Raw genomic sequence first — 55,891 nt, forward strand, 5'->3', positions numbered from 1 at the left:
GACCCTGACACCCGTCGAGCTGTTGCGGCAAAACGCTCCGGCCACCCGTCCCATAATCGCCCTCAGCGAAGGCAACGACCCCCGCATCACAAAAGGGGCCATCAACGCGCAGAGGGCCAATCTGGCTGATATCATTCTGGTTGGCCCGCACGCCGAGGTCGAAGCAGCCCTGAAAGATCAGGGGGCTGCTGCCTCTCAGGGCGTTGAGATCCATGACCCCAAGACTTCGGACCTGACCGAAGAATTTGCCCAGACCTTTTTCGAACTGCGCCAGCATAAAGGCGTCGATCGGTCCAAGGCACGTGCTGCCGTTGAAACACCCCCCGTCTATGCCGCCATGCTGGTGCGCAGCGGACGCGCCACCGGCACTGTAGGAGGGGCCGTTCACACGACCGGCGATATTGTCCGCGCAGCCATCCAGGTGATTGGCATGGCCCCCGATGCAGGAATGGTGTCGTCCTTTTTCCTGATGTACCCGCCGGAAAACGCTCAGCCCGGGGCGCGGGCGATGCTGTATTCCGATTGCGGGCTGGTCATCAATCCGACCGCGGGCGAGCTGAGCAAGATCGCCATCGCGTCCGCCACATCGGCCCGGACGCTGCTGCAGGTCGATCCAAAGATCGCGATGCTCAGCTTTTCCACCAAGGGCAGCGCCAAGCATCCCGATGTGGACAAGGTGATCGAGGCCACTGAGTCGCTACGCCAGGCCGCGCCAGATCTGAACGTCGACGGTGAACTGCAATTCGACGCCGCCTTTGTACCTTCGGTTGGTGAGCGTAAATCACCGGGTTCGTCTGTCGCCGGGCAGGCCAACGTGATGATCTTTCCCAACCTTGATGCTGGCAATATCGGCTACAAAATCACCCAAAGACTGGGGGGCTACACCGCCATTGGTCCGGTCTTGCAGGGGCTGGCCAAACCCGCCAACGACCTGTCCCGCGGATGCAGCGCCGAGGATGTGACCCAGATGATCGCCGTGACCGCGCTGCAGGCAACTGGACTGTAACACTTAATTTTCGCACCGTTCCCGGAACGATGTTCTAAAGTACCGAGGAAACTGACAAAATCCTCCTGACATAACCAACTGGACCCGCAAATGACCCATCAGCAGCCGATCCTTGATACGTCACCGAAAGTCTCGGACGAAATCCGCAGGACCACCTGCTACATGTGCGCCTGCCGATGCGGCATCAACGTCCACATGAAAGACGGCAAGGTTGCTTATATCGAAGGCAATCGCGACCACCCGGTGAACAAGGGTGTCCTGTGTGCCAAGGGATCCGCCGGGATCATGCAGGTCAATGCCCCCTCGCGCCTGCGCAAGCCACTGAAACGGGTCGGCCCGCGTGGCTCGGGTGAATTTGAAGAGATCAGCTGGGACGAAGCGCTGGAACTGGCGGTCAGCTGGCTGGAGCCAATCCGCAAAGACAACCCGGAAAAGCTGGCCTTTTTCACTGGACGGGACCAAAGCCAGAGCTTCACCAGCTTCTGGGCGCAAAATTTCGGAACTTGCAACTATGCGGCGCATGGAGGCTTTTGTTCGGTCAATATGGCTGCGGGCGGCATTTATACGATGGGCGGCGCATTCTGGGAATTCGGCCAGCCTGATTGGGACCACACCAAACTGTTCATGTTGTTTGGCGTGGCCGAAGACCACGACTCCAACCCGATCAAAATGGGTATTGGAAAGATCAAGGCGCGCGGTGCACGTGTTATCGGCGTCAACCCCATCCGCAGCGGATACAACGCCGTCGCTGATGATTGGGTCGGCATCACACCGGGAACTGACGGGCTGTTCATCCTGTCGTTGATCCATGTGCTGATGAAAGCCGGAAAGATCGATCTCGACTATCTGAGCCGCTACACCAATGCCCCGGTTTTGGTGGACGCGTCCGAAGGCGCCGGAAACGGCCTGTTCCTGCGCGACGATGACGGAAAGCCTCTGGTCATCGACCGGAATACAGGCAAGCTGACGGCCTTCGACACGCCTGGCGTTCGCCCGGATTTGTCGGCGGTCTACGAAAACGACGGTGTCGTTCATCGCCCTGTATTTCACTTGATGGCGGAAAAATACCTGTCCGAGGAGCACGCGCCCGAAGCTGTTGCCGAAAAATGCGGTATTCCCGCCAAGCGCATTCGCGCGATTGCTTCGGAACTGGCGCGCGTCGCCTTTGACGAGGCGTTCGAGCTGGATCACGAATGGACCGATTTCCGGGGCGAGAAACACACCAAGATGATTGGCCGCCCTGTTGCGATGCACTCGATGCGTGGCATTTCGGCTCATGCCAATGGTTTCCAGACCTGCCGCGCGCTGCATGTGCTGCAGATCATCCTTGGCACGGTCGAGGTTCCCGGCGGCTTCCGCTTCAAGCCCCCCTACCCCAAACCGGTCGAGGCGCACCCGACACCGCATTGCAAGGTGACGCCTAACTCGCCCTTGGATGGCCCGCACTTGGGGTTTGTCCGCGGCCCGGAACACCTTGCACTGAAGGAAGATGGCAGCCCCGCACGGATCGACAAGGCGTTCACCTGGGAAAACCCGATGTCCAGCCACGGGCTGATGCATATGGTGATCTCGAACGCACATGCGGGCGACCCGTATAAGATCGATACGCTGTTCATGTACATGGCCAACATGTCGTGGAACTCGACCATGAACACCAAGGGTGTCATCGAGATGCTGACGGACAAAGATGAAAACGGCGATTACGTGATCCCGCGCATCATCTATTCGGACGCCTATTCTTCCGAGATGGTGGCCTACGCGGACCTCATCCTTCCGGACACGACCTACCTCGAACGCCACGACTGTATTTCGCTGCTGGATCGCCCGATTTGCGAGGCGGATGCGGCCGCTGACGCAATCCGCTGGCCTGTGATCGAACCGGACCGCGACGTGCGCGGATTTCAGTCAGTATTGATCGATCTCGCTAACCGCATGAAACTTCCGGGTTTCACCCATGAAGACGGCAGCGCAAAATGGGTCGATTACGCCGACTATATCGTCAATCACGAACGCAAGCCGGGTATTGGCCCGCTGGCCGGATTCCGCGGTGAAAATGCCAACAAGGAAGGACGCGGAGAGGTCAACCCGGATCAATTGAACCGATATATCGAAAACGGCGGTTTCTACGTGGCGCATATCCCGCAAGGCGCGGATTACTACAAACCATGGAATGCGGCCTATCAGGACTGGGCCGTGGGCATGGGTCTCTATGACAGCCCGCAGCCATACCTATTCCAACTCTACTCCGAACCGATGCGCAAGTTTCAGCTGGCAGCCGAAGGCCATGGCGACCGACAGCCGCCTGATCATTTGCGCCAGCGGATCAAAGACACGATGGACCCGCTTCCGATCTGGTACGAAACCGATCAGCACGGCAACGACGGCTTCACGGTCAACGCGCTGACCCAGCGCCCGATGGCGATGTATCACAGCTGGGGCACGCAAAACGCCTGGCTGCGGCAGTTGCACGGGCGAAACCCGCTCTATGTTCCGACCAGGCTGATGCGCAAGCACGGCCTGAACGACGGAGATTGGGCCAAAATCACATCCCCTCATGGTGAGATTACGGTCCCTGTGATGGAAATGGCCGCGCTGAACGACAACACCGTCTGGACATGGAACGCCATCGGCAAACGCAAAGGCGCCTGGGCCCTGCAAGAGGACGCGCCCGAGGCCACCAAGGGTTTCCTGCTCAACCACCTGATCCACGAATTGCTTCCGCCAAAAGGCGACGGGCTACGTTGGGCCAATTCCGACCCCATTACTGGTCAGGCCGCATGGTTTGACCTGAAGGTGAAAATCGAAAAGGCCGACGCGCCCGCCGATGCCCAAAGCCAGCCTCATTTTGACCCGATCAAATCACCGGTAGGAACCGGCCCTGCGAATTTGGCGTGGAAGGTGGGCAAATGACCCGGATCCGCACTTCATCTGGCCACAAATATCCCGGGGGTGAATTGAGCCGCAGGCTCAAGAGGGGGCTGGCCCCCTCACCCGTCCTCAACAGCACAGGTATCCTGACATGACCCAGCTACCGAACTCCACCGAGCGCAAGATGGGTCTGGTGATCGACCTGGACACCTGCGTTGGTTGCCATGCCTGCGTGATTTCCTGCAAAGGCTGGAACACGGAAAATTATGGCGCGCCGCTGTCCGATCAGGATGCCTATGGCGCCAATCCTTCGGGCACTTTCCTGAACCGCGTGCATTCCTACGAGGTGCAACCGGCGGAAGGGCACGCGCAACTGATCCATTTCCCTAAATCCTGCCTGCATTGCGAAGATGCGCCCTGTGTTACCGTGTGCCCGACCGGGGCCAGCTACAAGCGGGTCGAAGATGGCATCGTGCTGGTTAATGAAAGCGACTGTATCGGGTGCGGCCTGTGTGCCTGGTCCTGCCCCTATGGCGCGCGTGAACTGGACAAGGCCGAGGGGGTGATGAAGAAATGCACACTCTGCGTCGACCGGATCTATAATGAGAACCTGCCCGAGGTGGACCGGATTCCCTCCTGTGTCCGAACCTGTCCGGCGGGCGCGCGGCACTTTGGCGATCTGGGCGATCCGGACAGCGACGTCAGCAAGCTTGTTGCGGACCGCGGCGGAATGGACCTGATGCCCGAAATGGGCACCAAACCCGTCAATAAATATCTGCCGCCGCGCCCGAAAGACACGGTGGAAGATCAGATCGACATCCTGGCCCCCCTGTTGGCACCTGTCGCTGAAGAGCCCAAGGGCTTCCTCGGCTGGCTCGACAAGACGTTGGAGAAACTCTGATGCATCCTGCACCCTCCGTCATCCTCTTTACCACCCTGTCCGGTCTGGGCTTCGGCCTGCTCTTCTTTCTTGGTCTTGGCCTTCCGGCTGTCTCGGGTTGGGTGGCCTTTGTGTTCTTCGCCATTGCTTACGGTCTGGCCGTCGGAGGGCTGATGGCCTCGACCTTCCATCTCGGCCACCCGGAACGGGCCTGGAAGGCTTTTACTCAATGGAAAACGAGCTGGCTCAGCCGTGAGGGCTGGTGTGCCGTGCTCGCCCTGGTCGTCATGGGGCTTTACGCGATTGGCGTGGTGTTTCTGGATCGGCAATGGAGCCTGCTGGGTTGGATCGGAGCGTTGATGTCACTGGCGACCGTGTTCACGACATCGATGATCTACACGCAACTCAAGACCATCCCGCGCTGGAATATGAACCTGACCCCCGCCATGTTCCTGAGCTTCAGCCTGGCGGGTGGTGCGTTGCTGGCGGGCCAGACACGTGTTGCTATTCCGCTTCTGCTGATCGCCGCTTTGGTTCAATTCTTGTATTGGAAGAATGGCGACAAAGCGCTGGAGGCATCCGGAACGGATCTGGGTACGGCGACAGGTTTGGGTAACCGGGGCACAGTCAGAGCCTTCGAGCCACCGCATACCGGTACCAACTATCTGCTGCGCGAGTTTGTTCATGTGGTCGGGCGCAAACATGCCGAAAAGCTACGGGTGATCTCGTTTGTATTCGCCTTTGCCCTGCCGGTTCTGTTGCTGGTCCTGCCATTCAATCATTTCCTGGCCCTGCTAGCCGTGGCATCGCATCTGGCAGGTGTCGCGACCTCGCGCTGGTTGTTCTTTGCGCAGGCTGAACATGTCGTTGGGCTTTACTACGGTAAGCGTTGAGGGGGCTCTGCCCCCGCCGCGGCAAGCCGCGACTCCCCCGGGATATTTTTGGCCAGATGAAGTTTGAATCCTGAAAACCAAAAAGGCGGCACTCGGTAGTCGAGGCCGCCTTTTCCGGTTTCTGAAGGCCGGGTTAGATGAGGCCCGCGTGTGCCATTGCCGCATCAATCGCGGCTTTTGTGTTGTCTTCCAGCTCAGTCAGAGGTGAGCGGACTTCGGTGCTGCAAAGGCCCAGTTTGCTGAGCGCGTATTTGGCGCCGACCAACCCGGGTTCTATAAAGATCGCTTCGTGCAGCGGCATCAGCTTGTCCTGGTATTCCAGTGCCTTTGCATAATCGCCCGACAATGTGGCCTGCTGGAATTCAGCGCAGAGCCTGGGGGCCACGTTTGCGGTGACTGAAATGCATCCGACGCCGCCATGGGCGTTGAAGCCAAGTGCGGTGGCGTCTTCGCCGGACAGTTGGCAGAAATCTGCGCCGCAAGTTGCACGCTGCTGGCTGACACGCGCCAGATCGCCCGTCGCATCCTTGACCCCGACAATACGCGGCAACCGGGCCAGTTCGCCCATGGTGACAGGGGTCATGTCGATGACCGATCGTCCGGGAATGTTGTAGATGATGATCGGAATATCCGCAGCCTCGTGCAGGGCTTGGAAATGCGCGATCAAGCCGCGTTGAGTCGGCTTGTTGTAGTAAGGTGTGACAACCAGCGCCGCATCGGCACCAACTTTTTCGGCGAACTGAACGAACCGGACGGCTTCGACCGTGTTGTTCGACCCGGCACCGGCAATAACCGGCACACGGCCAGCAGCCGTTTTGACCACTTCTTCGATGACCGTTTCGTGTTCGTCGTGGCTGAGCGTCGGGCTTTCGCCGGTGGTTCCAACAGGCACCAACCCGGTCGAGCCTTCGGAGATCTGCCATTCGACCAGATGTTTAAGCGTCTTCAGGTCCAACTCGCCGTTGTTGAACGGAGTGACGAGGGCTGGCATCGAGCCTTTGAACATGACACGCTCCTTAAGGTGCACATTGCGGTTTTTGCGCCTCGGCCTCTCACGTTTCCAGCTTTGTGAGTTGATCCCGGCGGCGCAGGGTTTATCCTCACAGGCTCTATCCTCGGTTGGTTGGGAAATGCAAGGGATGACACGCTTTCTGGCACTGTTGACTGGTGTGATTCTATACGCAGCGGCGACACCGCAAGCCGCACGCGCGGACGCGGCCGGTGATTTGCGCGCGGGGCTTTATGAAATGCGCAAGGGCGACTGGAACGCGGCGCTGCGCGTATCGGGCCAGCGCGGCTCGGTCTCGCGCGATGTCATCGTCTGGCACTGGTTGCGTGAGGGGTTTGGCAGCTCGGGCGATGTGCTGGTGTTTCTCGAACGCCGCGCGGACTGGCCCGGTCTGGATTGGCTGCGCCGCAAGAGTGAGCCGGTCTTTACCGGGGTCGATCCGGACAGGGTTGTGAAGTTTTACGCTGGCTTACCCCCTCAGACTGCTGAAGGCGCGCTGAACTATGCGGTGGCCCTTAAGGCCAAAGGACGCATTGGCGAGGCGGAAGCCGATATCGTGACAGCCTGGCGTACCATGCCGATGGGGTCGGGGTTGCAAAAGGACTATCTGGAGAATTTTGCCAAACTGCTGAAGCCGCACCATGCCGCGCGGCTGGACCGGATGCTGTGGGATGGCCATTTGGTCAGCGCAGAACAGATGCTGCCCCTGGTCACCACCGATGAGCGCAAGCTGGCCGAAGCGCGAATCGCGTTGCAGAAACGCCAGCCGGGCGTAGACGGCAAGGTGGCGGCGGTGCCGAAGTCGCTGGCAGATGCGCCGGGGCTGGCATTCGACCGCTTTGTCTGGCGCGACAAGAAAGAACTGGATGACAGCGCCGTCGACCTGATGCTGGCACGTTCAACCGGACCGGAGGCCCTGGGCGAGCCTGACAAATGGGCCGAGGGACGCCGCCGTCTGGCCCGGCTCGAGATGCGATCGGGGCGGGCAGCGCGTGCTTATGACGTGGCCGCCAAGCACCATATGACCCCGGAAATGGGATATTCCTATGCGGATCTGGAGTGGCTGGCCGGGTTTCTGGCCCTGCGCAAGCTGAATGACCCTGCCACAGCTGTGCGACACTTCCAGAATTTTTCGGATGCCGTGCAATCGCCGATCTCGAAAGGGCGCGGCGGCTATTGGCTGGGGCGGGCTTACGCCGAGCTTGGGGACGCAGACAAAGCCTATGAGGCCTATGCGATGGGCGCGGATCATCAGACCTCTTTTTATGGTCTTCTGGCGGCGGAACGGATCGGTCGGCCATTTGACAAGGAACTGGCCAATCCGCGTCGCGCCCCGCATTGGCGTCAGGCAGAATTCGCCGATTCCAGCGTTCTGGAAGCCGGGCTGCTGTTGCTGAAGGCCGGGGAAGACAACTTGTCCGAGAGGTTCCTGACCCATCTTGTCGAAGGTCTTGACCCTGTGCAGGCCAATCAGTTGGGCGACCTTGCGATCGAGCTGAAACAGCCGCATCTGGCCGTCATGATCGCCAAGCGGGCAGCGACCACGGGCACCGTTTTGCCTGCGGCCTATTACCCGGTTCATCCGGTGGCCGACATGCGTCTGCCAATGGCCAAGGAAATGACGCTGGCCATCGCGCGGCGCGAAAGCGAATTTGATCCGGTTGTCGTCAGCGGCGCGGGTGCGCGCGGCCTGATGCAAGTGATGCCTGCAACAGCCAAGCTGGTGGCCGGAGAACTGGGGATACTCAACGGCCATCAGACCGGTCGATTGACGTCGGACTGGCAATACAATGCCAAACTTGGCGCCAACTATCTTTCGGGCCTTGCGACCGAGTTCAACGGGAATGTCGTCATGATGGCAGCCGGATACAATGCCGGTCCAAAGCGCCCGATCTCGTGGATGGAGCGCTATGGTGATCCGCGCACCGGCGAGGTGGATATCGTAGACTGGATCGAGACCATTCCGTTCAATGAGACGCGCAATTATGTGATGCGCGTGACCGAAAGCCTGCCGGTCTACCGCGCTCGTCTGGGGCAGCCCGCCCTGCCGGTTCCGTTTTCGCAGGAACTGATCGGATCATCGCTGGCGGCGTTCGCGCCATAAGGTAAACAGCCCTGCGGCCACAACAATCGCTGCGCCCGCGACAACTTCGGGGCGCAGTTTTTCACCAAAGATCGAAATCCCCAGAATCGCGCTCCAGACAAGGTGGAAATAGGCGAAAGGTTGGACGGCGCTGGCTTCGGCCATCTCATAACATTTGATCAGAAGCCAATGACCCGTTGCCCCGCTGACGCACAGCAACGCCATCCACAGCCAGTCGCTGCGGGCCATTGGCTCCCAGAACCACATCCCAAACAGGGTCATGGCGACGGCGCCAACGACCCCGGTCCAGAAAAAACTGGTGGCCGTGCTGTCCTGACGCGCGACATAGCGCGTCAGCAGGCCGTAGATCGCAAACAGAAATGCCGAGATCAGCGGTATGACGGCCCAAGGATCAAAAACACCAACGCCCGGCTGCAGAATGATCAGAACACCAATGCAACCGACACCGATCGCAACCCAGCGCCGCCATCCGACCTGTTCGCCCAGAACCGGACCGCTCAGCGCGGCGACAAGCAGGGGATAGCATATGAAAACGGCCATACTGTCGATCAAACCGAGCACTGTGAAACCGAACACGGCGACGCAGATCTCGGTGGCCAGCAGCAGGCCCCGCAATATTTGCAACCCCATCTGGTTCGTCTGCATGGCTGCCCTTAACCCGCCTGAGGATCGCGCCGCCAGTGCAATGACAAAGGCCGCGAAGAACCAATAGCGGATCATCACCACCATGTAGGTGTTATAGGTTCCGGCCAAATGGCGTGAGATGCCGTCCTGCAAGGCAAAGACAATCGTCGCGCCCACCATCAGCGCGATACCCGCACCTGCATTGTTTTTCTGCGTCATGCCTTGAGCGCCCGCGTCATGTGCCGCTTGCGGCCATAGCCGGATGTACGGGTGACGGTGAAACCGGCATCCTGAAGCCCGCGTCGAACAAACCCGGCGGCCGTATATGTGGCTGCCGTGCCATCGGTGGCGGTGTGCGCCGCCACTTGCTGCATCAGCTCTGCCCCCCACAATTCAGGGTTCTTGGCAGGAGAGAACCCGTCTAGGAACCAGGCGTTGGCCATGCCTGCCCATTGCGGCAGGCTGTTGCGCGCATCGCCGATGATCACGTCGCATTGAAGGGTTTCAAGATTGCACGCGTGACCTGTCCAATGGGCCAGAAACCGGTTGCTCCACGGGTGTAACTCGGGGAAGGCCTCAAGCGCGCGACGCATATCATCCGTGGCCATGGGAAAGGCTTCGAAACTGGTGAACCGAAGTGGCCCTGTTTGGCCGGATCTCTCCCATTCGGACCAAACCGTCAGCAGGTTCAGACCGGTGCCAAAGCCCAACTCGGCAATATGAAACCCCGGCGCAAAGCGTTCTGGCAGACCGTTGCCTGCCAGAAACACATGGCGCGTCTCTTCCAGCCCGTTCTGCAAAGAGTAATAGGGATCGTCGAAACGGTCCGAGACCGGTATCTGATCCTCGGTCCACGTCAATTCGGCATGCTGGTCTGCCATCGGGGAATCCTGTAGCTAAGCGGCGCGACACTGAACAAGGAAAAGGGAATTGGCAATGGTCGATGTGACGGTTCGCGGGGCGGGAATTTTCGGCCTGTCCATCGCTTGGGCCTGCGCCCGGCGGGGCGCGAAGGTACAGGTCGTCGACCCTTTTGGGCCGGGCTCCGGGTCCAGTGGCGGTCTGGTGGGGGCCTTGGCCCCGCATGTGCCCGAAAACTGGAATGCCAAGAAAGCTTTTCAATTCGACAGCCTGATCATGGCCGAACCCTTTTGGCAGCAGGTCGAGGGTACCGGCGGCGTTTCCCCCGGCTATGGCCGTCTGGGCCGTCTTCAACCCATTCCTGACACCCGCAGCCTTGATCTGGCCCGGCAACGCGAAGGTTCAGCCGATCAACTTTGGCAGGGGCTGGCAGAGTGGCGGGTGATCAGCACATCGCAGGCCGGATCGTGGTGCCCGCCCAGCCCCACCGGCTTTGTCATCCGCGATACACTGACAGCGCGCATGCATCCCCGGCGGGCCTGCGCCGCTCTGGTTGCAGCCCTTGAGGTGATGGGCGTTCACGTTGTCAGTAACGCTGATGATAAAGGACAGGTTGTCCACGCCACGGGCCTAGCAGGATTACTGGAACTGAACGACGCCTACGGAAAAACCGTCGGAAACGGTGTCAAAGGCCAGGCCGCCCTGTTGCGCTTTGATGCAGGAGAGATGCCACAGCTATTCGCAGATGCGGTCCATATCGTGCCACATGCGGACGGAACGCTTGCAATCGGATCAACGTCTGAACGGGATTATGACGACCCGACCAGCACAGACAGTGCTTTGGACGATGTCATAGACCGCGCCACGCGTGCGCTGCCGCTTTTGCACGGGGCCGAGGTGATCGAACGTTGGGCCGGGGTGCGTCCCCGCAGCAAAAGCCGCGCCCCGATGTTGGGCCTGCATCCATTGCACCAGGGCCAGTTCATCGCCAATGGCGGCTTCAAGATCGGCTTTGGCATGGCTCCGAAAGTTGCCGAGGTTATGGCCGATCTGATGCTGGAGGACCGGGATTCGATCCCCGATGACTTCCGCCCCGAAGTCTCACTGTAATAGGGCCACAGCCTTCATGCATTGCCGCCCGTCCGGGCCGCGCACCCACATGTCCTGACCGTTCCGGCACAGCTGGGCAGTCTCGAAATGCATCAACGGTGAGGTCGCACGGAAAGAAAACGACTTGAGTGGTCCGCCAAGATCAACTGCAAACAGCATCAGAAGCTGCGCCAGAAGTGGCCCGTGCACAACCAGCCCTGCATATCCTTCCACATCACGCGCATAGTCCAGATCGTAGTGAATGCGATGGCCGTTGAAGGTCAGCGCCGAATAGCGAAACAGCAGGGTGGAATTAAACTCGACCGCGCGGATATCCGTTTCATCCGTGCGCGATTGGGGCGGCGCCGGAGCCATCACACCCGGTGCGGGGTCTTCACGATAAACAAGATCCTGCCATTCTGTCAGACAAAGTTGGCCGCCTTGCCGTATCTCGTGCCGCAACGTGACAAAACCCAACGGGCCGGACCGCCCCGCTTTTGCGCTTTGGTTTTCAAGAACCGATGTCCTGTCAGCAGGGACACCCGCGATCAGCGGTGCATGAAATTCCAATTGCCCACCGGCCCACATTCTGCGGGGCAATCCCATATCCGGGATCAGGCCACCCACCTTGGGATGCCCATCCCGCCCCAGCGCGGCAGGTGGTTGCGGCGCCCAGAAATAGAGCTGATGGAAGAATGGCGGCAGAGTTGAGCCTTTGGCAATAGTTGGCTCAGAGCCCAACGCAACCTGAAACGACGCGGCACGGGCCGGGTCAAGAATATCGCTTTGACGCTGTTCCAACATATGGGCAGTCCAAGCTCAGAAACCGGCCTCGGCCCTGAGTTTCTGCATCAGCATGTGCAGTGAATTTTCATATCGCTCGGACAACAACCTTCCCTGATCGTCGAACTCATTCGAACTGTCGGCGAGGTGGATTTCCGGACCCTGCAAGATGCGGGGCTGAAAGGGTACCATGCAGGCGCGCAGGATCATCTGTGCCCTTTCCCCACCCGCGCGGCCACCCGCGGCCGACATCACGGCAACCGGCTTGCCCGCCCACGGATTGCCTTTCGTCCGGCTGACCCAGTCCAGTGCGTTTTTCAGAACTCCCGAAGGCCCTTTGTTGTACTCGGGCGTCGAGATGATCACCGCATCCGCCTGCCCGATCTGGTCGGCCAGCATCTGAACAGGTGCCGGTATCCCTTCGGCATCCTCCAGATCGCCATCATAAAGCGGCAGGTTCAGGTCTGCTTCGGTATAGCTGACAGGGTCGAATAACCGGGCCGCTTCGCGCAGCAGTTTGCGGTTCGTCGCGCCCTTGCGCAGGGAGCCGGACAGGCCAAGCAGGGTCGGTTGAGACATCAGGGACAACTCCGTTTCAGTGTTTCCCAATAGTTAGACCGAGATTGACCCTGACCAAACCCCCATTGACGCACAGTCATTGCGCAACAGGGGCCGGGCCAGACCGGTCCCGCGTTTCAGGATCACGCGTTTCCGCTGGGGACCACAACAATCTCAACTCGACGGTTTTGCGCTTTTCCTTGCGGCGTCAGGTTGGACGCGACCGGGTTGTTTTCACCCTGACCGTAGGTTCTGATACGGCTGTAGCTGACACCATTGGCTTGCAGGATATCCGCGACCGCGTTTGCGCGACGCTCGGACAAACCCTGATTATAAGACGCGTCACCATCGCTGTCGGTATGACCGATAATCTGCACGTTCGAGTTGGGATAGTTGACAAGGTTCTGGCCCACTTTCACCAGATCCGCCCGCAGCGCCGGGCGCACGGTCGAGCTGTCTGTGTCAAACGTAATGTCATTCGGGACAGTCACGATAAGCCGGTCACCCGCATTGACGATTGTAATCCCGTCATTCGCCAGTTGTTGGCGCAACTCGGCAGCCTGCTTGTCCAACTGGTTGCCGATCAGACCGCCACCGGCGGCACCAATGGCGGCGCCGGCCAGCGCCCCAAGACCCGGGTTCGAATTATTGGCAATCGCGCCGACACCCGCACCGATAAGGCCGCCCAGAACCGCACCCTGCTTGGTATTTTTGTTGGGGTCGTTCTGCACGGTCAGGGTGCCCGGATCGGTACAGGCCGTCACGGCCATGATTGAACACAAGCCTGTCGCCAGGAAAAACTTTGAAATCGTCATGATATCACCTTCTGCTCCGGTACCCGTTCTTCGGGCTTGATCCATTTCACCCAGTATATCACTGCGCTTGCTCACAGGCTCAAGCAACAATGCGGTGAAATCGGCGAATACCCGCCAAAGGTCATTCATACCGGTTCCGCAAAGGTGCCCGCGAGTTGTTGCTCCTGCCAGAGATCGCGCAAAGATTTACCTTGCCCCAGAAATCCTTCGTCAGTGAATTCACTGGACCAGATGCGATCGGTTCTGAAATGGCGAAAGCCGTTTCGCATCTCGCACCACCCTGCCAGCAACGTACATTCGACATGATAGATCAGCGCCAGTGGGCGCACCACGCGGATGGTTTGTTCGCCTTCACCATCTATGTAAGTGATGCGGATTTTCCGTTCTGCCCGAATAGCTTCGCGGTAATGCGAAACAGAAACACACCCCTTCTCGGGATCATCCGCCGGAGCCCCCCAGGGTGAAACCTGCAACCAATCGGTCGGGCTATGCAGAGCATCGATCTTCTGACAGATCCGACTGGCGGCGCGCTGCAGGTGGCTGTCGCCGGTGCGCGCCAGAAGAGAAAGGCCAACCCACAGGGCTTCAACCTCTTCCGCGTCGAAGTTCAGCGGCGGCAGATCGTAACCGCGCCGCATCATGTAACCGACACCGGCCTCACCTTCGATGGGTGTTCGCTGGGCCTGCAATTCGGCAATGTCACGATAGACGGTGCGGATGGACACCTCTAGCCGGGTGGCCAGTGCTTCTGCCGTGACCGGCGCACTTGCGGCCCGCAAGATTTGGATGATTTCAAACAAACGGGTCGAACGGCGCATCGCATTCTCCTGACACTCTGCTGACACCCTAGCACACCCCACTGACAACATGCTGTCAGCAGTGACGCGCGATAATGGGTGGATATCACACAAGGAGCCAAGAAATGCCGCACCTCGACAACCACGTCATGATGACACTGAAACTTGGCCAATGGTCACAGGACCACACACTGCGTGCCTTCGAGATTGAACGTGAGATCGCGCAGGAGCGCCATCGCCGCCAATCGGTTTCGACGAAACGAACAAGACGCATTTCGCTGGGCAACCTAAAGATGCTGTGGGCCAGAATTGCCTGAGATCAGAAATCGGGCTGGGCGCGAAACTTCATCGAATGCCCGCCCTCGGGATGCTTCAGGCGCAATTCTTCGGAATGCAGCATCAATCTGGGAAACTCCCTCGCCGCACCTGTTGCATAGAACGGATCGCCCAGGATCGGGTGACCCAATGCCTGCATATGAACGCGCAGCTGATGAGACCGCCCGGTTTTGGGAAACAGGCGCACGCGAGAGGTTTCGCCCTCATGTTTCACAACGCGCCAATCGGTGACCGCAGGTTTGCCCGTATCATGACACACCATTTGTCTGGGTCGGTTGGGCCAGTCCACGATCAACGGCAGGTCAACCGTGCCGGTCTTTGGCTCCATTCGCCCCCAGACACGGGCAACATAAGTTTTCCGGGTCTGCCGCTTTTCGAACTGCATACTCAGATGCCGTTGCGCATGGGGTGTTTGGGCAAAAACCATGACACCTGATGTGTCCCGGTCCAGTCGATGTACAAGCAACGCCTGAGGGAAAGCCGCCTGCACGCGTGTCAGAAGGCAATCAGCCAGATGATCGCCCCGCCCCGGCACGGAAAGCAGGCCCGACGGTTTGTTCACCACAATCAGCTGCGCATCTTCGTGCAGCACGTCCAGCGCGGTTTGCGGGGGGGCATAGGTTTCGCTCATGCGGGCCTGCCTATCTCAGCACGCTTCTTCCCGCAACGTCGTCCTTGCGCGTCCGCCCATGTTCGGTGAACTTCTGCGCAGGAGGACAGGACATGCACCCGACAATTGAACGACTACAAGAGGTTGTCGCCAAGGGCGATGAGGCGCTGATCCACGATCTGCTGGCCGAAGATGTGAAGTTCCTTCCACCAACCTATTTCAGCACCTGGACCGGGCGCGCACCTGTGGCTGCCGTTCTTGGCCATGTCGGGCAGGTCTTTTCCGACTTCCGGTATCGCCGGATCATGGGCGCCGGCAACGATTGGGCGCTGGAGTTTCAATGCAAGATTGGAGATCTGGACGGCATTGGCGTTGACCTCATTACGCTGAACGAGGACGGTTTGATCCAAATCTTCGAAGTCGCCATGCGCCCCTACAAAACAGTCGGCGCTTTGCGCGAGGCGATGATGGCGCGCGTGATGACTGACGCTCGTTTTCTGGAATTCAAAAACGCCCTGACGTGACCTGATGATGCGCACCCTGATAGCACCCGACCAGGTTCTACGTGTGCCTTTGTTGCCCGTTCTGGCCACGCAAGCCCTTTTGGTGCGCCGTAACGCCCGGCTTTTGCCAGAGCCAACTGGCCCGCGAGAGGGCCGAACAGGGCGTGGCCCCCGCCTGCGTTTGCTGATCACCGGCGATAGCTCGGCGGCCGGAGTGGGCGCGGGAACTCAGGCGCAGGCCTTGTCGGGACAGCTTGTGGACCGGCTGGCCAGACATCACACGGTTGAGTGGCAACTTGAGGCCACCACAGGGTACACGACGCTGGATACGATTGACCGCCTGAGGGGCATAAAGGGCGAATTCGATGCGGTGGTCACGGCTTTGGGGGTGAATGACGTCACCCGCGCCGTCTCTTGCCGCACATTTGCGGATCGCCAGGCGCAGCTTATCAACATCCTGTCAAACGAACTGGGGGCGCGGCGAATAGTCATCACCGGCGTTCCGCAAATGAACAGGTTTCCGGCCCTGCCACATCCATTGGCCTGGGTGCTTGGCCGTCAGGCTGCGCGGCTGGATAATGCGTTGCAACAGGTTGTGTCCGTCCATCCCCATGTGCTGCACCTGAGGCTTGATCTGCCCGACGACCCGGCCCTGGCGGCACCGGACGGCTATCACCCAAGCCCCCGGGCCTATGCGCTGTGGGCAGATGCTGCAGCACGCCTGTTGCTTCAGGCCTGAGCCCGCGCCTGCCGGATCAATGGGATCGAGTAAATGACCAAAGCCACCCAGATCAGGGGGAATGCGATCATGCGTCCGGTGTCGATCTTCTCACCAAACAGAGTGATGGCTGTAATGAAAATCATAGTCGGCGCAATGTATTGCAGGATACCCATTGTCGACAGGCGCACCAGCTTGGCCCCGTTCGCATAGACCAACAATGGCACCGCCGTGACGATACCGGCGCAGGACAACAATACGGTATCAGACATCGCTACGCCAAAATGACCTGTGCCTTGCACGCCCAGCCAGGTGACATAAGCCAAGGCCGGGATCAAAAGGATCAGAACCTCAAGCAGGAAACCTTGGTTTGGTCCTATCGGCAGTGAACGTTTGAAAAACGCGTAGAACCCCCAGCTTACCATCAAACCAAGCGCCGCCCAGGGCAACCGCCCAGCCTCGAGAACAAGTACAAGAACGCCCAACGCGGCAAGCCCCACCGCGAACAGTTGGGTCCGTGTCAGGGGCTCACGCAGCAGAATTGCGCCCAACGCAATACTGAACAGCGGGTTGATGTAATACCCCAACGCCGCGTCCAGCGCGTGCCCCGTCGAGATCGCCCAAACATAGATCGCCCAGTTCACGGAAATCAGCGCCGCCGTCAAAGCCGCCATGGCCAACATCCGGGGATTACCGAGTGCCGCCTTCAAGTCCCGGGTGCGCCCCAGTGCGACCAGCAGCAAACCTGCAACCGGAACAGACCAGATAACCCGATGCGCCACCACCTCGACCGGTCCAATGTGATCCATCGCCTTCATGTAAAGAGGCAGAAATCCCCACAGGACATACGCCGTGACAGCCAAAGCCAGACCTTTGGGCGTGTCTTCATTCTGAGGTGATAAAGGCGAGGCTGTCACGAAGGGTCTCCGGTTGATACCGGTTTCGTTTACGGCAGAACTGAACGGATTGAAAACTCTGAAAACAGTGAAGTGTCACATAAAGATTTGTGATAAGTTAGCTGACCGCAGCTATTGCCCCCAAAAATGCGAGGCTCTGCCTCTCGCTCCGGGATATTTTAGGCCAGATGAAGTGCGGATCTCTTGCTTCACTTGGCTCCAAATATCCCGGGGGAGTCGCCCGGCACGGGCGGTGGGGGCAGAGCCCCCTGCCCTGTCTGTCAGACCTTCACCCGTTCAGATTTCGGGTCATACATCGGTTTAAGCGATGCTTCGGCTTTGACCTTCACGCCGCAAACATCGATCTCATAGGTTGAACCCAAAACGTCCGCGGCCTTTTCACCTTCGCATGGTACATAGCCCATTCCGATGGCACCACCGAGGCTATGACCGTAATTGCCGGAACTCAGGTAGCCGACATATTCGCCATCACGCACGATCGGCTCGTTGTGGAACAACAGCGGTTCAGGGTCGGTCAGACGGAACTGTACCAGACGGCTTTTCGGGCCGCTTTCTTTTCGTGCAATCACCGCCTCACGCCCGATGAAATCACAGCCTTTGTCCACCTTGACGGCAAAGCCAAGACCAGCATCAACCACGTGATCCTCACAGGTGATATCGTGGCCGAAGTGCCGGAAACCCTTTTCGATCCGGCAGCTGTCCATCATGTGCATACCACACAGCTTCAGCCCCATGTCCTGACCAGCCTCATGCAGGGTCTCAAAGACGTGGCCCGCCATGTCTGAGGAAATATAGATTTCCCACCCAAGCTCACCCACATAGGTCACGCGATGTGCACGGGCCAGGCCCATTCCGATCTCGATCTGCTGGGCAGTACCAAAGGGGTTGGTCGCGTTTGTGAAATCGTTGGGCGAGACCTTTTCCAGCAGAGCCCGGGCGTTTGGCCCCATGACAGCGAGAACGCCTTCACCCGCTGTGACATCTGTAATGACCACGTTGAAGTCCCCGACATGGCGCATCATCCATGTCTGATCCGCCAAGCGCGTGGCTGCAGGGGTCACGACCAGATAGGCGGTTTCGGTCAGGCGGGTTGCGGTGACATCCGCTTCGATCCCGCCTGTGCGGTTCAAAAACTGCGTATAGACGATCTTGCCGACAGGGACCGAGTAGTCACCCCCGCCAATATAGTTCATGAACTTTTCGGCATCAGGGCCTTCCACACGAATCTTGCCGAAGGAAGACATGTCATACATGCCCACATTCTCGCGCACGGCTCTGTGCTCGGCAGCGGAATTCTCGAACCAGTTCTGGCGCTTCCAGCTGTACTGGTATTCGCGCTCCTGCCCTTCATTCGCGTACCAATTGGCCCGTTCCCAACCAGCGATTTCACCAAAAACGGCGCCCTGTTCTTTCAGGTAATGGTGGAACGGGGTTCGGCGCACACCGCGTGCCGTAGCTTTCTGGCGATAGGGGTAGTGGTCGGCGTAGAGCAGCCCCAACGTTTCTTTTGAGCGTTCATAAAGGTATTTCTTATTGCCCTGAAACGGCTGCATCCGTCCGATATCAACATCGCCCAGATCAAAGGGCTTTTCACCGGTATCCATCCACTCGGCCAGCGACATGCCCGCGCCACCGGCGGACTGGATACCGATCGAGTTGAACCCGGCCGCGACCCAGACATTGTCCATCTCAGGCGCCAGACCCAGGTGATAGGCGTCGTCGGGAGTAAAGGATTCAGGGCCGTTGAAGAAGGTGTGAATACCCGCCTCGGACAGCATAGGCATCCGGTTGCAGGCCGCTTCGAGGATCGGCTCGAAGTGGTCGAAATCTTCGGGCAATTGGTCGAACTCGAAGCTGTCGGGAATACCGTTCATCGCCCAAGGTTTGGCATTGGGCTCGAATGCGCCCAGCATCATTTTGCCTGCATCTTCCTTGTAGTAGGCGCATTCATCTGGCACCCGCAGAACCGGCATCTGGCTCAACCCTTCAATGGGTTCAGAGACGATGTAGAAATGTTCGCAGGCATGCAGCGGCACATTCACGCCAGCCATCTTGCCTACCTCGTGTCCCCACATTCCCGCGCAGTTAACAACCATATCGCAGGCGATATGCCCTTGGGTTTGCCCATCATCACTGACCCAGTCGACACCGGTTGCACGGCGTCCGTGCCGGGAAATCCCTGTCACCTTCACCCGTTCCTTGATCACCCCACCGCGTTGACGCGCACCCTTGGCCAACGCCAAGGCAATATTAGCAGGATCCGCCTGGCCATCGGTTGGCAACCAGACGCCACCTGCCACGCCGTCGAGGTTGATGTGCTCATATCGCTCTTTGACTTCAGTCGGAGAAAGCTCTTCGACCGGAACGCCAAAAGCGCGGGCCATTGCCGCATTTCGGTGAAGCTCTTCCAACCGCTCACTTGTCAGGGCAACCGAAACGGACCCGACCTGACGGAGGCCGGTGGCGACGCCGGTCTCTTCCTCAAGGCCCAGATAAAGTTCGGCGGAATAGCGCGCCAGTTTGGTCATGTTGGAAGACGCGCGCAGTTGCCCGATCAGACCCGCCGCATGCCAGGTGGTGCCGCTGGTCAGTTGCTTGCGCTCAAGCAGAACAACATCGGTCCAGCCCTTCTTGGTCAGATGATACGCGACCGAACATCCGATGACGCCGCCACCGATGATGACCACTCGGGCCTTGCTGGGAAGATCAACCATCCTGAAATCTCCGCTGTGTCAGGTTTGGCGTAAACTGCCACGGAAGATCGACAACAAATGCACCAAAAACGTCACAAGATCAGCATTTTTCACCGATGTGTCGCGGCCCGTTTTTCCCGCCGAACGACAAAGGGAGTGACTCCGAAGAAGCTTTTGTAAACAGAGGAAAACCCGTTCGGAAAACCGCAGGCCAACCCGATTTCGCGAACGCTCATAGTGGTGTTCAAAAGCAGGTTGTTGGCCTTGGCCAGCCGCATTTCGCGATAGAATCCGTTGGGTGTGGTGCCAAAGAAGGTTTTGAACTTACGCTCGAGTGAGCGGTTCGACAGTTGCAGCGATTCGACGATCTGATTGATCGGCAGAGGGTCTTCGATATTGGCCTGCATGAGCTTGATGCACTGATCCAGCTTCACATCTCCGGTCGCCGTCAACTTTACCCCCGAGAAAGGCTGCATCGAGGCGAAATCCCGGATGTTTTCATGCAACATGATGTCCGCCACGGTCATCTTTGCAGGCCCTGAGATATGGCGACCGATTACTGCCAGCGCGATATCTGTTGTCGCCTCCATTCCGGCACAGGTCACAACTGCGCCCTGTTCGGTTGCAATCGACAGTTTGGCTTCAAACCGGGCCCCGCGTTCCCGCAGGAACGAGGCGTTTTCCCAGTGAGTTGCCAAGTCATCTGAACCCTGTTCGTCGATATACCGGCTGGCCGCTTCCGCCAGCAGAAACACCTTGGCATCGCGGAAAGTATAGTCCGACACCACCCGCCCCAAAGACAAGTCCGGGTGATCCGGGTCAGAATTGCCGATCACGAAAAGATAATTCGCCTTGGGCTGGTTCTGCACGGGTTCCGTTTGCACCACCGCGTCGCTGCTGCTGGAGATCGGGCCACCTCTGAGCGACCGATAGGCAAAAGTGAACGGCGGCTTCGGACACACACGATTTGCCAGCCTGAGAACCTCGACCAATGAGGCCAGTTCAAGCAGCACAAATCCGGGTGCGACCAGAATATCGAAATGTTGCTGTATCGCCTGCGGTGATTCAGAAGCAACTTTCCTCATCGCTGTCACCTTAGACGATCTCGTGCCCGGCAGCACGCAACCGCTTGGCCAGCGCTTCGATGTGGTCCGGGCCAATTTCGCAGCACCCGCCGACAATCGTGGCCCCCTGATCGACCCAACGCATGACGTGATCCGCATAGGCATCGGGATCAAGATCATGGCGCTGATCCAACGCATCCACTGTCGGCGCGTCCTTTAGAAACTCATCTGAAATATGTGTAAAGCCGTTGGCGTAAGCACCATAGGGCTTGTTCATGCCGGACAGGATGCCCAGAGCAGCCGGGATCGCTTCGGGGCGCGAACAATTGATCAGCAGCGCGTCAGGCGAAAACTCTTCTACCAAAGACGCGACATCCCTGAGTGGTTCGTCGGACCTGAGGCGACGGCCATCGTCGTCATTGACCGTGAATGACAGCCAGACTGGTTTGCCACATCCGGTCGTTCCACGCAGCGCGCCCTCGGCCTCCTGCACCGAAGATACTGTCTCGATCAGAAACAGATCGACGCGTGCAGCCATCAAGGCCACAAGTTCAGCGAATTTTTCCGCCGCATCTGCCGGGTCGGGATTCAGGTCGGGTCGGTAAGAAGCCAGAAGCGGCCCCAGAGACCCGGCAATCCGCCCCCCGGTCGAAGTACAGGCACGTTCGGCCTGCGTCAGGGCAGTGTCGATAAGGGCGGGCATCTGGTCCTCCATCCCCACCCGTACAAGGCGTGAGCGGTGGACGGCGTAGGTATTGGTGGTGGCAACCGTGGCACCACTGCGGAAGTAGTCGCCATGCACCGCGCCGACCAGATCAGGGTGGTCGATCATCACACGTGTGGACCATAGCGGCGTCGCCCGGTCTCCGCTGCGTTTGACCAGTTCCTGTCCGATTGAACCGTCCAACAGAGTGATCTTTGTCATGTCCTTGCTCCTTAAGGCAGCAGCACGAGTTTACCCGGAAGGGTCTTTGCCTGAAAATCAGCCTGTGCGCGGGCGATATCCTTCAACGGGTAGGTTCGGGAAACCAGTGGTTTGATCCGTCCGGTATTCATCAACTCCACAAGGCGGCAAAAGACTTCGGGCGCCTGATGCGTGCAGCCGTGGATGGTGATATCGCGCAAATAGATGTCTCGCAGATCAGCCTCGACAATCGGGCCGGCAATTGCCCCCGAAACGGCGTAGTGCCCGCCGGGTTTCAGGGCAAGGATCAGCGATGCCCATGCGGGCCCGCCCACCACATCTATAACTGCGTCGAACATATCCTGCGGCGGCAGCTCATCCCGGCCAAATGTGCCCAACGCGCCTTGGGATTTGACGACCTCTGCCTTCGCTGCCGCCGTCACACCCCAAACCGACGCTCCGCGCAGCGCAGCAAGCTGCACCGCCGCCAGACCAACGCCGCCTGACGCGCCGGTGATCAGAACCTTTTGCCCTGCCGTCACGCCCGCGCGCGTCAGCAGGTTTTCGGCAGTACCAAAGGCACATGGAATGGCCGCAATTTCCACGTCTGACAGGGGCGATGCACTTACGTCATAAAGGTCATTTGCTTCAACCAGACAGTATTGGGCAAAAGCGCCATCAATCTCAGACCCGAGCGCAATAAAGCCCTGAGGGCTGCCGGGGCGCGGACGCGGCAGGTTGATCGGGCAAGTCACGCGCTGGCCCTTTTTGAACCCCGAGTTTGGCCCGACCTCTACAACGATCCCGCACAGATCGCCGCCCTGAATGCGGGGAAAGTTCAGTGCACCGCCCCACCCTCCGGCTTCAACATCCTGATCGACGGCATCCGTCCCGCCGGTGACATCCGATGAATACCAGCCGATCCGCGTATTGATATCCGTGTTATTGACACCTGCCGCGGCGACCCGAACAAGTACCTGCCCCGGCCCAGGGGCCGGGACAGGGATATCGTCGCGCCATTCCAGCGCCTCTGGCCCGCCATGGCCGGTCAGATAGACGCCAGACATGGTCGCCGGAAGCGTCACGCGCGCAACCGCTCGTTCTCGGGGTCCCAGAGCGGCTGGTCCAGCTCTACCACGGCGCGGCATTTCTGGCCGTAGATTTCGACCTCAAGCTCAGTTCCCGGATTGGCAAGCTCGGCTCGGATCATGCCCAGCGCGATGGATTTACCAACACGGTAGCCCCATGCGCCGGATGTGGTTTCGCCCACGATCTCATCGCCATGCCAGATGCAGGACATATACGGCGCGTCGCAATCGCCCGCATCAACAGTCAGGGTGACGAAGGACTTTTTCACGCCTTGCTGCTTTTCGTTCAGGATTGCGGCCTTGCCCGGGAAGTCCTGCGGTTTGTCCAGCTTGACGAAACGCTCCAACCCGCCTTCAAGCAGGGAATAGTCGGTCGACAGATCGCCCTTCCAGGCGCGGTACCCCTTTTCGATCCGCAGCGAGTTCAGCGCATACATCCCGAACGGCTTGGCACCGGCATCGATGATCGCGTCGTAGATCGCAGGCATATCCGCATTTTCAGCGTGAACTTCCCAGCCCAGCTCACCAGCGAATGAGACACGCAGCAGAGCGACCCATCCGCCTTTGATTTCGCTTTCCTGAAAGCTGAGCCACGGCAAGGTCAGATCGGCCTCGGTAACTTTGCTGAGAATGTCCCGAGATCGAGGCCCGGTAACGATCAGCGTGCTCATCCGCGTTGTCCAGTCTTCCAGCGTGAACTCGGCATCGGCAGGTATGTGACGCACAAGCCATTCACGGTCATGCCATTGCGCGGTCGCTGCAGTGACCAGAACGAACAGGTCTTCGGCCTCGCGCGTGACCGACATTTCGGTCAGGATACGCCCGCGGTCATCTGCGAAGTAAACCAGCCCAACCCGACCAATCTTGGGCAATGCCCCTGCAACCAGACCGCGCAGCCATTCATCAGCACCCGGCCCCTGTATTTTGAACCGCGAGAAGCCCGGCAGGTCCAACACGCCACAATGATCGCGCACGGCCTCACATTCTTCCTTGATCCGCTGTTCCCACGGTCCGGACCGACCCCAAGTATGGGTCGCGTCCAGCGAGGTGTCATCGCCGGGCTGTGCAAACCAGTTGGCGCGTTCCCAGCCGCTATAGGCCCCCATGACACCGCCGTGCGCGATCACCTTGTCATGCACGGGCGACAGCTTCTTGTCTCGTGCGGCAGGCCATTCATGGTGCGGGAAGTGCATGGCATATTCGTTGCCATAAACTTCCATGCCTTTCTGGTTGCAATAATCCTGATCGGTGTAATCGGTATAGCGGCGCGGATCGACGGCCCACATATCCCATTCGGTCGCGCCATCAACGACCCACTCGGCCAGAACCTTGCCTGCGCCACCGCCCTGCGCGATGCCAAACGTGAAAGTATGTGCTTCGAACGCGTTCTTGACGCCGGGCATCGGGCCGATCAAAGGCAGCCCGTCAGGCGCGTAAGGGATCGGCCCGTTGATGACGCGTCCAACGCCCGAGGTTGCCATCAGCGGCACTCGCTCCATCGCATCGGTGACGATATCTTCGATGCGGTCCAGATCGTCATTCCACAGCTGAAAGCTGAAATCATCCGGCATCGGATCGTCTTCGGTCATCCAGTGGCCCTTGCAGTTCGGCTCGTAAGGACCAAGGTTGAAGCCGTTCTTTTCCTGCCGCAGGTAGTAAGAGACATCCACATCACGCAGCAGCGGCAGCTTGGCACCGCTTTGCTTGGTCCATGCTTCGATCTCGGGGATTTCATCGGTCAGCAGGTACTGGTGACTCATGACCATTGCCGGAACGGTGCGGCCACCGAAGGGCTTGAACCATTCACCCACACGCTGCGCATAGTATCCGGCTGCGTTCACAACATAGTCACAGGCTATATCGCCTTTGTCCGTGTGCACGGTCCAGGTGTCGTCATTATGCTGCGTCACGCCAGTCGCCGGGCAGAAACGGATGATCTTCTGCCCCATATCGCGCGCGCCCTTGGCCAGCGCCTGGGTCAGCTGCGCCGGATCGATGTCGCCATCCGTCGGATCGTAGAGAACACCTTCAAGGTCATGCGTTTCCAGGAAGGGATAACGCTCTTTCGCTTCTTCCGGGGTCCACATTTCCATCGGGATCCCCTGATAACGGCCCATCGCCATGGCGCGCTCGAATTCCTGCACACGTTCTTTCGAATGCGCCAGTCGGATCGAACCGGTCTGGTGGTAGTTCATCGGGTAATCGACTTCCTCGCCCAGACGCGCATACAGCTCGGTCGAGTAGCGCTGCATGTTCATGATCGCCCATGAGGTCGAGAAGGTCGGAACGTTCCCTGCAGCATGCCAGGTCGACCCGGCAGTCAGTTCGTTCTTTTCCAGCAGAACACAATCGGTCCAGCCTTTCTTGGCAAGGTGATACAGCGAGGAAGCCCCCACCACACCGCCTCCGATAATGACCACGCGGGCTTTTGTTGGAAAATCACTCATGCGTTTTGATCCTTGTTACTGTGCCTCTTGAGGCAGATCGTCCGTAATGTCGTAATAGTCGCCCTTGTCAGCCACGAAGATGTGCTTTGAGAGCTTTAAACCTGTGGGTGCGTCCAGCGCGCCCATGGAAATCGAAATCGTGTCTTCCTGATTGTGTTGCCAGAAGAGGAACGAGCCACATTTGCTGCAAAATCCGCGCCGGGCGATGTCAGACGCGCAATACCAGCTGAGTGTGTCACTGGCCGAGAAACTCAGGTTGTCCTTATGGGTCGAAGTCGAAGCCCAGACATGGCCCGACTGTCTGCGGCACTGTCCGCAATGGCAGACCGAAGGTGGCGACAGGTCTCCGTCGATCGTGAACGCGACCGAGCCGCAAAGGCAGGATCCCTTGTGCATCTGACTACCCCCTTATTGCGGGTGTGGTGCTGGTTCCCAACAACACACCGTAGATGACAAAACAGGCCGCCATGATCCGGCGCACCCAGATATTGAACACCGCGCCCAGCGCTGCCCTGCCCATCAGGGCGCCCAGCGCCGTAAAGCCGGTGTAGCTAAGTGTGGTGATGACCAGCGCGGTCGGCATGATAACCCCCATCTGCTGCCAGATCGGGACCTCGGGCTGAACGAACTGCGAAAACGCGGCCAGGTATCCGGCAACGCTTTTGGGATTGATCGTGGCCACTGCAAGCGCGTGCAGGTAGACATGTCGCGCAGGACGCTCGGAGGCTGGTGCGGGTTTTGTAGCATTCATCCAGCCGCGAATCCCCAACCAGATCAAAAATCCCGCGCCAATCAACTTGGCGACAAAGAACCCGGTCGGCGATGCAGCGATCAGGGCGGTCACACCCAGCGCAGACAGGATCAGAAAGGCGCTGGCCTGCGTGAGAATAGCCAATACGCCTAGCATTGCCCTTGGAAACGGAAGGCTCATCCCGTTCGAGATGCAATTAACCGCGTTCGGGCCAGGGGTGGTCACGAAGACCACCCAGAACAACGCGAATATGGTCCAGGCCTCGAACGACATCAGTAAACCGGCGGGGCGATGACCCAGATGGCCACAGCGGGCTCATCATAAGGGTTGGCCCATTGATAGGGTTCATGTCGAATTCGAAAGCTGTCACCCGGCCCAACCGTGAACGCGCGCGACCCGATTGTCAGGTCCAGCCTGCCCGAGATCATGTATCCGACTTCCTGTGTCGGGCGATTGGCCGGTGTCTGCATCTGCGAGTTGGGTTTGAAGGTGGAATGTACCATTTCGAAATCATCGGTCAGATCCGGCGAGAGCAGCTCTTCGATCAACCCTTCCTCGCCCGACCCCATGGGGCGGCGCGAGCCGGCACGCACGACATATCCCTGCTCGTCCGCCGGTGCCGCCGAATGCGCAAACAACATCGACATGGGTACGCCAAGGCATTCGGCGATCTGCCTGAGGTCCGAAATCGACGGCTCGGACATGTCACGCTCAACTTGGCTGAGCCAGCCTACAGACCTGTCCAACCGGATCGCGATATCACTCAGCGTCAATCCACGTGCCTTGCGCAGCGCGCGGATATCTGCACCAAGTGTCGCACTTTGCGGGGCCTGGGTGTTCAAGGGTGGCTCCAACTTTCGTGAATATTTCACCTCGTTTTTCACGATGACTCGATTCCGTGAAATTTCAAAGCATTTTTTCACGCAAGCCCGTATTCGGGCGGCTATGCCCTGACGGTTCGGTCAATCAACTGATATGGCAAACATAAATATCGGCGGTTTCTGAGGCGCGCTCCGGCCAAAGCGTATAGCCTGTTTTTTGCAGAACGCGGGCTGAGGCCGGATTGTCGCGCCCAACCCCGGCGATGAGGCGTATGTCAGGCCCAGGCGCCAATGCTTCCCGCAGGCCTTGCAGCATCTCGGAGGCGTAACCATTCCCCCAGGCGGATTCTGCAATCAGATAGCCGATGTGAAGGTTTGGAATTGAATCGGCCTCTGAACTCATGGCCAACACGAATAGGCCAATAAGGTGGTTACCGTGGTTTTGGCGCGCAAGCAGAATATTGCTTTCAGCACGTCTGTCATCAATCCAGCTCGAAATTCCCCGACCCTGCAACTGCATCGACGGCGGCAGGTGTTTCAGGACCTCAGGGGTCAGAAGCGCTGCCAGATCATCTTCAAGCCGACCTCGCAATCGCGGATCGGCGAGTTCAACCTTCCAGTCGCGAACCGAGAGGCGCGAAGTTCGGAAATGGCCTGGGACCATGGTTGTTCCAATACGGTTCGGATTTTTCGGTTTTATCAGGCTCCGAGTGAGATCGAAATGAGGAAATCGGCAGACGCGCCCTGTACCACCGTAATTTCAATCAGACTTGCGCGAAGGTCTTTGACAGGATCGCGGACAGGTTATCCGCGTCTTCGGTTGAGAACGCGTCGGGTTGATTGCTGTCGATGTCGAAAACTGCAATCAATTCGCCCGCTGTGTTCCGGACCGGCAGAACCAGTTCGGACCGGGTGGAGGAGGCGCAGGCGATGTGACCCGGAAACGCATCCACATCCGGCACAAGCTGCACCTGCCCGGTGCGCGCTGCCGCCCCGCATACGCCCCGCGCGAACGGGATGACCAGACAGCCATGGCCACCTTGATACGGGCCAATTTTAAGCAAGCCCGGTTCTGTCACCCGGTAAAACCCGGTCCAGTCGAAACGATCGTCGGAATGGTGGACCTCGCAAGCAACGGTAGCCATCAGGGCAACCTGATCGTTTTCGCCTTCGGTCAATGCTGCAATTGTACTAGCCAGCGCGCTGTAATCGACGGTCATAGGTTCCAAACCCCTTGGAAAACTCGGGGGCGCCGCCCCCGAACCCCCGGAGTATTTCGAAAAAGATGAAGGGTCAAATGCGTTCGATCGCGATAGCTGTTCCTTCACCGCCGCCGATACAGATTGCAGCAACCCCCCGCTTGAGATTTCGTTTCTCGAGCGCGTTCAACAAAGTGACCAGAATACGGGCGCCAGATGCGCCAATAGGATGGCCCAAGGCGCAGGCCCCGCCATTTACGTTTACCCTGTCGCGCGGCAATCCCATTTCGTGCATGAAAGCCATCGGCACAACTGCGAAGGCTTCGTTGACCTCCCACAGGTCGACATCATCCTTGTTCCAACCGATGCGGGACAGAAGCTTTTGCGCCGCCGGAACCGGTGCAGTCGTGAAAAGTCCGGGCGCTTGAGCATGGCTGGCATGTCCCAAAATCCGGGCCCGAACTGTCAGTCCTTGCGCTTCTGCCGCCTCAGCCGATGCCAGAACAAGCGCCGCCGCGCCGTCGGATATTGACGAGGAATTGGCGGCGGTCACTGTCCCGTCCTTGCGGAAAGCCGGTTTCAGCGTCGGAATTTTCTCGGGGCGGGCGGATTTGGGTTGCTCGTCGACGGTCTGTACAACCTCACCCTTTCGCGTGCGCACTGTGACGGGGACGATCTCGCCTTCGAAAGCACCGCTTTCTTGCGCGGACAGTGCGTTGGACAAGGATTTCAAGGCATATTCATCCTGCGCTTCGCGGGTGAACTGATACGCCTCGGCGCAGTCTTCGGCAAAGGTTCCCATCAGGCGGCCCTTGTCATAGGCGTCTTCCAGCCCGTCAAGGAACATGTGGTCGATCACCTGACCATGACCGATGCGCGCACCGCCCCGCATTTTCGGCAGCAGGTAGGGCGCGTTGGTCATGCTCTCCATCCCTCCGGCGACCATTGTTTCCGCATGACCCAATGCGATCTGGTCGAAGGCCATCATCGCCGCCTTCATCCCGGAACCACACATCTTGTTCAGCGTGGTGGCAGGAACTTCCTCGCCCAAGCCCGCCGCGAAACCCGCCTGGCGCGCCGGTGCCTGCCCCTGGCCTGCGGGCAGGACACATCCCATCAACACCTCGTCAACCGTCTGCGCCCCTGCCTGCTTTAACGCGGCACGAATCGCTGCGCCGCCAAGCTCGGATGCTGCGACACCGTCGAACATGCCCTGAAAACCACCCATTGGCGTTCTGGCAGCACCTGCAATAACAACATCTCTCATCCGGATAATCCTCCTGTCGTCCGGCCCTTGAATACCGAATGGTAAGAATTCGCGTCTAGCGTATTTCTACGACTCATTTTCAGATTGGAGGCAGCCGGACCATGGGGCTGACCAGCACATCAGACGGAACGACACAGATTATCACGGTTCACTCTGACCGGATCGACGCTGCGATGGCCATTCAGTTCAAAGAAGACATGCGCGCAGAGACCGAGGCCTGCGCCGATCGGGTTGTCCTGGACCTTTCAGGCGTCGAGTTCATCGATTCAAGCGGACTGGGTGCAATCGTGGCCTCCATGAAACAACTGGGTCTGAACCGAAAACTCGATCTGGCAGGCCCGCAGCCCGTGGTGGAAAAGGTCTTTCGCCTGACGCGCATGGATACCGTCTTCAACTTGTTTGCAACACTGGATGACGCCCTGTCGGAACCAGACAGGTGACAACAGCAGGAGTGCGACAACGTGGAGCCCATTTGTAACGCGACCTGCCTGGAACTGAGCTTTCCCGCAACGGAAACAGAAGCCAGCGCGGGGATTGCGAAACTCAGCGCCGGACTGGCGAAACGAGGGTTGCCGCCGCACAAGGCGGATGACGTCAAGATCGCACTGGCAGAAGCAATCAACAACGTTGTGGAACATGCCTACATGGACGTGGCCCCGGCCGGGGTTCAGGTGACATGCCGGTTGGACAGAAACCGGCTGGACATTCTGATTTCGGACACGGGCCATCCATTGCCTGGCTACGAACCACCAGACGGAACACCAGCGCCGCTGGGAACCCGCATTCAGGATTTGCCCGAAGGCGGGTTCGGCTGGTTCCTGATTCATCAACTTACCAGCGACATTTGTTATGAACGCCGCGACGGGTGCAATCGACTTTCCTTGCGATTTAACTTTGAAAAAAACGGGTAGCCCGCCGAAATTGGCCACAATAACGCCTTTTTCGAAACATTGTCGCGCCGCAAATCGCCGCCATACAGTGACTCGTAGCTCAGATAGCTTCCCTCGGCGCCAATTATCACAGCCCCCACCCAGTGAACGGCGCCGAGGATCTCCTCCCTTGAAATGACTGGACAACCGGCAATCAGAGAATAGCTTTCCCTTGTTTGAAGGAGAAAGAACCCACCATGCGTGATCTGCACAAACCTGGCCGGTCGGAAGTTTTTGCGACGCGGGGGATGTGCGCAACGTCGCACCCGCTGGCCGCCAAGGTGGCAATCGATATTCTTGAGCGCGGCGGTAACGCCATGGACGCCGCGATAGCAGGTGCAGTTCTGCTTGGGATCTGCGAACCGCAGATGACAGGGTTAGGGGGTGATTGTTTCGTTTTGTTCAGCCGTGCGGGCGAACACCGAATACACGCATTGAACGGTTCGGGTCGCGCACCGGCCGCTGCGCGGGCGCAGCCCTTGCGGGACAAAGGCCTGTCGTCTGTACCGTTGAGCGGTCCGGATGCGGTGACTGTTCCCGGTGCCGTGGACGCCTTCTGTCACCTTGCAGAAACCGAAGGGCGATTGGGGCTGGGCGCGATTCTGGAACCCGCAATCCACTATGCCGAGGCTGGCGTTCCGGTGGCCCCTCGGGTTGCTTTTGACTGGAAAACCGGGGCGGCCACATTACAGGGTGCTGCGCGTGACCATTATCTGATCAATGGGCAGATACCGGTGATCGGTCAGATCTTTCGCGCCCCCGGTCAGGCTGAGGTCTTGCGCAGGATCGCCAGTCAGGGACGCGACGCATTTTATTCAGGAGACATTGCCGAGGATATGATCCGGGCCCTGTCTGCACGCGGAGGTGTCCACACCGCCAAAGACTTTCACTGCACCAAGTGCACTGAAACGCAGCCCATTCGTGGAGCCTACAAGGGTGTTGATCTGGTCGAACACCCGCCAAACGGCCAAGGAGCGACCGCGATCCTGTTGCTGAACATTCTAAAGCAATTCGATCTGGCCAGTATGGATCCATTTGGAGCGGAACGGGTTCATATCGAGGCTGAAGCCACCAAGCTGGCTTATGACGCGCGCAACCGGTTCATTGCTGATCCCGATCATGTCGCACGGGCCGAGCGGTTTCTTGATTTGGATGTTGCGGTCCGGCTGGCTGCATTGATTGACCCAAAAGGCGCAATGCCCGCAGCAGCACCTTTGACGGAAGCCATTCACAAGGACACGGTCTATATCACGGTGGTCGATCGCGACCTTATGGCTGTGTCGCTGATCTATTCGATCTTTCATGGCTTTGGATCAGGGATCGCATCCGAGAAATACGGTATCTTGCTTCAGAACAGGGGCGCGGGGTTCACGCTTCAGCCGGGTCACCCCAATGAACTGGCTGGCGGCAAGCGCCCGATGCACACGATCATACCGGGGATGTTGACCGAGAATGACCGTGTCACGATGCCATTCGGCGTCATGGGCGGTGCTTATCAACCGACCGGGCACGCGCGTTTCGTTTCGAACCTTAGGGACTTTGGGCTGGAGCTACAGGAAAGCATCAACGCGCCGCGTGCCTTTTTCGATGGGAATGTCCTGAAGCTGGAGCGGGGCTATTCCGACGAGGTAGCGAAACAATTGTCTGAAATTGGACACAATATTGAAATTCCAGAAACGCCACTTGGAGGAGCGCAAGCAATCCGAATCCGAAAAGACGGTGTTTTGGAAGGTGCCAGCGACCCGCGCAAAGATGGGTGCGCCCTTGGATACTGATCAGCGGCAGTACAATGCCGACCGGTTCGCCAAACCTAGTTCAGGTGGAAATGCAGAGGGTAAGCACCGTCTTCAAACGGGCCGAACATGTTGGAGATATCCGGGTGCTCGACCGGCTCTCCAGAATAGTCTGCAACCAGATTTTGTTCTGAAACATAAGCAACATAGAAGGATTGGTCGTTCTCTGCCAGCAGGTGGTAGAACGGCTGTTCTTTCCGCGGACGGCTGTCTTCCGGAATGGCCTGATACCATTCTTCTGTGTTCGAAAATTCCGGGTCCACGTCAAAAATCACCCCTCGAAAAGGGTGTTTCTTGTGACGGACCACCTGGCCCAATCCGTATTTCGCGCGTGTCTTTAACATTGTTTCGGCCCCCACCGCATTTACTAACGGTTTTTGGCCCGAAATGCCAATCATTGATGTGAAATTCAGGGAAACAGTCTGTGAACCTAATACTGACAGTGTTCGAAATCGTGGCCCCGGTTTTTCTCTTGGCGGCCATTGGCTTTACGTGGGTCAAACTGGGGTTCGAATACCGGCTGCAATTTGTGACACGCTTTGCAACGACGCTGGCAATGCCCAGTCTGATCTTTGTTGCACTCATGCAAACCGACATTCCGGGCGGAGATTTGTCGCGTTTCACGTCGGCAACTCTGGTCGCAAATCTTCTGCTGGCTGGGGTGTTCTGGTTGATTGTTCGCGGATTGAAACTGGATCAGCGCACGTACCTGTCACCGCTGATTTTCGGCAATACCGGCAATCTTGGCCTGCCGCTATGTATCTTTGCGTTCGGGCAGATTGGTTTGGGTTACGCGGTCATCTTTCTGTCTGTAACCGCGCTGTTTTCTTTCACCTATGGGATCTACCTAGTCGCCGGAAAAGGCGCATGGGGACAGGTCTTACGCCAGCCGATGGCTTGGGCGACCATTCTGGGTGCGGTGTTTTTGTGGCAGGGGTGGCAAACTCCGACATTTCTAACCAACACGTTAGAGCTTTTGGGGCAAATGGCTGTTCCGCTGATGTTGGTCACGGTCGGTGTGGCAATCGCCCGCCTGACCTCGCGTAGTCTGGGGCAAGCGCTCTGGCTGTCAGTCCTGAAACTTATCGTCTGCTTTGCGTTGGGCTGGGGGATTGGGGTGTTGTTTGATCTGGACACTGTCGCCTTTGGCGTTCTGGTATTGCAAATTTGTACACCGGTCGCTGTGACCTCATACTTGTTGGCAGAACGATTTGAAGCCGATTCCGATGCCGTTGCCGGCATGGTCATGGTGTCCACCGTACTTTCCGTGGCGGCGTTACCCATAATTCTTGCCATTATTTTATAGCGATTGTGATTTCCTCAGAGCTCAATCTGCGCTAGAATAAACAAAAAAAGGCATGAGGCACATGAGCAGAATTCTTATCGTACTCTTCGGGGTGCTGCTTTTGGCATCCTGTGGCGGCGGGTCAAAACAACCGCCCAGCAAACTGAACGACGCGTGCAGCATTGCGCACGAACGACCGGATTTTATCAAGGCTTTCAAAAGCACCGAGCAGAAATGGGGTGTTCCGGTTCACGTTCAGATGGCCACGATTTATCAGGAAAGCCGATATCGCCACGACGCGCGTACCCCGCACCGTTACGTGCTGGGCGTGATCCCGATGGGGCGGCAAAGCAGCGCCTATGGGTTCAGCCAGGCACTGGACGGCACCTGGGATCAATATCAGCGCGAAACCGGCAAGCGCCGGGCCAAGCGGGATCGCATCCGCGATGCCTCGGACTTCATCGGCTGGTATATGAACAAAAGCTATGAGCGCAACGGCATCCACCCCGGCGACACACGCAATCAATACCTAGCCTATCACGAAGGTCACACGGGGTACGCTCGCGGCACCCACAACAGCAAGTCGTGGTTGTTGAGCGTGGCCAATGACGTGGACGCGCGCGCGCAACTGTATCAGGCACAGTTGGCAAACTGCCGGTATTGACCAGCAAAAAGCGGGTCAGCGGTTGACTGACCCGCGTCTTTCCTTGTTCGAGAAAAGACCCTGATCAAGACCATTGCTTTCGGTCAACGCACCCAAAAGAACGGTGGTCTGGCTGCCGGCGTTGTCATGAATCACCCATTTGCGCAGCTCGACTGGATTATCGGTGAACATCAGTTCAATCCGACCTGCCTCAGGGTTCTTGGGGTCTTGCGCGGTGACCACTGTGGCCGTGCCGTCAAAGCTGTGGCCGACAACCATATTGGCCTGATCAAGATTCACGTTGCGTGCCAGCACAATGGATAGAGGCGTGCGCTTCAGCGGGTATTGCTCGGGCGGCTGGTTCGATTTCGGATCGAAGATCTGAACACTGCCCGAGCGTGCCAGTACCACAGCGCTGTTGGGCGGGTCATATTCGAAACGCATCTTGCCAGGGCGCTGCATCCACAGCTGTCCGGTGCTCAACGAGCCATCATCATTCACCTGCGTGAACGTTGTCTGAACCGTTTTCAATCCGTTCAGATAATTGGAAATCTGTGAAAGCGGCAGTTTTTCCGCCGCCCATGCGGCGGGTGCGGCCAGTGTCAAAGCAAGGGCAAAAGCAATCTGTTTCATGCTGTACAGATAGGCTGTCTGCCCTTGTTATTAAATATCCTATTGCTCGGGGACGAGGATTTCGCGCTTCCCGACATGATTTGCTGACGAAACAACACCTTCGTCTTCCATTTGTTCAACAAGACGCGCCGCCTTGTTGTACCCAATGGCGAGTTTCCGCTGAATGTAAGAGGTCGAGCATTTGCGATCCTTGATCACAATTGCCACCGCCTGATCGTACAGTGCGTCCTCTCCGTTCGTGTTGCCGCCAGTGTTCAGCCCCAGAACGGCGTCAATGTTGTCGACCCTGTCCTCGGCCGGTCCGTCCAGAACACTGCCCACGTAATCGGGGGGGCCGAATTGTTTCAGATGGTTGACGATTTCCTCGACCTCTTCATCCGACACAAACGGTCCGTGGCAGCGGGTAATCTTGGCACCACCGGCCATGTAAAGCATGTCACCCTGCCCCAGCAGCTGTTCGGCACCCATCTCGCCCAGAATGGTACGGCTGTCGACTTTCGAGGTCACCTGGAACGAAATCCGCGTAGGGAAGTTGGCCTTGATCGTGCCGGTGATCACGTCAACGGACGGGCGCTGTGTGGCCATGATCAGGTGAATGCCCGAGGCCCGCGCCATCTGCGCCAGACGCTGGATGCAGGCTTCAATCTCCTTGCCCGCGACCATCATCAGATCGGCCATCTCATCGACGATGACGACGATATAGGGCATCGCTTCGGGCGCGAATTGTTCCGTCTCGAACGTTGGTTCACCGGTTTCATCGTCAAACCCGGTCTGCACCGTGCGGCTGAACAACTCGCCCTTGGCCAGCGCATCTTTCACCCGGCCGTTGTAGCCCGCGATGTTGCGCACACCCATCTTGGACATCTTGCGATAGCGGTCTTCCATTTCGCCCACGACCCATTTCAGGGCGACAACCGCCTTCTTTGGATCGGTCACAACGGGTGACAGCAGATGCGGGATGCCATCGTAAACCGACAGTTCCAGCATCTTGGGGTCGATCATGATCAGGCGGCATTCATCCGGCGTCAGCTTGTAGAGCAGCGACAGGATCATCGTGTTGATCGCCACCGATTTACCCGAACCCGTGGTCCCGGCAATCAACAGGTGAGGCATCTTGGCCAAGTTCGCCACAACGGATTCACCGCCGATATCTTTGCCCAGCGCCAGCGGCAGCGCCTGATTGCCATCGCCAAAATCGCGGCTGGCCAGGATTTCCCGCAGAACCACCATCTCGCGGTTTTCGTTCGGCAGTTCGATCCCGATCACCGAGCGGCCCGGTAGGGTCGAAACCCGCGCCGACAGCGCCGACATCGAGCGCGCGATATCGTCCGCCAGACCGATCACACGGCTGGCTTTCAGGCCCGGGGCGGGCTCCAGCTCGTACATGGTCACGACCGGGCCGGGGCGTACGCTGACGATCTCACCCTTGACGCCGTAATCGTCCAGAACGTTTTCCAACATCCGTGCGTTTTCTTCCAAGGCCTCATCGCTCAGGTGATGGCGCTGGATACTGGCGGGGTTGGACAACAAGCCCAGAGGCGGAAGTTCGAAGTCAGAGTGCCGTTCCTCGAAGGACAATGCTGGTTGCGCTTCGGCCTGCGCACGACGAGACGGCAACGGTGTCCGGCGCACGGGCTGCGCCACCACAGGCTTGCGCGGTTCAGCCACGGGGATCTTCATCGCCTGACGCGGTTGCGGCGCGGCGTCGGTGACATCCTCGAAAACCGACTCATCATCGATATCCAACTCGGACGCGTAGTCGTACTGTTCTGTCCCGGCCTCATAACCCATCAAAGCAGGCTCTTGCGCCTCTGGAGTGTCACCAGCGGACACCTGCGGCTCGGGGCGCAGACCATACGCCGTCATCGGCGGTTCGGGTGGCAGTTCGGACGAGGGATGCTGGTTCAGGATCAGTGGATCGGGACGGCGTCCACGACCCTTGGTCAGCGGCAGGTCGGGATCCGGCTCGGGTGTCATTTCGCCCACGGCAACCTTGCGATTTCGCACGGCGGCCGAGATTTTGGAGCGGATGCGATCTTCGCCGGGCATGTCGTCAAAGCCCGCGATCGGTTCAGGATCCACCAACTCAGGCTCGGGCATTGGATCGGGGCGCCGGATAAGTGACGGCATTCGCGCCAACAGGCCTGATTTGACCGGAGGTTCAGGGCGCCCCAATTCAGGTTCTTCAAAAACAGGATCGGCATACACCAGTTCGTCGTCAAACATCGCCTCAGCCGCTTCAGCGCGGGCAAGCTTGCGTTCTTCCCACTGCGCCCGGCGATCCCGCGCCGCTTGCGCGGCCGAGGCCGCACCACGCCCCATCAGCGTCATCAGCATGTCATAAGACATCACAAGGCCCAGGATGAAGGCGCGGAAGCCGCGTTTCACGTCAGCCTTGGTGAAGCCCAGCACAAAAACACCCAGCGTGGTCATGCCGACGGCCATGGCCAGCGACATCATTTTGACCAGAAAATGCGAAGAGATCGGCACCAGCGTCAGCAACGCGCCCATGACCGTGTCGCCGAACAAACCGCCCAAACCGTAGCTATGCGTTGCACGCCACTCGGCACCGGGAACAAGGGTTGCGGCATAGACCGAGGCTACAGCGATCCAGATCGGGGCAAAGATCAGGCGGGCAATGGCCCGGTCTTCACCGAAATGGCCCGCAAAACGCAGACCCCATCCGACCAGAACAAGCGCGATGCCCCAGCTTCCCCAGCCCACGATCATGAACAAGGGGGCTGCAATAGACGCGCCGACCCGTCCCATCCAGTTTTGCACCGGCGCGTCGGTCGAAACCATCCAATTAGGATCATCGGGCGTATAGGACCAGATCATCGCAGCCGCGGCCAAGCCCAACAGGATCAGCGCGATACCGATCAGTTCCTTACTGCGTCGCTCCAGGGCTGCCTGTGTTGTGCTGTCCAGCAATGGGTCGCGGTTTCGCGCGTTATATGATGCCATTTTGCCCTCGTACCTCACGTATAGATGCAGTCGCGGAGTGTGATCAAACCGCGCTGCAACTCTGTTTTTGGGGCTACCAATGCAACCCGGATAAAGCCTTCGCCCGGGTTATTTCCCGGATCACCTTGTGAAAGATATGCGCCCGGAAGAACCCGAACCCCGGTTTCCTTCCAAACCTTCAATGCCGCGTCCTCGCCATTCTCGACCGGTAACCACAAAAAGAACCCGGCCTCGGGCGACATGTAGCCCTGCACGCCCGCAAACACCTTATCCGCTATGGCGTATTTCTCCTGATAGAGCGCGCGGTTTTGCTCGACATGTGTCTCATCCGCCCAGACACGGGCCGCAGCAGCCTGCAAAGGCAAAGGCAGTGGGGATCCGGCATAGGTGCGCAGTTTTTTCACCTGGCTGATGGACTTTGGTCCACCGGCAATCAGGCCCGAGCGCAAACCAGCTAGGTTCGAGCGTTTTGACAGGGAGTTAAACAGCGTGATCCGTTCGGGATCAGCCCCTAGTTCCTGCGCGACAGTCAGAACCCCCGTCGGGGCTTGGTCACGGTAAATCTCGGAATAGCATTCGTCGGCGAAGATGCGGAAATCATAAGCCTCGGCCAGACGGATCAGGTCAGCCCAGTAGTCGCGCGATGCAACCGCGCCCTGCGGGTTGGCCGGGGAACAAATATAAGCCACCGCTGTTTGGTTCAGCACATCTTCGGGCAGGCCGGAATAATCCGGCAGATGACCAGTCGCGGCAGTTGCAGGGACAAAATAGGGTTGCGTACCCACCGAAATCGACGCGACCATGTAGACCTGATAAAACGGGTTCGGGCACAGGATGATCGGTTGTTTGCCGTTCTTCTGTTCCGGGCACAGCGCCATGGCCGCATTATACAGCCCCTCACGTGTGCCGTTCAGCGCCATGACGTTGACGTCAGGGTCCATTTCGACCCCGTAACGCCGCTTGATCCAGCCCGTGATTGCGCCGCGCAGGTCTTCCGAGCCTTCGTTCGGCGGATAGCCCTGAAACCCGGCAGCATTTTCCATGATGACATCCGTCACCCAAGCCGGAAAATCATGCGTCGGCGCGCCAATCGTCATATGAACGACGTCACCGCCCGGTTGATGGTGATCCAACAGGGCGCGCAAACGCGGGAATGCATATTCCGGTAGGTTCGAAAACCGCTCGGGAAAATCCATGTTACTGCCTCAATATCGGGGTCGTTTGCGCCCCGTTTTTTTGGCAGATTACAGTCCGCATACCTCTTCGTCCAGACAAAGAGGTTCCGAATCAGTGGATTGTGGCATTCAGGCCAATGCCGATTCTGCCGCTGACCCCAACCGCAACAGGGCCTCTTCCGAGTTCGGATACCCCATCATCATCAGCCCGCAACTGGGCGTTCCGGTGGGCAGAGTCAGCGCTGCAAGCCCCATCAGGTTGCCGATCCGCGTATTGCGAAGGGCCAGCAGGTTTTCTGTCACGTAATAGTCGTGATCGGTCATCAACCGGTCCAGATTGGGTGGCAGATTGGGAACGGTTGGCGCAAGAACGGCATCGAACCCGGCGGTGGCGGTATCCCATGCCGCGCGACAGGCTTCCAGCTTCGACCACGCAGCGACGTAGTCCGGACCGGATACGTCTTTTCCAGCCCGGAACCGTTCCAGTATCGGAGGATACATTACATCAGGATTCGCTTCGATCACATCTCGCCACAGTCCGTACGATTCGGTGGGATCGACAACACTAGACAGGGACATTGCGTTGTGAAGTTCGGGAACCTCAAGAGGTATAACCTTTGCGCCTGCGTCTCGAAGTCGTTCCAAACCAACCTCATAAGCGACTCGCGGTACATCGCGCAAATCGTCTTTAACCACGTTTTGCAAATCTGCAAAACGGCGGCCTTTCAAGTTTGCACCTCGCAGATCGGCAGGCGTTCCGCCCTCAAGCAAAGCCAGCATATGTGCTGCGTCTTCAACTGAGCGCGCCAAAGGGCCCACCGTGTCAAACCGAAGGCGCAGAGGTACAACCCCTTCCAAACTTATCCGCCCGGCGGTGGTTTTTAGTCCAACCAAATTGTTCCAAGCCGATGGGATGCGTACTGACCCAGCAGTATCGGACCCGATACCCCCAGCTGCCAAACCCCACGCAACCGAAGCCGCCGCGCCTGAAGATGAACCGCCAGGCACGGCGTCCTCATCGTCAATGCAAGGCGGCGTACCAGTGATCGGGTTCAATCCAAGGCCGGAAAAGGCCAGCTCGCTCATATGCGTCTTACCCAGACAGACCGTTCCCATCTGGGTTGCGTTGCGTACCACAAGCGCATCCGCATCCGGCACACGGTCTTTCAAAAGCGCCGACCCGGCCTCGGTCGCGGTGCCGGCAGTGTCGAACAGGTCTTTCCAGCTGATCGGAACCCCATCCAGCAACGATCGCCGCAATCCCATTTTCGCACGTTGCTGCGCGGCTTCGGCCTCGGCGCGGGCGCGATCATGGGTGACGCGGGCATAGATACGGTCGCGGTGCGGATGGGCGTCTATTGCGGACAGGTAGGTTTCCGTCAATTCAACCGGATCGATCTGGCCCATCCCAATGCCACGGCCCAAATCACACGCCGTCATGGTCAACCAATCCTGCATCCCGCCCCTCCTGCTTTTTGGCTTGAAAGAACGGTAGCGACAGGACTGCACATGGACAATCCCGAAAGGGCGCGCATATTGCAGGGCATGACACAGGCATCTGACATTCTGATCGTGGGCGGCGGGTTGAACGGCCCGGCTTTGGCATTGGCTCTGGCACAAACCGGACATTCGGTCACAGTGATTGATGCGCTGGATGAGAAGGTCCGCAAGAATGCGGCGTTCGACGGGAGAGCCTATGCGCTGGCCTTGGCATCACAGCGCTTGTTGGCTGCCATCGGCGTCTGGGACCGTATTGCGGAACACGCCCAACCGATGCTGGAAATCAAGGTCACGGACGGTCACGCAGGTACAGGCCCGTCACCGTTTTTCATGCATTTCGACCATGCCGAAATAGAAGAAGGTCCGATGGGGTATATGGTCGAAGACCGTCACCTGCGCCGCGCCTTTCTGGACGCTATGGCCGAAGAGCCCCGCATCACTCAGCTGAGTGGCAAGACTGTTGTGTCGCAACAAGCCGACACCACTGGAGTGACCGTGACGCTGGACGATGGTTCGACGATGAACAGCAGACTGCTGATCGGGTGTGACGGTCGCCGCAGCGGCACCGCGCACCGCGCAGGTATCAAGCGCACCGGTTGGGATTATGGCCAGACCGCACTTGTCTGCGCCATTGAACACGAGTTGCCGCATCACGGCATTGCCCATCAGTTCTTTATGCCACCGGGCCCCTTGGCGATTCTGCCGCTGACCGGCAATCGCAGTTCCATTGTATGGAGCGAACGCACCGAGGCCGCGCAGCAGATCAACGCCCTGCCCAAGGATGAGTATCTGCAAGTGCTACGCCCGCGGTTTGGCGATTTCCTCGGTGACATCCGCCTGGCCGGAGATCGTTTCACCTATCCTTTGAACCTGACCATCGCCAATTCGTTTATCGCTGATCGTCTGGCACTGGTCGGGGATGCTGCTCACGGGATGCACCCGATTGCCGGTCAGGGCCTGAACGCCGGTTTGCGTGACGTCGGCGCGTTGGCAGAGGTTCTGACCTTGGCAGGACGGCGCGGCGAAGACATCGGATCGCTTATGGTGCTGGAACGCTACCAGGAATGGCGCAGGTTCGACACCGCTGCTCTTGCGATGGCAACGGATGTCTTCAACAAACTGTTCTCAAACGACAACCCGTTGCTGCGCATTGGGCGCGACGTTGGTATGGGAATTGTCGGCGCACTGCCGGGGTTGCGGCGCGGTTTCGTCCGCGAAGCAGCGGGTTTGACCGGGGATTTGCCCAAGCTGTTGCAAGGGCAGCCAATTTAGTCCAGCTGCCGTGCCTCGTCGACCAGCATGACCGGAATGCCGTTGCGGATGGGAAAAGCCAGCCCAGCGGCCTGTGACACAAGCTCCTGCCTTTCGGCGTCATAGCGCAGGGTCGTTTGCGTCTGCGGGCAGACCAGAGCTTCGAGCATACGGCGATCAAAGGCGTGTTCAGGGTCAGTCATTGCAGTTTTTCCTCATTCGATCCGCCTCGCATTGCGAATTCTATCAATGTCATCAGCGTCTCGCGCCGTGTGCGTAGGCAAGGGGCCTCTAAGAGGGCCTGTTTATCTTCCGGGTCAAAGTCCAACAGCATGGACAGTGAGTTTACCAGCAATTCATCCTCGGCATCTTTCAGCGAATCCCAGTCAGTGGACAATTGCCGTGACGAAAAGAAACGTTCCAGCAAAGCCAGGAACTTGGTGCGATTGAACCTGTCGTCGTGTTCGGCCTTGCCAAGATCCCTGTCAAAGCCGTCCCACGAAACTTCGCATCGCCGGTATGGCGTGAAAGCGTCCAACTCTGAAACCACGCGGAACCGGGACACACCGGTCAGCGTGATCAGATAACGGCCATCTTCCGTTTCGGAAAACTGGGTCACACGCCCGACGCATCCGATGCGGTGCAGTTTGTTCTCATCATGGGCCGAAGGATTTGGCTGGACCATCGCAATCAGCCGTTCCTTGGTCTTGAGCGCATCGTCCAGCATCTGCAAATAGCGCGGCTCGAAGATGTGAAGCGGCAAGCGCGAGCGGGGCAACAACAGCGCCCCGGGCAAGGGGAACACGGATACGGTGTCCGGCAGATCGGCGGGATGCATCATGTCCCAATTCTAGCTCTGATCAGAAATTAGGCAAATATCATCGAGCTGAGTTTGCGGCGACCGTTCAGAACGATCGGGTCATTGGGCTTGAGCGCGTCAAAGATCGTGAAAAGCTGGGTCTTGGCGGCCCCGTCATCCCACTCACGATCCCGGCGGAACAATTCCAGCAATTGCGCCACGGCTTCTTCCACTTCGCCGTTCGCATGCAATGCCTGTGCCAGGTCAAACCGGGCCTGAAGATTTTCGGGGTCTGCATCAACGGCCGCTGTCAGATCAGCCACCGGACCCGCATCAGCCGCTTGCTTGGCCAGCTGCAATTGCGCATGCGCAGCCTCGACCTCGGCCGAGTTGGATATTTCAGCCGGTGCACCGTTCAGGATGGCCTCGGCATGCTCCAGATCGCCAGTGGCGATATGTGCCCGCACCAGCCCGCCATATGCTGCCGCGTGGTTCGGGTCTTCGCCAAGAACGGCGGCAAAAGTCTGCGCGGCATCTGCCGCTGCGCCTTCGCTCAGCATTTCTTCGGCGGCAATTACCGCGTCATCCAATTGACCACCGGGGCTTTCCCCACCTGACGCCTCGATCACGCGGTCTACGAAAGCCTTGATCTCGGACCCCGGCAGCGCGCCCTGAAAACCGTCCACGGGTTGCCCTTTAAAAAACGCGTAGACCGTTGGAATCGACTGGATGCGCATTTGCGAGGCGATCATCTGTGCCTCGTCCACGTTGATCTTGACCATCTTCACCGCGCCTTTGGCGGCGGTAACAGCGTCTTCCAGCATCGGGCCCAGCGTCTTGCACGGGCCGCACCAAGGTGCCCAGAAGTCAACGATAACAGGCGTTTCCTGCGAAGCTTCGACCACATCGACCATGAAAGTGGCCTCGGTCCCGTCCTTGATCAGATCGGTGGCTGGGGCGGCTGCGCCGTTCAGGATGTCCATGGCAATCACTCTTTCGTTCGAACTTGCGCTCTATATGCAATCGCTTGTCGCAGAAACCAAGGGCAGAGTTTCAGTTCAGATGTCGAAAGTCGCAAAGACCGGCGCATGATCGCTGGGCTTCTCCCACCCACGCGCATCCCGCAGAATGCGACTGGAATGACCCGCATTCGAAATATCGGGCGTGGCCCAGACATGATCCAGCCGCCGCCCCTTGTCTGCCGCATCCCAGTCGCGGGCCCGGTAGGACCACCAGCTGAAAAGCTGCCCTTCGGGAATATCCTGCCGGGTGATATCGACCCAACCACCCGCGTCCTGGGTCTCGGCCAGATGTTCCACTTCAATCGGAGTGTGCGAGACGATCTTGAGCAATTGTTTGTGCGACCAGACGTCATCTTCTCGCGGAGCAATGTTCAGATCGCCGACGAGGATGGATTTTTCCGGCTTTTCTGCGTGGAACCAATCGCGCATGCCCGTGAGATAGTCGAGCTTTTGGCCAAATTTCTCATTCACTTCACGATCTGGCACATCACCGCCAGCGGGAACATAGAAGTTGTGGATCGTGACACCATTCTCCATCCGTCCGGCTATGTGGCGTGCGTGGCCGAGATCTGCGAAATCCATGTCGCCCACCTCCTCTATCGGCAGGCGGGACAGGATGGCGACGCCATTATATCCTTTCTGGCCACGGGCAATCATGTGGGTATAGCCCAGCTCCGCGAACCCTTCGGTCGGAATCTTTTCAACCGGAGACTTGCATTCCTGCAAACACAGAACATCCGGTGCCTCTTCTTCCAACAGTTTCAGCACGATAGGTTCGCGCAGTCGGACCGAGTTGATGTTCCAGGTGGCAAGTGTGAAGGGCATGGCGAGGATTCCTCTGTCGCGATTTGGCGAAGGTTAACGCGGTGGGGGGTGGGGTGCCATCAGAAAAAAAAGCTAGGACGGGTGGCTTTCATTTTGGGGGGCATCATCGCAAATCTCGTACCAGTCCGGTTTCTCCGAAACAAATTCGTGAAACTGAACTTTCTGCTCTAACCCGGTATCCAGTGCATTTGCTGCGATTGGAAAACTGTCTGCTTCTGAAATGATTTCGCCCAAAGATGTCCCACAATTCCCGCAGAAACACCTGCCGTATTTGTAAGGCGGATCAGGCTGGTGCAGCGTTACGTTTTCCCTTCCCCGAACCCACACCAAGTCTTCTTTGTTGACAAATACGACTGTGCTGGCCCCGGCTTTTCTGCATCTTGAGCAATGGCAGGTTCCCATCACGGATGGTTGAGACTTCAGGTTAAACTTCACCGCCCCGCACAAACAGCTTCCTTCGATCATCACGCGCTCCTCCAACCTTTCGCAAGAATTAGAACATTACAGGAACAAAATGGATTTCGCAACGCCTGTGACGGTATAGGCGGCGCATGATCTCGCCCTTCAGAAAAGAAAAAAGCCGGGCCATTCGGCCCGGCAGTCCAACAGGGAGGTGCATGTCATAACCCGGACATGCGCGGGTTGGGAGTAACCTAATTATGAGTACAGGGTATCACTTTGATCCAAGTCAATCCACACCCAGTTAAGACACCAGCCTATATCCACCGGATTCTGTGACCAAAAGGCGCGCATTTGACGGATCGGGCTCAATCTTCTGTCGCAGGCGGTAGATGTGGGTTTCCAGCGTATGCGTTGTAACACCTGCATTATATCCCCAAACTTCGTGAAGCAGCACGTCCCGCGCCACCACGCCGTCGGTCGAGCGGTACAGGAATTTGAGGATGTTGGTTTCCTTCTCGGTCAGGCGGATTTTTCTGTCCTCTTCCGTGATCAGCATCTTCATCGCCGGTTTGAACGTATAGGGACCAAGTACAAATACAGCGTCCTCGGATTGTTCGTGCTGGCGAAGCTGTGCACGGATACGTGCCAGAAGCACCGGGAATTTGAATGGTTTAGAAACATAGTCATTCGCGCCAGCATCCAGGCCCAGGATCGTATCGGCATCGCTGTCATGACCGGTCAGCATCAGGATCGGGCTTTTGACACCCTGTTTGCGCATGAGGCGGCACAGTTCGCGCCCGTCGGTATCCGGCAGACCCACATCAAGAATGACCAGGTCATAGATCGCTTCGCGCGCGCGCTCCATGGCAGAGTGACCGTCTGACGCCTCGAACACGTCAAAGTCTTCGGTCATGACAAGTTGCTCGCTGAGCGCCTCGCGCAGGTCCTCGTCATCGTCCACCAGCAGGATTTTCTTGAGTTGAGCCATTTCCCGGTCCTCCAAACGCTTTTCCATCACTTGCGCGTGGAATATGCAATCAACAAGATTTGCTGCAACCGTTTCACGCCTTCGTGTCAGAGTTCGCGGAAATGTTTCACATTTCCTTTCGAAAGGGCTAGGAGAAAGATTGAGCGTTATAGGGTAACATTGATGAGTCTCATCCCCGATATCACGGAACTTCTCGCCCGGGCGCGGGCTGATCTGCGCATGGGCGTTCCGGTTGCGCTGACCGATGACAGTGGCTTCAGCGTGCTTGCGGTTTCTGCGGAAACGCTCAGCCCACAGCGTCTGGCCGACCTGAAAAAACTAGGGAATCCGGTGGTGGCCATAACTGGGCGACGTGCTGAAACCCTGAAAGCGCGGGCGTACGACGGGGATCTGGCGCGGGTTTCGATCCCGGCGGATGCAGATATCGCATGGGTACAGGCGGTTGCTGATCCTTCCGACGATCTGAACGCGCCCATGAAGGGCCCGTTGATGACCGAGCGGCACGGCAATGCCAATCTGCACCGTATCGCAATTGCATTGGCCAAATCCGCGCGCATCCTTCCCGCTGTGGTCGTGGTACCTGTCGAGGACGGCAGGGAATTTGCGGCGTCCCACGGTCTGACATGCATTGATCACACGCGCGCCACGCCTCATCTGGCGGATCGCAGCACTTTGCACGAAGTCGTCGCGGCCCGCCTTCCGATGGAGGTGTCCGAAGCCGGTCGGTTACACGTGTTCCGCCCGGAAGACGGCGGTGAAGAACACTACGCCGTCGAGATCGGACGTCCGGACCGCGATAAGCCTGTGCTGGCCCGATTGCATTCTGCCTGTTTCACCGGCGATCTGATGGGAAGCCTGAAATGTGACTGCGGCCCGCAACTGCGCGGCGCCCTGGAGCAGATGGGTGCAGAAGGTGCAGGCGTTCTTTTGTATCTGAATCAGGAAGGGCGCGGTATAGGTCTGGCCAACAAGATGCGCGCCTATTTCCTTCAGGATCAAGGTTTTGACACCGTTGAGGCGAACCACAGGCTGGGTTTTGAGGACGATGAGCGCGATTTTCGGCTTGGGTCGGATATATTGAAGTCGCTGGGTTTCAACTCTGTCCGCTTGCTGACAAACAACCCGGCCAAGATCGCCATGATGGAGCGAACAGGTATCGCAGTAACCGAGCGTGTCCCTCTGAAAGTTGGCGAAACCTCTCACAACCGGGGATACCTGGCAACCAAGGCCAAGAAGTCAGGCCATCTGCTTTGACCCCAGGCGATCTTGTTCTGACCCCGCGCGGCATCCGGTTTCTTGGCAGGGTGTTCCCCTGTTCCGTAGGCAAGCGCGGGTTGAGCAACGCAAAACGCGAAGGCGATGGGGCGACCCCAACCGGACATCATCGAATCGTCGGCATGCTGTACCGGGCCGACCGAATGGCCGCCCCCAGCAAATGGGCCCGCGCCATTGGCCCACGGGACTTGTGGTCTGACGACGTGTCTGAAAGCAGATACAACCACATGGTCAGCGCACCCTATGCATTCAGCCACGAAAAGCTGCGCCGCGCCGACCCGTTATATGATCTGATTCTGTTGACCGACTGGAATTGGCCAAACGCCGCTCCGGGCAGAGGGTCAGCGATATTTCTGCACCAATGGCGCAGACCCGGCTATCCAACAGAAGGCTGCGTTGCATTTCGTCGGGACCATCTACACTGGATATCACAGCGCATTGCCCCCGGAACACGGTTGATTATTCCCGAGGTTTAATTCGTTCGCCAAAGATAGCTGAGCCAACGCGCACATGTGTCGCGCCAATGGCGATGGCCTGTTCGAAATCGTCACTCATCCCCATAGACAATCCGTCAAGCCCGTTGCGCGTTGCGATTTTTGCCAAGAGCGCAAAGTGCAGAGCAGGCTCTTCATCGACCGGAGGAATGCACATCAATCCACGCACGGGCAGATCCAATGACCTGCACTCGGCTATGAAACCATCCGCGCCCGCAGGAAGGATACCGGCCTTTTGGTCTTCCTCACCGGTGTTGACCTGAATGAACAGCTCCGGACAGGTTCCCATTTCCTGTGCCAAACGTGCCAGTGTCTTGGCCAGTTTGGGTCGATCTACCGAATGGATCGCATCGCACAGTTCCATTGCGTGACGGGCCTTGTTGGTCTGCAACGGGCCAATGAGGTGCAGATCAATACCCTCGAACTGTTCTTTGAACGCGGGCCACTTGCTTGCTGCCTCCTGCACGCGGTTCTCGCCAAAACATCTGTGCCCCTGCTCAAGAACCTCCTGCACCCTGTCATTCGGCTGCACCTTGGACACGGCAATCAGTTTGACGGAACCTGCCGGTCGGTTCGACTTGGCTTCGGCTTTGGCGATACGTGCGGTGACGTCTTGCAACGACATGAGACCCTCATCCTGTTTTGGAGCAGGAAAACACCAAGTCGGCGCAAAAGAAAAGGGCGAGTCCGAAGACCCGCCCTTAAACCTTGCGGTTCAGATCAGCTTAGAAGTTGAACTGAGCACCGAAGTCAGCAACCAGCGTCGAGTCTGCGCAGCTGTCACAGTCGTTGACACCGATACCACCGCGCAGCGATGCACCGCCGCCCAGGTCGTAGATCGCACCAAGAGCAACCTGCTGAGTATCAGCAGACGCATTACCGTCACCGTAGGTGAACAGCAGGGTGGTTGCAGCGCCCAGGTTGTAGGCAGCCGACAGACCCCATGCAGTACCGTCTGTCGAAGCAACTTCAGTTGCGTCGTCAGCAACAAACAGTGTACCCGAGAAGTCGCCCCATTCGCCACCCAGGGTCAGAACGGTCAGGCTCGGATCGCTTTGACCAGCAACGGTCGAGTCGGTCTGACCGTAAGCCAGAGCGGCAGTGATGTTGTTGAAGGTGTAGGTTGCGCTGATATCCCAGCGGTCTGCACCGTTGATGCCGTCTGTGTCGTAGGACGCGCCGAATGCGAAGTCACCAACAGCGTACTGGAAGAACACAGCGTTCGAACCTGCGCCGGTCGACGAGTAACCCAGGAAGCTGTAGTCAACGCCCGAATACTGACCTGCGAACAGTTCCAGACCTACTTCGTTGCCGTAGTAGTTTGCCAGGTTGTCGAAGGCACCTGCGACGTTACCCGCGTCAACACGCAGACCACCGTAGATGACCGAGAAGCGTGCGCCGTTCAGGCCAGCGGTGTTTGCTTCGCCTGTGCTGCTGTCTTCGTCAGCTTGCAGACGAACACGGCCTTCAAAGCGAACGCCACCATCGGTTTCGGTGCTGCCGTCGATGTTCAGACGGAAACGCGATACCAGAATGGTGTCGTCTACGTTAGGTGCAGTCGAACGATCTTCACGGTAGCCAATACCAAAACGGCCATAACCGCTGAAGTTAACTTCAGCTGCTGCAACGCCTGCGGTCGCGATCAGCGCCGTAGTTGCGAAGAGAACTTTTTTCATCTTGTTTCCCTCGGTTTCAAAAGAGTTATCTACTCGACACATGCCTCGGCATATGTCTCAGCACGGACACCGTTTCGCTCTTTTTGCCCCCTTTGCGCAAGCTTGGCATAAAGGCGGGAGCGTCATTGAGGTCAAATTGGTGCAAGGATGCCACAGTCAGTTTTCGCCCTGATGCAGCTGATACACTTACATTTCAGAAGAATGGACTTGTTGCAGCGGGGGTCCTTGGCTAGGAGTATCCCCTGAATACTGTAGAACAAGTGAAACAGGACCTGTTTACAATGCGCCTGCCTACGATTTTGGGAATGATCCTGCTGACCGCCGCTCTTTCGGCATGTGGGCAGAATCGAAACACTTCGACAACGTACTCCCCCAACCTCGCTGGCGGCAATTCGGACGAACAGGAGCTGAATGATCCCGAGCGGACAACAATCTGGGATATTTTCGACCGCAGTACCGCCGAACAGACCACAAACGTAAACCGGTATCTGTGGGCGGCTTCTCTGGATGTGCTGAGTTTCCTGCCTGTGCAAGAGGTTGATCCGTTTACCGGTGTAATCGTAACGGGTTACGGCACACCTCCGGGCGGCGGCCGATCCTACCGGGCAACTGTTCACATCAGCGATCCGGCGCTTGCCGCGCGCTCTTTGTCGGTTGCGCTGCAATCGAGTGGGGGAGCTCCGGTAAGTGCAGCAACTTCCCGCGCAGTCGAGGATGCGATTCTGTCGCGTGCCCGGCAGCTACGCATAGCGGACAACAAGTTCTAGCAACCCGCCGAAAATCACAATATTACCACGCCGGGTTCCTACCCGGCGTTTTCATTCACGAAGGACCGCACAATGTCGCGCTACTCGGCCACCGAAATCGAAGCAAAATGGCAGGAGGCCTGGGACAAGGCCGGGATCTTCACCGCCAACCACAAGGCGGACAAGCCAAAATACTATGTGCTTGAGATGTTTCCTTACCCGTCTGGCAGAATCCATATGGGGCATGTGCGCAACTATACGATGGGTGACGTCATCGCGCGGCACAAGCTGGCAACGGGCCATAACGTGCTGCACCCGATGGGCTGGGACGCATTCGGGATGCCTGCGGAAAATGCCGCGATGGCCATCGGGGGTCATCCGAAGGACTGGACCTACAGCAACATCGCCGACATGCGCGATCAGATGAAGCCACTTGGCCTGTCCATCGACTGGTCACGTGAGTTCGCGACCTGCGACCCGGAGTATTACGGCCAACAACAGGCGCTTTTCCTCGATATGCTGGATGCCGGGCTGGTTTATCGCAAAAACGCTGTGGTGAACTGGGACCCGGTCGACATGACCGTTCTGGCCAACGAGCAGGTTGAAAATGGTCGTGGCTGGCGTTCGGGCGCACTGGTAGAGCGGCGCGAGCTGACCCAGTGGTTCTTCAAGATTTCGGATTATTCCGAAGAGTTGCTCGACGCACTGGACACTCTGGACAACTGGCCCGCCAAAGTGCGCCTGATGCAGGAGAACTGGATCGGCAAATCCCGTGGTCTGCAATTCGGCTTTGAACGCACTGACGGCGGAGAGCCGATCACCGTTTATACAACCCGCCCCGACACGCTGCTGGGCGCATCTTTCGTTGGCATCTCGCCCGATCACCCGATCGCAAAACAGCTTGAGGCCGAAAACCCCGAAGTGGCTGAATTTGTGGCCGAATGTCGCAAAGGTGGCACCACGGAAGAAGCCATAGAAACCGCAGAGAAGCTGGGCTTTGATACAGGCATCAAGGTCAAGCACCCGCTGGACCCGAGCTGGGAACTGCCGGTCTGGATCGCCAATTTCATCCTGATGGATTACGGCACTGGCGCAATCTTTGCCTGCCCTGCGCATGACCAGCGCGATCTCGACTTCTGCCGCAAGTACGGCCTGCCCGTGGTCGACACATTCTTTGCACTGGATGACGGCACGCCGGTCGACAAAATTGCATTCGTCCCGCCGAAAACCGAGAAGGTTCGCTGGGTGAATCATTTTGCAGGTTTGACCGAGGCGACAGGCGAGGAAGCCATCAACGCCACCGTCGATTTTGCTGAAAAAGCCGGTTGGGGCGAGGGTGTCACAAAATACCGCCTGCGGGACTGGGGCCTCAGCCGCCAGCGCTATTGGGGGTGTCCGATTCCCGTTGTGCATTGCGAAAGCTGCGGTGTGGTACCCGAGAAGAAAGAAAACCTGCCGGTCCGCCTGCCCGACGATGTGACATTCGACAAACCCGGCAACCCCCTGGACCGCCACCCGACCTGGCGCGATTGTTCCTGCCCCTCCTGTGGTGCTTCGGCCAAGCGCGAGACCGACACGATGGACACGTTCGTCGATTCGTCGTGGTATTTCGCCCGTTTCACCGCGCCGCGCGCGAAAACACCTACCGATCTGGCTGAGGCTGAATATTGGATGAATGTCGACCAGTATATCGGCGGCATTGAACACGCGATTCTGCATCTGCTTTATTCCCGGTTCTTTGCGCGGGCGATGAACCTTACCGGCCACTTGCCCAAAAAGGCCATCGAGCCGTTCGATGCGTTGTTCACGCAAGGCATGGTAACGCATGAGATCTACCAGACGCGCGACGCCAACGGCCGGCCGGTCTATCACCTGCCCGAGGATGTAACCAACGGCAAACTGGCCGATGGTACTGAGGTCGAAATCATCCCTTCGGCCAAGATGTCGAAATCCAAGAAAAACGTGGTCGATCCAGTTAGCATCATTTCAGCCTTTGGGGCCGATACGGCCCGTTGGTTCGTGCTGTCCGATTCGCCACCCGAGCGGGACGTGGAATGGACGGCGGCAGGGGCTGAAGCCGCCTATAAGCATTTGAATCGCGTTTGGAACCTGTGTGACAGGATCGGTGCCATGGAGGCCAATGCAGCGGGCGAAGGCGATGAGGACCTGTTGCGCGAGATGCATAAAACCATCCGTGACGTGACATTGGGTGTCGAAAGCTTTGGCTTCAATGCCGCCATAGCCAAGCTTTATGCTTTCACCAATACGCTGGCAAAATCCAAAGCCGGAGCGGCGGCTCAGAAACAAGCGATCAAAACACTGGCCCAGTTGATGTCACCGATGACGCCACATCTGGCGGAAGATATCTGGGCGCATCAGGGCGGTGAGGGCCTTGTGGCCGTCGCCCCGTGGCCCGTCGCGGATGAGGCGATGCTGGTTGATGACACTATCACCCTGCCCATCCAGATCAACGGCAAGCGTCGCGCGGAAATCAGCGTTCCGAAAGATATGGACAAAGCCGAGGTTGAAAATATCGTGCTCAGCACCGAAGCTGTCCAAAAGGCGCTGGATGGCAACGCGCCGAAGAAAGTTATCGTTGTTCCGGGCCGGATCGTGAATGTCGTTGTTTGATCGCAGAACATTGCTTGTGATGCCGCTGGTACTGGCTGCCTGCGGCTTTCAACCGGTTTATGCTCCGGGCGGGTCGGGTTCTGCCTTGTTTGGCCGGGTGGCGGTGTCTGCGCCAAATACCGTCGAAAGCTATCTTCTGGTTCAAAACCTTGAACACCAACTGGGCCGCAGCGCGGGATCTGTCAGCGATTACACTCTGGATGTTCAGGTCTCGACCGAAACCCGCGGCGCGGCCATAACCACGACGAACGAGACAACGCGGTACACGATTGATGGACGGGCGCAATACGCGTTGAAATCCAACGAAACCGGGCAAGTCGCGGCGTCCGGCACCGTAACCGATTTTGTGGGCTATTCTGCTTCGGGCTCTACCGTGTCGACGCTGGCTGACGAACGCGATGCGAAAGAACGCCTGATGGTAATCCTGTCCGGGCATATCGTGAACCGCCTGTATTCTACGCCGGGCTTGTCCAAATGAAGTTGAGCCCGCGCGAGGCTGACGGGTATTTCGCCAAGCCGGATGCGGACAAGACCGGGCTGCTGATCTATGGTGCGGATGCCATGCGGGTGGCGCTTAAGCGGCAACAGGTTCTGGCCGCACTGCTTGGTCCCGGCGCGGAAGAGGAAATGCGCCTGACCCGCCTGCCGGGTGGTGACTTGCGCGGCGATCCGGCGTCGCTGCTGGACGCGGTCAAGGCGGTTGGGTTTTTCCCCGGCCCGCGCGCGGTGTTTGTGGAAGACGCCACCGAAACCGCCTCGCCTGCGATTCTGGCTGCGCTTGAAGAATGGACCCCCGGCGACGCTCAGATCATCGTGACGGCTGGTCAGCTGAAACCAAATTCGAAAATCCGCAAAGCGTTCGAGGGGCATCCCGCAGCCTATGCAATAGGTATTTATGACGACCCGCCATCGCGCGCAGAGGTCGAACGGGTTCTGGCCGAAGCACATCTGAAAAACATCCCCCGCGATGTCATGTCTGCCATCAGCGAACTGGCCAACAGTCTCAGCCCCGGTGACCTCACCCAAACCGTTGAAAAACTGTCGCTTTACAAGCGCGGTGACAACTCTGAGCTGACAATGGAAGACATCGAAGCCTGCGCCCCGCGTTCGACCGAGGCGGCGCTTGACGATGTGCTGAACGTGGTTGCCGAAGGCCGCGCCGGAGAGATCGGGCCGCTGATCCGGCGGTTGCAGGCTCAAGGCACCAACGGGGTAACTCTGTGCATTGGGGCGACCCGGCATTTCCGCACACTTTATGCCTGCGCCTCGGATCCGGGTGGTGCTGCGCAGGGTATCGGTAAGTTGCGCCCGCCGGTTTACGGCAAACGCCGTGACCGTATTCTGCGTCAAGCACAGGGCTGGGGGGCGCCCAAGTTGCAAACAGCGCTGACCGTTCTGACAGACACCGACCTGTCCCTGCGATCCGCCGGACAGACAGCCCCCTCAATGGCTCTGGTTGAGCGTGCTATGATTCGTCTGGCGATGCTTGCGCGGTCGCGCTGAGTTATCTGACCTGATCCAGCCAATCGGCAGCGGCCCGGCCGGCCCAGCGGCCAGTCGCAAGACAGGCCGTCAAAAGATAGCCCCCGGTTGGCGCTTCCCAGTCCATCATCTCACCGGCGCAGAACACGCCTGGCATGGACGTCAGCATCAGCCCGTCATCCAACGCGGATCGTTTCACACCGCCTGCCGTCGAAATGGCCTCATCCATCGGTCGCAGCCCCGCGTGCAGGATTGGCAGTTTCTTGAGGACCGCCACGTTGCCCGGCAGCGGCAAGTGACTGCGTTTTGCCATCTCGTGAAACACGGCAATCTTCTGCGGTGACAGATTCAACGACTTTCTCAACCATTGCGAAAACGTGGTTTTCGACTTTTTGGAAGACCATCGCGCCTGCAAGGACTGCTGGTCCAGATCAGGCACCAGATCGACACAAAGTGGCTGCCCTTTGCGCAAGGCAGGGGTGAGAGTGTAAAGCCCCCCTCCCTCCAGCCCGGTTGCCGAGATCGCAGCCTCGCCGCGGCTTTCCAGGCCACCGGCCATCCACCGAACCGATTTCAGCGCTGCCCCGAAATGTGGCTGCATATGAGGGCTCCAGTCCACAGACAGGGCTGAATTCGCAGGTTCAAACGGTGCCAGATCCACGCTCCTGTCGGACAGGATTTGCGCCCAATGACCATCCGACCCAAGGCGGGCCCAGCTTGCCCCGCCCAGCGCCAGTACGGTTACAGCAGCGGTTAGGTTTTGCGGCCCGTCCGGGGTGTCAAATACCAGCGCATCAGCTTCCCAACCTTTCCATCGCCAACGGGTTCTGATCTCAACCCCTGCTGCGTCCAGTCGCGCAAGCCATGCGCGCAACAAGGGCGACGCCTTCATGGCCTCAGGAAAAACCCGCCCGGTAGAGCCCGTGAATAATGTCTGGCCCAATCCACGCGCCCAGTGTTGCACGGCTTGCGCATCAAAGGCGGTGATCATCGGGCGCAACCAGTCCGCCGCATTGTTATACGACCGCATCAGTGTCTCAGGCGGTTCGTCCTTTGTCAGGTTCAGCCCCGATTTACCTGCCATCAGAAATTTGCGCGCAACCGAAGGTTTGGCTTCGGCAACCAGTACGGAATGCCCAGCCTCGGCCAGTTGCTCGGCCGCCATCAACCCTGCGGGGCCTGCTCCGATCACCACTGCCTGCACCATTCGCACCCTCTTGCCTTCGCCATCCATCGGCGCAAGTTTCAAACCATCATGGCGAACAACGATCCGATCTGCCCGCTCTGCGACCGCCCAATCCCCAGCGGGGGTGGCAGCCTGCATCATCTGATCCCAAAACTCAAAGGAGGCAAGGGCGGACCCACCGTTCTTCTGCACCAGATTTGCCACAAAGAGGTCCATGCCACCCTGACCGAGGCCGAACTGGCGCGCAGTTACAACACGGTCGCAGCCTTGCGCGCGCATCCCAGGCTTGAGAAATTCCTGATCTGGGTGCGTAAACGCCCACCCGGATTTCGGTCGAAAGTTCCGGGCAAGCGACGCAACAGGTGATCAGCCCGGCAGGACCGGATCGCCAAAGGCGTCTTTCAAAGGTGCGGCCAACCCCTCGACTACTATTCCCCGGTAATCCGGTACGGGCGCAAACTGCGCACCCGCAAGATGCTGGAATTCCAATGTCGTATACGGCCGCTTCCACAACCATTCGCGATTCTCGATGGCCCACAAATCGGGGTTTGGAGGGGTTTCGTCGGTAAAGGCGTAAAAATGCAGAT

Annotated in this window: 57 protein-coding genes (1 of these 57 cut by a window edge); 22 read left to right on the plus strand and 35 right to left on the minus strand. The window is 58.4% G+C overall.

Annotated features, from left to right (window positions below):
- From pta to ACR0AP_RS08385, 4 genes are all read left to right on the plus strand, one after another.
- On the plus strand, positions 1-1,006 hold a 1,006-nt coding region (gene pta, locus ACR0AP_RS08370), incomplete at its 5' end, for a phosphate acetyltransferase (protein WP_480506385.1).
- Between the two features lie 90 nt (positions 1,007-1,096).
- The gene (locus ACR0AP_RS08375; protein WP_480506386.1) at positions 1,097-3,916 is read left to right on the plus strand and encodes a molybdopterin oxidoreductase family protein; all 2,820 of its coding nucleotides are present in this window, start codon (positions 1,097-1,099) and stop codon (positions 3,914-3,916) included.
- Between the two features lie 109 nt (positions 3,917-4,025).
- The gene (locus ACR0AP_RS08380) at positions 4,026-4,775 is read left to right on the plus strand and encodes a 4Fe-4S dicluster domain-containing protein (RefSeq protein WP_267363598.1); all 750 of its coding nucleotides are present in this window, start codon (positions 4,026-4,028) and stop codon (positions 4,773-4,775) included.
- Complete coding sequence (locus tag ACR0AP_RS08385) at positions 4,775-5,647, plus strand: dimethyl sulfoxide reductase anchor subunit family protein (protein ID WP_480506387.1); 873 nt, start codon at positions 4,775-4,777, stop codon at positions 5,645-5,647. Before ACR0AP_RS08380 ends, ACR0AP_RS08385 begins: the two co-directional genes overlap by 1 nt.
- A gap of 133 nt (positions 5,648-5,780) precedes the next feature.
- On the opposite strand, the gene dapA is transcribed toward ACR0AP_RS08385, so the two are convergent.
- Positions 5,781-6,653 carry a 4-hydroxy-tetrahydrodipicolinate synthase gene (gene dapA, locus ACR0AP_RS08390; RefSeq protein ID WP_480506388.1) on the minus strand — a complete coding sequence of 291 codons (873 nt, stop codon included), beginning with the start codon at positions 6,651-6,653 and terminating at the stop codon, positions 5,781-5,783.
- Between the two features lie 133 nt (positions 6,654-6,786).
- Here dapA and ACR0AP_RS08395 point away from each other — a divergent pair, with 133 nt between their 5' ends.
- Positions 6,787-8,760, plus strand: coding sequence for a lytic transglycosylase domain-containing protein (locus ACR0AP_RS08395; protein ID WP_480506389.1), 1,974 nt, complete (start codon positions 6,787-6,789; stop codon positions 8,758-8,760).
- Here the strand turns inward: ACR0AP_RS08395 and ACR0AP_RS08400 are convergent.
- Together ACR0AP_RS08400 and mnmC2 are read right to left on the minus strand one after the other, a co-directional pair.
- A complete protein-coding gene (locus ACR0AP_RS08400) occupies positions 8,734-9,603 on the minus strand; it encodes a DMT family transporter (RefSeq protein ID WP_209504943.1) in 870 nt (289 codons plus the stop codon). The genes ACR0AP_RS08395 and ACR0AP_RS08400 overlap by 27 nt on opposite strands.
- Positions 9,600-10,265 carry a tRNA (5-methylaminomethyl-2-thiouridine)(34)-methyltransferase MnmC2 gene (mnmC2, locus tag ACR0AP_RS08405; protein WP_480506390.1) on the minus strand — a complete coding sequence of 222 codons (666 nt, stop codon included), beginning with the start codon at positions 10,263-10,265 and terminating at the stop codon, positions 9,600-9,602. The genes ACR0AP_RS08400 and mnmC2 overlap by 4 nt, the downstream gene beginning before the upstream one ends.
- 55 nt (positions 10,266-10,320) lie before the next feature.
- On the opposite strand from mnmC2, the gene ACR0AP_RS08410 reads away from it, so the two are divergent.
- A complete protein-coding gene (locus tag ACR0AP_RS08410; RefSeq protein WP_480506391.1) occupies positions 10,321-11,355 on the plus strand; it encodes an NAD(P)/FAD-dependent oxidoreductase in 1,035 nt (344 codons plus the stop codon).
- Here the strand turns inward: ACR0AP_RS08410 and ACR0AP_RS08415 are convergent.
- The 4 genes from ACR0AP_RS08415 to ACR0AP_RS08430 form a co-directional block, all read right to left on the minus strand.
- Positions 11,347-12,138 (minus strand): HTD2 family dehydratase, encoded by a 792-nt coding sequence (locus ACR0AP_RS08415; RefSeq protein WP_480506392.1) that lies wholly within the window; start codon positions 12,136-12,138, stop codon positions 11,347-11,349. The two genes, ACR0AP_RS08410 and ACR0AP_RS08415, sit on opposite strands and share 9 nt — an antisense overlap.
- A 15-nt stretch (positions 12,139-12,153) precedes the next feature.
- Positions 12,154-12,696: an NADPH-dependent FMN reductase gene (locus tag ACR0AP_RS08420; protein ID WP_480506393.1), complete on the minus strand. Its 543-nt coding sequence runs from the start codon at positions 12,694-12,696 to the stop codon at positions 12,154-12,156.
- Between the two features lie 122 nt (positions 12,697-12,818).
- Positions 12,819-13,490 carry a YiaD family glycine zipper/OmpA-like lipoprotein gene (locus tag ACR0AP_RS08425; RefSeq protein WP_480484182.1) on the minus strand — a complete coding sequence of 224 codons (672 nt, stop codon included), beginning with the start codon at positions 13,488-13,490 and terminating at the stop codon, positions 12,819-12,821.
- Positions 13,491-13,615: 125 nt separating this feature from the next.
- Positions 13,616-14,308, minus strand: a complete 693-nt coding sequence (locus ACR0AP_RS08430) for a helix-turn-helix transcriptional regulator (RefSeq protein WP_480506394.1) — start codon at positions 14,306-14,308, stop codon at positions 13,616-13,618.
- A 104-nt stretch (positions 14,309-14,412) separates the two neighbouring features.
- Here ACR0AP_RS08430 and ACR0AP_RS08435 point away from each other — a divergent pair, with 104 nt between their 5' ends.
- Positions 14,413-14,604: a hypothetical protein gene (locus tag ACR0AP_RS08435; RefSeq protein ID WP_267363584.1), complete on the plus strand. Its 192-nt coding sequence runs from the start codon at positions 14,413-14,415 to the stop codon at positions 14,602-14,604.
- A 2-nt stretch (positions 14,605-14,606) separates the two neighbouring features.
- On the opposite strand, the gene ACR0AP_RS08440 is transcribed toward ACR0AP_RS08435, so the two are convergent.
- On the minus strand, positions 14,607-15,254 hold the full coding sequence (locus ACR0AP_RS08440; protein WP_480506395.1) for an RluA family pseudouridine synthase: 648 nt from the start codon (positions 15,252-15,254) through the stop codon (positions 14,607-14,609).
- 92 nt (positions 15,255-15,346) lie between these two features.
- Here ACR0AP_RS08440 and ACR0AP_RS08445 point away from each other — a divergent pair, with 92 nt between their 5' ends.
- The gene (locus ACR0AP_RS08445) at positions 15,347-15,757 is read left to right on the plus strand and encodes a nuclear transport factor 2 family protein (RefSeq protein WP_480506396.1); all 411 of its coding nucleotides are present in this window, start codon (positions 15,347-15,349) and stop codon (positions 15,755-15,757) included.
- A gap of 4 nt (positions 15,758-15,761) precedes the next feature.
- Positions 15,762-16,475 (plus strand): SGNH/GDSL hydrolase family protein, encoded by a 714-nt coding sequence (locus tag ACR0AP_RS08450; RefSeq protein ID WP_480506397.1) that lies wholly within the window; start codon positions 15,762-15,764, stop codon positions 16,473-16,475.
- On the opposite strand, the gene rarD is transcribed toward ACR0AP_RS08450, so the two are convergent.
- The 12 genes from rarD to ACR0AP_RS08510 form a co-directional block, all read right to left on the minus strand.
- Positions 16,466-17,371 (minus strand): EamA family transporter RarD, encoded by a 906-nt coding sequence (gene rarD, locus ACR0AP_RS08455; protein ID WP_480506398.1) that lies wholly within the window; start codon positions 17,369-17,371, stop codon positions 16,466-16,468. The genes ACR0AP_RS08450 and rarD overlap by 10 nt on opposite strands.
- 260 nt (positions 17,372-17,631) lie before the next feature.
- The gene (locus ACR0AP_RS08460) at positions 17,632-20,085 is read right to left on the minus strand and encodes a GcvT family protein (protein ID WP_480506399.1); all 2,454 of its coding nucleotides are present in this window, start codon (positions 20,083-20,085) and stop codon (positions 17,632-17,634) included.
- An 89-nt stretch (positions 20,086-20,174) separates the two neighbouring features.
- Positions 20,175-21,149: a GlxA family transcriptional regulator gene (locus ACR0AP_RS08465; protein ID WP_480506400.1), complete on the minus strand. Its 975-nt coding sequence runs from the start codon at positions 21,147-21,149 to the stop codon at positions 20,175-20,177.
- A gap of 10 nt (positions 21,150-21,159) precedes the next feature.
- Positions 21,160-22,053, minus strand: coding sequence for a homocysteine S-methyltransferase family protein (locus ACR0AP_RS08470; protein ID WP_480506401.1), 894 nt, complete (start codon positions 22,051-22,053; stop codon positions 21,160-21,162).
- Between the two features lie 11 nt (positions 22,054-22,064).
- The gene (locus ACR0AP_RS08475; protein ID WP_480506602.1) at positions 22,065-23,099 is read right to left on the minus strand and encodes an alcohol dehydrogenase family protein; all 1,035 of its coding nucleotides are present in this window, start codon (positions 23,097-23,099) and stop codon (positions 22,065-22,067) included.
- A gap of 14 nt (positions 23,100-23,113) precedes the next feature.
- A complete protein-coding gene (locus ACR0AP_RS08480; RefSeq protein ID WP_480506402.1) occupies positions 23,114-25,567 on the minus strand; it encodes a GcvT family protein in 2,454 nt (817 codons plus the stop codon).
- Positions 25,568-25,582: 15 nt separating this feature from the next.
- Positions 25,583-25,963: a GFA family protein gene (locus tag ACR0AP_RS08485; protein ID WP_480506403.1), complete on the minus strand. Its 381-nt coding sequence runs from the start codon at positions 25,961-25,963 to the stop codon at positions 25,583-25,585.
- Between the two features lie 4 nt (positions 25,964-25,967).
- A complete protein-coding gene (locus ACR0AP_RS08490) occupies positions 25,968-26,591 on the minus strand; it encodes a LysE family translocator (RefSeq protein ID WP_480506404.1) in 624 nt (207 codons plus the stop codon).
- A complete protein-coding gene (locus ACR0AP_RS08495) occupies positions 26,591-27,160 on the minus strand; it encodes a helix-turn-helix domain-containing protein (protein WP_480506405.1) in 570 nt (189 codons plus the stop codon). The genes ACR0AP_RS08490 and ACR0AP_RS08495 overlap by 1 nt, the downstream gene beginning before the upstream one ends.
- 124 nt (positions 27,161-27,284) lie before the next feature.
- Positions 27,285-27,803: a GNAT family N-acetyltransferase gene (locus ACR0AP_RS08500; RefSeq protein ID WP_480506406.1), complete on the minus strand. Its 519-nt coding sequence runs from the start codon at positions 27,801-27,803 to the stop codon at positions 27,285-27,287.
- Between the two features lie 100 nt (positions 27,804-27,903).
- A complete protein-coding gene (locus ACR0AP_RS08505) occupies positions 27,904-28,359 on the minus strand; it encodes a GAF domain-containing protein (RefSeq protein WP_480506407.1) in 456 nt (151 codons plus the stop codon).
- Positions 28,360-28,432: 73 nt separating this feature from the next.
- Positions 28,433-29,605 (minus strand): thiolase family protein, encoded by a 1,173-nt coding sequence (locus ACR0AP_RS08510; protein WP_480506408.1) that lies wholly within the window; start codon positions 29,603-29,605, stop codon positions 28,433-28,435.
- A 101-nt stretch (positions 29,606-29,706) separates the two neighbouring features.
- Here ACR0AP_RS08510 and ACR0AP_RS08515 point away from each other — a divergent pair, with 101 nt between their 5' ends.
- The 3 genes from ACR0AP_RS08515 to ACR0AP_RS08525 all read left to right on the plus strand — a co-directional run bounded on the left by ACR0AP_RS08515 (position 29,707) and on the right by ACR0AP_RS08525 (position 32,309).
- Positions 29,707-30,045 (plus strand): STAS domain-containing protein, encoded by a 339-nt coding sequence (locus ACR0AP_RS08515; RefSeq protein WP_209504963.1) that lies wholly within the window; start codon positions 29,707-29,709, stop codon positions 30,043-30,045.
- Between the two features lie 21 nt (positions 30,046-30,066).
- Complete coding sequence (locus ACR0AP_RS08520) at positions 30,067-30,516, plus strand: ATP-binding protein (protein ID WP_480506409.1); 450 nt, start codon at positions 30,067-30,069, stop codon at positions 30,514-30,516.
- A gap of 215 nt (positions 30,517-30,731) precedes the next feature.
- On the plus strand, positions 30,732-32,309 hold the full coding sequence (locus ACR0AP_RS08525) for a gamma-glutamyltransferase family protein (RefSeq protein WP_480506410.1): 1,578 nt from the start codon (positions 30,732-30,734) through the stop codon (positions 32,307-32,309).
- 35 nt (positions 32,310-32,344) lie between these two features.
- Here the strand turns inward: ACR0AP_RS08525 and hspQ are convergent, their stop codons facing one another.
- Positions 32,345-32,671, minus strand: coding sequence for a heat shock protein HspQ (hspQ, locus tag ACR0AP_RS08530; protein WP_209504966.1), 327 nt, complete (start codon positions 32,669-32,671; stop codon positions 32,345-32,347).
- An 80-nt stretch (positions 32,672-32,751) separates the two neighbouring features.
- On the opposite strand from hspQ, the gene ACR0AP_RS08535 reads away from it, so the two are divergent.
- Together ACR0AP_RS08535 and ACR0AP_RS08540 are read left to right on the plus strand one after the other, a co-directional pair.
- Entirely contained in the window at positions 32,752-33,633 is an 882-nt protein-coding gene (locus ACR0AP_RS08535; RefSeq protein WP_480506411.1) for an AEC family transporter, read from the plus strand.
- Positions 33,634-33,694: 61 nt separating this feature from the next.
- The gene (locus ACR0AP_RS08540; protein ID WP_209504968.1) at positions 33,695-34,276 is read left to right on the plus strand and encodes a transglycosylase SLT domain-containing protein; all 582 of its coding nucleotides are present in this window, start codon (positions 33,695-33,697) and stop codon (positions 34,274-34,276) included.
- 15 nt (positions 34,277-34,291) lie between these two features.
- Here the strand turns inward: ACR0AP_RS08540 and ACR0AP_RS08545 are convergent, their stop codons facing one another.
- The 4 genes from ACR0AP_RS08545 to ACR0AP_RS08560 all read right to left on the minus strand — a co-directional run bounded on the left by ACR0AP_RS08545 (position 34,292) and on the right by ACR0AP_RS08560 (position 40,485).
- Positions 34,292-34,888, minus strand: coding sequence for a LolA family protein (locus ACR0AP_RS08545; RefSeq protein WP_209504969.1), 597 nt, complete (start codon positions 34,886-34,888; stop codon positions 34,292-34,294).
- A gap of 39 nt (positions 34,889-34,927) precedes the next feature.
- Entirely contained in the window at positions 34,928-37,852 is a 2,925-nt protein-coding gene (locus ACR0AP_RS08550) for a DNA translocase FtsK (protein WP_480506412.1), read from the minus strand.
- A 14-nt stretch (positions 37,853-37,866) separates the two neighbouring features.
- Positions 37,867-39,048 carry an aminotransferase class I/II-fold pyridoxal phosphate-dependent enzyme gene (locus tag ACR0AP_RS08555; protein ID WP_480506413.1) on the minus strand — a complete coding sequence of 394 codons (1,182 nt, stop codon included), beginning with the start codon at positions 39,046-39,048 and terminating at the stop codon, positions 37,867-37,869.
- A 108-nt stretch (positions 39,049-39,156) separates the two neighbouring features.
- The gene (locus tag ACR0AP_RS08560) at positions 39,157-40,485 is read right to left on the minus strand and encodes an amidase (protein ID WP_480506414.1); all 1,329 of its coding nucleotides are present in this window, start codon (positions 40,483-40,485) and stop codon (positions 39,157-39,159) included.
- 51 nt (positions 40,486-40,536) lie between these two features.
- Between ACR0AP_RS08560 and ACR0AP_RS08565 the strand changes: the two genes are divergently transcribed.
- Positions 40,537-41,799 carry an FAD-dependent monooxygenase gene (locus ACR0AP_RS08565; RefSeq protein ID WP_480506415.1) on the plus strand — a complete coding sequence of 421 codons (1,263 nt, stop codon included), beginning with the start codon at positions 40,537-40,539 and terminating at the stop codon, positions 41,797-41,799.
- On the opposite strand, the gene ACR0AP_RS08570 is transcribed toward ACR0AP_RS08565, so the two are convergent.
- The 6 genes from ACR0AP_RS08570 to ACR0AP_RS08595 all read right to left on the minus strand — a co-directional run bounded on the left by ACR0AP_RS08570 (position 41,796) and on the right by ACR0AP_RS08595 (position 45,814).
- A complete protein-coding gene (locus ACR0AP_RS08570) occupies positions 41,796-41,981 on the minus strand; it encodes a Trm112 family protein (protein ID WP_209504973.1) in 186 nt (61 codons plus the stop codon). The genes ACR0AP_RS08565 and ACR0AP_RS08570 overlap by 4 nt on opposite strands.
- Complete coding sequence (locus tag ACR0AP_RS08575) at positions 41,978-42,619, minus strand: LON peptidase substrate-binding domain-containing protein (RefSeq protein WP_480506416.1); 642 nt, start codon at positions 42,617-42,619, stop codon at positions 41,978-41,980. The genes ACR0AP_RS08570 and ACR0AP_RS08575 overlap by 4 nt, the downstream gene beginning before the upstream one ends.
- Before the next feature lie 26 nt (positions 42,620-42,645).
- Positions 42,646-43,560, minus strand: a complete 915-nt coding sequence (gene trxA, locus ACR0AP_RS08580) for a thioredoxin (protein ID WP_480506417.1) — start codon at positions 43,558-43,560, stop codon at positions 42,646-42,648.
- 75 nt (positions 43,561-43,635) lie between these two features.
- Complete coding sequence (locus ACR0AP_RS08585) at positions 43,636-44,424, minus strand: exodeoxyribonuclease III (protein ID WP_480506418.1); 789 nt, start codon at positions 44,422-44,424, stop codon at positions 43,636-43,638.
- A gap of 72 nt (positions 44,425-44,496) precedes the next feature.
- Positions 44,497-44,889 carry a GFA family protein gene (locus ACR0AP_RS08590; protein WP_480506419.1) on the minus strand — a complete coding sequence of 131 codons (393 nt, stop codon included), beginning with the start codon at positions 44,887-44,889 and terminating at the stop codon, positions 44,497-44,499.
- Between the two features lie 238 nt (positions 44,890-45,127).
- The gene (locus ACR0AP_RS08595) at positions 45,128-45,814 is read right to left on the minus strand and encodes a response regulator transcription factor (RefSeq protein WP_171724917.1); all 687 of its coding nucleotides are present in this window, start codon (positions 45,812-45,814) and stop codon (positions 45,128-45,130) included.
- 162 nt (positions 45,815-45,976) lie between these two features.
- On the opposite strand from ACR0AP_RS08595, the gene ribA reads away from it, so the two are divergent.
- Both ribA and ACR0AP_RS08605 read left to right on the plus strand, forming a co-directional pair.
- Complete coding sequence (gene ribA, locus ACR0AP_RS08600) at positions 45,977-47,068, plus strand: GTP cyclohydrolase II (RefSeq protein WP_480506420.1); 1,092 nt, start codon at positions 45,977-45,979, stop codon at positions 47,066-47,068.
- The gene (locus ACR0AP_RS08605; RefSeq protein ID WP_480506421.1) at positions 47,065-47,565 is read left to right on the plus strand and encodes a L,D-transpeptidase family protein; all 501 of its coding nucleotides are present in this window, start codon (positions 47,065-47,067) and stop codon (positions 47,563-47,565) included. The genes ribA and ACR0AP_RS08605 overlap by 4 nt, the downstream gene beginning before the upstream one ends.
- Here ACR0AP_RS08605 and ACR0AP_RS08610 read toward each other — a convergent pair.
- Together ACR0AP_RS08610 and ACR0AP_RS08615 are read right to left on the minus strand one after the other, a co-directional pair.
- On the minus strand, positions 47,549-48,208 hold the full coding sequence (locus ACR0AP_RS08610) for a YggS family pyridoxal phosphate-dependent enzyme (RefSeq protein ID WP_480506422.1): 660 nt from the start codon (positions 48,206-48,208) through the stop codon (positions 47,549-47,551). The genes ACR0AP_RS08605 and ACR0AP_RS08610 overlap by 17 nt on opposite strands.
- A 100-nt stretch (positions 48,209-48,308) precedes the next feature.
- Positions 48,309-49,259 (minus strand): porin, encoded by a 951-nt coding sequence (locus ACR0AP_RS08615; RefSeq protein ID WP_480506423.1) that lies wholly within the window; start codon positions 49,257-49,259, stop codon positions 48,309-48,311.
- 281 nt (positions 49,260-49,540) lie between these two features.
- Here ACR0AP_RS08615 and ACR0AP_RS08620 point away from each other — a divergent pair, with 281 nt between their 5' ends.
- From ACR0AP_RS08620 to holA, 4 genes are all read left to right on the plus strand, one after another.
- On the plus strand, positions 49,541-50,026 hold the full coding sequence (locus ACR0AP_RS08620; protein WP_209504982.1) for a DUF3576 domain-containing protein: 486 nt from the start codon (positions 49,541-49,543) through the stop codon (positions 50,024-50,026).
- A 72-nt stretch (positions 50,027-50,098) separates the two neighbouring features.
- Positions 50,099-52,636: a leucine--tRNA ligase gene (gene leuS / locus ACR0AP_RS08625; RefSeq protein WP_480506424.1), complete on the plus strand. Its 2,538-nt coding sequence runs from the start codon at positions 50,099-50,101 to the stop codon at positions 52,634-52,636.
- Complete coding sequence (gene lptE, locus ACR0AP_RS08630) at positions 52,623-53,114, plus strand: LPS assembly lipoprotein LptE (protein WP_267364334.1); 492 nt, start codon at positions 52,623-52,625, stop codon at positions 53,112-53,114. The genes leuS and lptE overlap by 14 nt, the downstream gene beginning before the upstream one ends.
- Positions 53,111-54,139 (plus strand): DNA polymerase III subunit delta, encoded by a 1,029-nt coding sequence (gene holA / locus ACR0AP_RS08635; RefSeq protein ID WP_480506425.1) that lies wholly within the window; start codon positions 53,111-53,113, stop codon positions 54,137-54,139. Before lptE ends, holA begins: the two co-directional genes overlap by 4 nt.
- Position 54,140: 1 nt before the next feature.
- Here holA and ACR0AP_RS08640 read toward each other — a convergent pair whose 3' ends face one another.
- The gene (locus ACR0AP_RS08640; RefSeq protein ID WP_480506426.1) at positions 54,141-55,325 is read right to left on the minus strand and encodes a TIGR03862 family flavoprotein; all 1,185 of its coding nucleotides are present in this window, start codon (positions 55,323-55,325) and stop codon (positions 54,141-54,143) included.
- A 48-nt stretch (positions 55,326-55,373) separates the two neighbouring features.
- Between ACR0AP_RS08640 and ACR0AP_RS08645 the strand changes: the two genes are divergently transcribed.
- Complete coding sequence (locus tag ACR0AP_RS08645) at positions 55,374-55,670, plus strand: HNH endonuclease (protein ID WP_209599595.1); 297 nt, start codon at positions 55,374-55,376, stop codon at positions 55,668-55,670.
- On the opposite strand, the gene ACR0AP_RS08650 is transcribed toward ACR0AP_RS08645, so the two are convergent.
- Positions 55,671-55,891 carry the 3' end of a VOC family protein gene (locus ACR0AP_RS08650; protein WP_480506427.1) on the minus strand. It continues 517 nt past the right edge of the window, so 221 of the gene's 738 nt are visible here — the last part of the coding sequence; its start codon lies beyond the right edge, outside the window; the stop codon is at positions 55,671-55,673. It abuts the gene before it with no gap.

Source organism: Ruegeria sp. AF7 (genome assembly GCF_056541885.1).

Excerpts from the sequence above, each read along its gene's own strand:
- ACR0AP_RS08620 (WP_209504982.1), top strand. The coding sequence starts at position 49,541 with ATGCGCCTGCCTACGATTTTGGGAATGATCCTGCTGACCGCCGCTCTT.
- ACR0AP_RS08490 (WP_480506404.1), bottom strand. The coding sequence starts at position 26,591 with ATGTCGTTCGAGGCCTGGACCATATTCGCGTTGTTCTGGGTGGTCTTC.
- ACR0AP_RS08555 (WP_480506413.1), bottom strand. The coding sequence starts at position 39,048 with ATGGATTTTCCCGAGCGGTTTTCGAACCTACCGGAATATGCATTCCCG.
- ACR0AP_RS08460 (WP_480506399.1), bottom strand. The coding sequence starts at position 20,085 with ATGGTTGATCTTCCCAGCAAGGCCCGAGTGGTCATCATCGGTGGCGGC.
- ACR0AP_RS08540 (WP_209504968.1), top strand. The coding sequence starts at position 33,695 with ATGAGCAGAATTCTTATCGTACTCTTCGGGGTGCTGCTTTTGGCATCC.
- ribA (WP_480506420.1), top strand. The coding sequence starts at position 45,977 with ATGAGTCTCATCCCCGATATCACGGAACTTCTCGCCCGGGCGCGGGCT.
- ACR0AP_RS08515 (WP_209504963.1), top strand. The coding sequence starts at position 29,707 with ATGGGGCTGACCAGCACATCAGACGGAACGACACAGATTATCACGGTT.
- ACR0AP_RS08430 (WP_480506394.1), bottom strand. The coding sequence starts at position 14,308 with ATGCGCCGTTCGACCCGTTTGTTTGAAATCATCCAAATCTTGCGGGCC.
- ACR0AP_RS08590 (WP_480506419.1), bottom strand. The coding sequence starts at position 44,889 with ATGATCGAAGGAAGCTGTTTGTGCGGGGCGGTGAAGTTTAACCTGAAG.
- ACR0AP_RS08585 (WP_480506418.1), bottom strand. The coding sequence starts at position 44,424 with ATGCCCTTCACACTTGCCACCTGGAACATCAACTCGGTCCGACTGCGC.
- ACR0AP_RS08510 (WP_480506408.1), bottom strand. The coding sequence starts at position 29,605 with ATGAGAGATGTTGTTATTGCAGGTGCTGCCAGAACGCCAATGGGTGGT.
- ACR0AP_RS08410 (WP_480506391.1), top strand. The coding sequence starts at position 10,321 with ATGGTCGATGTGACGGTTCGCGGGGCGGGAATTTTCGGCCTGTCCATC.
- holA (WP_480506425.1), top strand. The coding sequence starts at position 53,111 with ATGAAGTTGAGCCCGCGCGAGGCTGACGGGTATTTCGCCAAGCCGGAT.
- ACR0AP_RS08560 (WP_480506414.1), bottom strand. The coding sequence starts at position 40,485 with ATGCAGGATTGGTTGACCATGACGGCGTGTGATTTGGGCCGTGGCATT.
- ACR0AP_RS08445 (WP_480506396.1), top strand. The coding sequence starts at position 15,347 with ATGCACCCGACAATTGAACGACTACAAGAGGTTGTCGCCAAGGGCGAT.
- trxA (WP_480506417.1), bottom strand. The coding sequence starts at position 43,560 with ATGGACATCCTGAACGGCGCAGCCGCCCCAGCCACCGATCTGATCAAG.
- ACR0AP_RS08480 (WP_480506402.1), bottom strand. The coding sequence starts at position 25,567 with ATGAGTGATTTTCCAACAAAAGCCCGCGTGGTCATTATCGGAGGCGGT.
- ACR0AP_RS08615 (WP_480506423.1), bottom strand. The coding sequence starts at position 49,259 with ATGAAAAAAGTTCTCTTCGCAACTACGGCGCTGATCGCGACCGCAGGC.
- ACR0AP_RS08500 (WP_480506406.1), bottom strand. The coding sequence starts at position 27,803 with ATGGTCCCAGGCCATTTCCGAACTTCGCGCCTCTCGGTTCGCGACTGG.
- ACR0AP_RS08575 (WP_480506416.1), bottom strand. The coding sequence starts at position 42,619 with ATGATGCATCCCGCCGATCTGCCGGACACCGTATCCGTGTTCCCCTTG.
- ACR0AP_RS08485 (WP_480506403.1), bottom strand. The coding sequence starts at position 25,963 with ATGCACAAGGGATCCTGCCTTTGCGGCTCGGTCGCGTTCACGATCGAC.
- ACR0AP_RS08375 (WP_480506386.1), top strand. The coding sequence starts at position 1,097 with ATGACCCATCAGCAGCCGATCCTTGATACGTCACCGAAAGTCTCGGAC.
- ACR0AP_RS08395 (WP_480506389.1), top strand. The coding sequence starts at position 6,787 with ATGACACGCTTTCTGGCACTGTTGACTGGTGTGATTCTATACGCAGCG.
- ACR0AP_RS08440 (WP_480506395.1), bottom strand. The coding sequence starts at position 15,254 with ATGAGCGAAACCTATGCCCCCCCGCAAACCGCGCTGGACGTGCTGCAC.
- ACR0AP_RS08465 (WP_480506400.1), bottom strand. The coding sequence starts at position 21,149 with ATGAGGAAAGTTGCTTCTGAATCACCGCAGGCGATACAGCAACATTTC.
- ACR0AP_RS08645 (WP_209599595.1), top strand. The coding sequence starts at position 55,374 with ATGGCGAACAACGATCCGATCTGCCCGCTCTGCGACCGCCCAATCCCC.
- dapA (WP_480506388.1), bottom strand. The coding sequence starts at position 6,653 with ATGTTCAAAGGCTCGATGCCAGCCCTCGTCACTCCGTTCAACAACGGC.
- ACR0AP_RS08475 (WP_480506602.1), bottom strand. The coding sequence starts at position 23,099 with ATGTCTGGCGTCTATCTGACCGGCCATGGCGGGCCAGAGGCGCTGGAA.
- ACR0AP_RS08640 (WP_480506426.1), bottom strand. The coding sequence starts at position 55,325 with ATGGTGCAGGCAGTGGTGATCGGAGCAGGCCCCGCAGGGTTGATGGCG.
- ACR0AP_RS08565 (WP_480506415.1), top strand. The coding sequence starts at position 40,537 with ATGGACAATCCCGAAAGGGCGCGCATATTGCAGGGCATGACACAGGCA.
- mnmC2 (WP_480506390.1), bottom strand. The coding sequence starts at position 10,265 with ATGGCAGACCAGCATGCCGAATTGACGTGGACCGAGGATCAGATACCG.
- ACR0AP_RS08425 (WP_480484182.1), bottom strand. The coding sequence starts at position 13,490 with ATGACGATTTCAAAGTTTTTCCTGGCGACAGGCTTGTGTTCAATCATG.
- ACR0AP_RS08415 (WP_480506392.1), bottom strand. The coding sequence starts at position 12,138 with ATGTTGGAACAGCGTCAAAGCGATATTCTTGACCCGGCCCGTGCCGCG.
- lptE (WP_267364334.1), top strand. The coding sequence starts at position 52,623 with ATGTCGTTGTTTGATCGCAGAACATTGCTTGTGATGCCGCTGGTACTG.
- ACR0AP_RS08550 (WP_480506412.1), bottom strand. The coding sequence starts at position 37,852 with ATGGCATCATATAACGCGCGAAACCGCGACCCATTGCTGGACAGCACA.
- ACR0AP_RS08380 (WP_267363598.1), top strand. The coding sequence starts at position 4,026 with ATGACCCAGCTACCGAACTCCACCGAGCGCAAGATGGGTCTGGTGATC.
- ACR0AP_RS08470 (WP_480506401.1), bottom strand. The coding sequence starts at position 22,053 with ATGACAAAGATCACTCTGTTGGACGGTTCAATCGGACAGGAACTGGTC.
- leuS (WP_480506424.1), top strand. The coding sequence starts at position 50,099 with ATGTCGCGCTACTCGGCCACCGAAATCGAAGCAAAATGGCAGGAGGCC.
- ACR0AP_RS08420 (WP_480506393.1), bottom strand. The coding sequence starts at position 12,696 with ATGTCTCAACCGACCCTGCTTGGCCTGTCCGGCTCCCTGCGCAAGGGC.
- ACR0AP_RS08525 (WP_480506410.1), top strand. The coding sequence starts at position 30,732 with ATGCGTGATCTGCACAAACCTGGCCGGTCGGAAGTTTTTGCGACGCGG.
- ACR0AP_RS08435 (WP_267363584.1), top strand. The coding sequence starts at position 14,413 with ATGCCGCACCTCGACAACCACGTCATGATGACACTGAAACTTGGCCAA.
- ACR0AP_RS08400 (WP_209504943.1), bottom strand. The coding sequence starts at position 9,603 with ATGACGCAGAAAAACAATGCAGGTGCGGGTATCGCGCTGATGGTGGGC.
- ACR0AP_RS08505 (WP_480506407.1), bottom strand. The coding sequence starts at position 28,359 with ATGACCGTCGATTACAGCGCGCTGGCTAGTACAATTGCAGCATTGACC.
- ACR0AP_RS08385 (WP_480506387.1), top strand. The coding sequence starts at position 4,775 with ATGCATCCTGCACCCTCCGTCATCCTCTTTACCACCCTGTCCGGTCTG.
- hspQ (WP_209504966.1), bottom strand. The coding sequence starts at position 32,671 with ATGTTAAAGACACGCGCGAAATACGGATTGGGCCAGGTGGTCCGTCAC.
- ACR0AP_RS08450 (WP_480506397.1), top strand. The coding sequence starts at position 15,762 with ATGATGCGCACCCTGATAGCACCCGACCAGGTTCTACGTGTGCCTTTG.
- ACR0AP_RS08595 (WP_171724917.1), bottom strand. The coding sequence starts at position 45,814 with ATGGCTCAACTCAAGAAAATCCTGCTGGTGGACGATGACGAGGACCTG.
- ACR0AP_RS08545 (WP_209504969.1), bottom strand. The coding sequence starts at position 34,888 with ATGAAACAGATTGCTTTTGCCCTTGCTTTGACACTGGCCGCACCCGCC.
- ACR0AP_RS08610 (WP_480506422.1), bottom strand. The coding sequence starts at position 48,208 with ATGTCGTTGCAAGACGTCACCGCACGTATCGCCAAAGCCGAAGCCAAG.
- ACR0AP_RS08570 (WP_209504973.1), bottom strand. The coding sequence starts at position 41,981 with ATGACTGACCCTGAACACGCCTTTGATCGCCGTATGCTCGAAGCTCTG.